At 72.0% G+C, this 42,634-nt stretch carries 41 protein-coding genes; 11 read left to right on the top strand and 30 right to left on the bottom strand.

Going from position 1 to position 42,634, the window contains the following annotated elements; genetic code table 11:
• The first annotated feature begins 101 nt into the window (after positions 1-101).
• A complete protein-coding gene (locus ACH442_RS45435; protein WP_396344420.1) occupies positions 102-569 on the top strand; it encodes a hypothetical protein in 468 nt (155 codons plus the stop codon).
• 69 nt (positions 570-638) lie between these two features.
• A complete protein-coding gene (locus ACH442_RS45440) occupies positions 639-1,433 on the top strand; it encodes an alpha/beta fold hydrolase (RefSeq protein WP_396344421.1) in 795 nt (264 codons plus the stop codon).
• A gap of 42 nt (positions 1,434-1,475) precedes the next feature.
• On the opposite strand, the gene ACH442_RS45445 is transcribed toward ACH442_RS45440, so the two are convergent.
• Positions 1,476-2,336 carry an aminoglycoside phosphotransferase family protein gene (locus ACH442_RS45445; RefSeq protein WP_396344459.1) on the bottom strand — a complete coding sequence of 287 codons (861 nt, stop codon included), beginning with the start codon at positions 2,334-2,336 and terminating at the stop codon, positions 1,476-1,478.
• 119 nt (positions 2,337-2,455) lie between these two features.
• On the opposite strand from ACH442_RS45445, the gene ACH442_RS45450 reads away from it, so the two are divergent.
• Positions 2,456-3,058 (top strand): permease-like cell division protein FtsX, encoded by a 603-nt coding sequence (locus ACH442_RS45450; RefSeq protein WP_396344422.1) that lies wholly within the window; start codon positions 2,456-2,458, stop codon positions 3,056-3,058.
• 168 nt (positions 3,059-3,226) lie between these two features.
• Here the strand turns inward: ACH442_RS45450 and ACH442_RS45455 are convergent, their stop codons facing one another.
• The 9 genes from ACH442_RS45455 to ald form a co-directional block, all read right to left on the bottom strand.
• Complete coding sequence (locus ACH442_RS45455) at positions 3,227-3,991, bottom strand: pseudouridine synthase (protein ID WP_396344423.1); 765 nt, start codon at positions 3,989-3,991, stop codon at positions 3,227-3,229.
• Positions 3,960-5,042: an SMC-Scp complex subunit ScpB gene (gene scpB / locus ACH442_RS45460; RefSeq protein WP_396344424.1), complete on the bottom strand. Its 1,083-nt coding sequence runs from the start codon at positions 5,040-5,042 to the stop codon at positions 3,960-3,962. Before scpB ends, ACH442_RS45455 begins: the two co-directional genes overlap by 32 nt.
• Entirely contained in the window at positions 5,039-6,109 is a 1,071-nt protein-coding gene (locus ACH442_RS45465; protein ID WP_396344425.1) for a segregation and condensation protein A, read from the bottom strand. Before ACH442_RS45465 ends, scpB begins: the two co-directional genes overlap by 4 nt.
• 101 nt (positions 6,110-6,210) lie before the next feature.
• On the bottom strand, positions 6,211-7,167 hold the full coding sequence (locus ACH442_RS45470) for an adhesin (RefSeq protein WP_396344426.1): 957 nt from the start codon (positions 7,165-7,167) through the stop codon (positions 6,211-6,213).
• Positions 7,168-7,192: 25 nt separating this feature from the next.
• Positions 7,193-8,356 (bottom strand): hypothetical protein, encoded by a 1,164-nt coding sequence (locus ACH442_RS45475; protein ID WP_396344427.1) that lies wholly within the window; start codon positions 8,354-8,356, stop codon positions 7,193-7,195.
• Between the two features lie 479 nt (positions 8,357-8,835).
• Positions 8,836-9,510 carry a hypothetical protein gene (locus ACH442_RS45480; RefSeq protein ID WP_396344428.1) on the bottom strand — a complete coding sequence of 225 codons (675 nt, stop codon included), beginning with the start codon at positions 9,508-9,510 and terminating at the stop codon, positions 8,836-8,838.
• Positions 9,511-9,512: 2 nt separating this feature from the next.
• Entirely contained in the window at positions 9,513-10,445 is a 933-nt protein-coding gene (locus ACH442_RS45485) for a ParA family protein (protein WP_396344460.1), read from the bottom strand.
• Positions 10,446-10,545: 100 nt separating this feature from the next.
• Entirely contained in the window at positions 10,546-11,460 is a 915-nt protein-coding gene (gene xerD / locus ACH442_RS45490) for a site-specific tyrosine recombinase XerD (protein WP_396344461.1), read from the bottom strand.
• On the bottom strand, positions 11,457-12,572 hold the full coding sequence (gene ald / locus ACH442_RS45495) for an alanine dehydrogenase (RefSeq protein WP_396344429.1): 1,116 nt from the start codon (positions 12,570-12,572) through the stop codon (positions 11,457-11,459). Before ald ends, xerD begins: the two co-directional genes overlap by 4 nt.
• Before the next feature lie 126 nt (positions 12,573-12,698).
• Here ald and ACH442_RS45500 point away from each other — a divergent pair, with 126 nt between their 5' ends.
• A complete protein-coding gene (locus ACH442_RS45500) occupies positions 12,699-13,904 on the top strand; it encodes a barstar family protein (protein WP_396344430.1) in 1,206 nt (401 codons plus the stop codon).
• A 17-nt stretch (positions 13,905-13,921) separates the two neighbouring features.
• Positions 13,922-14,707, top strand: a complete 786-nt coding sequence (locus ACH442_RS45505; protein ID WP_396344431.1) for an SAM-dependent methyltransferase — start codon at positions 13,922-13,924, stop codon at positions 14,705-14,707.
• A 19-nt stretch (positions 14,708-14,726) separates the two neighbouring features.
• On the opposite strand, the gene ACH442_RS45510 is transcribed toward ACH442_RS45505, so the two are convergent.
• Together ACH442_RS45510 and ACH442_RS45515 are read right to left on the bottom strand one after the other, a co-directional pair.
• The gene (locus ACH442_RS45510) at positions 14,727-15,362 is read right to left on the bottom strand and encodes a maleylpyruvate isomerase family mycothiol-dependent enzyme (RefSeq protein ID WP_396344432.1); all 636 of its coding nucleotides are present in this window, start codon (positions 15,360-15,362) and stop codon (positions 14,727-14,729) included.
• Between the two features lie 77 nt (positions 15,363-15,439).
• The gene (locus ACH442_RS45515) at positions 15,440-15,853 is read right to left on the bottom strand and encodes a VOC family protein (protein ID WP_396344433.1); all 414 of its coding nucleotides are present in this window, start codon (positions 15,851-15,853) and stop codon (positions 15,440-15,442) included.
• Positions 15,854-15,938: 85 nt separating this feature from the next.
• Here ACH442_RS45515 and ACH442_RS45520 point away from each other — a divergent pair, with 85 nt between their 5' ends.
• Entirely contained in the window at positions 15,939-16,916 is a 978-nt protein-coding gene (locus ACH442_RS45520) for an NAD(P)-dependent alcohol dehydrogenase (protein ID WP_396344434.1), read from the top strand.
• Between the two features lie 9 nt (positions 16,917-16,925).
• On the opposite strand, the gene ACH442_RS45525 is transcribed toward ACH442_RS45520, so the two are convergent.
• Positions 16,926-18,113, bottom strand: a complete 1,188-nt coding sequence (locus tag ACH442_RS45525; protein ID WP_396344435.1) for an MFS transporter — start codon at positions 18,111-18,113, stop codon at positions 16,926-16,928.
• A gap of 97 nt (positions 18,114-18,210) precedes the next feature.
• Positions 18,211-18,723, bottom strand: coding sequence for an ArsR/SmtB family transcription factor (locus ACH442_RS45530; protein WP_396344436.1), 513 nt, complete (start codon positions 18,721-18,723; stop codon positions 18,211-18,213).
• A gap of 80 nt (positions 18,724-18,803) precedes the next feature.
• Here ACH442_RS45530 and ACH442_RS45535 point away from each other — a divergent pair, with 80 nt between their 5' ends.
• Both ACH442_RS45535 and ACH442_RS45540 read left to right on the top strand, forming a co-directional pair.
• Complete coding sequence (locus tag ACH442_RS45535; protein WP_396344437.1) at positions 18,804-19,586, top strand: hypothetical protein; 783 nt, start codon at positions 18,804-18,806, stop codon at positions 19,584-19,586.
• A gap of 77 nt (positions 19,587-19,663) precedes the next feature.
• Positions 19,664-21,058 carry an alpha/beta hydrolase gene (locus tag ACH442_RS45540; protein WP_396344438.1) on the top strand — a complete coding sequence of 465 codons (1,395 nt, stop codon included), beginning with the start codon at positions 19,664-19,666 and terminating at the stop codon, positions 21,056-21,058.
• 73 nt (positions 21,059-21,131) lie between these two features.
• Here ACH442_RS45540 and ACH442_RS45545 read toward each other — a convergent pair whose 3' ends face one another.
• The 13 genes from ACH442_RS45545 to ACH442_RS45605 all read right to left on the bottom strand — a co-directional run bounded on the left by ACH442_RS45545 (position 21,132) and on the right by ACH442_RS45605 (position 37,456).
• Positions 21,132-21,680 (bottom strand): NUDIX domain-containing protein, encoded by a 549-nt coding sequence (locus ACH442_RS45545; protein ID WP_396344439.1) that lies wholly within the window; start codon positions 21,678-21,680, stop codon positions 21,132-21,134.
• A complete protein-coding gene (locus ACH442_RS45550) occupies positions 21,680-23,365 on the bottom strand; it encodes a CTP synthase (RefSeq protein WP_396344440.1) in 1,686 nt (561 codons plus the stop codon). The genes ACH442_RS45545 and ACH442_RS45550 overlap by 1 nt, the downstream gene beginning before the upstream one ends.
• Positions 23,366-23,488: 123 nt before the next feature.
• On the bottom strand, positions 23,489-25,771 hold the full coding sequence (locus tag ACH442_RS45555) for a hypothetical protein (protein WP_396344441.1): 2,283 nt from the start codon (positions 25,769-25,771) through the stop codon (positions 23,489-23,491).
• A gap of 73 nt (positions 25,772-25,844) precedes the next feature.
• Positions 25,845-26,951: a glycosyltransferase family 4 protein gene (locus ACH442_RS45560; protein ID WP_396344442.1), complete on the bottom strand. Its 1,107-nt coding sequence runs from the start codon at positions 26,949-26,951 to the stop codon at positions 25,845-25,847.
• Between the two features lie 331 nt (positions 26,952-27,282).
• Complete coding sequence (gene murJ, locus ACH442_RS45565) at positions 27,283-29,043, bottom strand: murein biosynthesis integral membrane protein MurJ (RefSeq protein ID WP_396344443.1); 1,761 nt, start codon at positions 29,041-29,043, stop codon at positions 27,283-27,285.
• 53 nt (positions 29,044-29,096) lie between these two features.
• Positions 29,097-29,924: a hypothetical protein gene (locus ACH442_RS45570; protein WP_396344444.1), complete on the bottom strand. Its 828-nt coding sequence runs from the start codon at positions 29,922-29,924 to the stop codon at positions 29,097-29,099.
• Positions 29,925-29,940: 16 nt separating this feature from the next.
• Positions 29,941-30,867 carry a copper transporter gene (locus ACH442_RS45575; RefSeq protein WP_396344446.1) on the bottom strand — a complete coding sequence of 309 codons (927 nt, stop codon included), beginning with the start codon at positions 30,865-30,867 and terminating at the stop codon, positions 29,941-29,943.
• A gap of 7 nt (positions 30,868-30,874) precedes the next feature.
• On the bottom strand, positions 30,875-32,053 hold the full coding sequence (gene steA / locus ACH442_RS45580) for a putative cytokinetic ring protein SteA (RefSeq protein ID WP_396344447.1): 1,179 nt from the start codon (positions 32,051-32,053) through the stop codon (positions 30,875-30,877).
• Between the two features lie 212 nt (positions 32,054-32,265).
• Complete coding sequence (gene recN, locus ACH442_RS45585; protein ID WP_396344448.1) at positions 32,266-34,023, bottom strand: DNA repair protein RecN; 1,758 nt, start codon at positions 34,021-34,023, stop codon at positions 32,266-32,268.
• Positions 34,024-34,170: 147 nt separating this feature from the next.
• Positions 34,171-35,058, bottom strand: a complete 888-nt coding sequence (locus ACH442_RS45590) for an NAD kinase (protein ID WP_396344449.1) — start codon at positions 35,056-35,058, stop codon at positions 34,171-34,173.
• Complete coding sequence (locus ACH442_RS45595; RefSeq protein WP_396344450.1) at positions 35,055-35,996, bottom strand: TlyA family RNA methyltransferase; 942 nt, start codon at positions 35,994-35,996, stop codon at positions 35,055-35,057. Before ACH442_RS45595 ends, ACH442_RS45590 begins: the two co-directional genes overlap by 4 nt.
• A gap of 25 nt (positions 35,997-36,021) precedes the next feature.
• Positions 36,022-36,165 (bottom strand): hypothetical protein, encoded by a 144-nt coding sequence (locus ACH442_RS45600; protein ID WP_396344451.1) that lies wholly within the window; start codon positions 36,163-36,165, stop codon positions 36,022-36,024.
• A 199-nt stretch (positions 36,166-36,364) separates the two neighbouring features.
• Complete coding sequence (locus ACH442_RS45605; protein ID WP_396344452.1) at positions 36,365-37,456, bottom strand: phasin family protein; 1,092 nt, start codon at positions 37,454-37,456, stop codon at positions 36,365-36,367.
• 95 nt (positions 37,457-37,551) lie between these two features.
• Between ACH442_RS45605 and ACH442_RS45610 the strand changes: the two genes are divergently transcribed.
• Complete coding sequence (locus ACH442_RS45610; protein ID WP_396344453.1) at positions 37,552-37,887, top strand: SCP2 sterol-binding domain-containing protein; 336 nt, start codon at positions 37,552-37,554, stop codon at positions 37,885-37,887.
• 65 nt (positions 37,888-37,952) lie between these two features.
• Here ACH442_RS45610 and ACH442_RS45615 read toward each other — a convergent pair whose 3' ends face one another.
• Positions 37,953-39,233: a methyl-accepting chemotaxis protein gene (locus ACH442_RS45615; RefSeq protein WP_396344454.1), complete on the bottom strand. Its 1,281-nt coding sequence runs from the start codon at positions 39,231-39,233 to the stop codon at positions 37,953-37,955.
• 148 nt (positions 39,234-39,381) lie between these two features.
• Here ACH442_RS45615 and ACH442_RS45620 point away from each other — a divergent pair, with 148 nt between their 5' ends.
• On the top strand, positions 39,382-39,612 hold the full coding sequence (locus ACH442_RS45620; RefSeq protein WP_396344455.1) for a hypothetical protein: 231 nt from the start codon (positions 39,382-39,384) through the stop codon (positions 39,610-39,612).
• A 108-nt stretch (positions 39,613-39,720) separates the two neighbouring features.
• Here ACH442_RS45620 and ACH442_RS45625 read toward each other — a convergent pair whose 3' ends face one another.
• Positions 39,721-40,719, bottom strand: a complete 999-nt coding sequence (locus ACH442_RS45625; RefSeq protein ID WP_396344456.1) for an HAD-IIA family hydrolase — start codon at positions 40,717-40,719, stop codon at positions 39,721-39,723.
• Complete coding sequence (locus ACH442_RS45630) at positions 40,716-41,666, bottom strand: Replicase polyprotein 1ab (RefSeq protein ID WP_396344457.1); 951 nt, start codon at positions 41,664-41,666, stop codon at positions 40,716-40,718. The genes ACH442_RS45625 and ACH442_RS45630 overlap by 4 nt, the downstream gene beginning before the upstream one ends.
• Positions 41,667-41,669: 3 nt before the next feature.
• Between ACH442_RS45630 and ACH442_RS45635 the strand changes: the two genes are divergently transcribed.
• On the top strand, positions 41,670-42,634 hold a 965-nt coding region (locus ACH442_RS45635), incomplete at its 3' end, for a hypothetical protein (RefSeq protein ID WP_396344458.1).

Genomic DNA, 42,634 nt, shown 5'->3' on the forward strand with positions numbered 1-42,634 from the left:
AGGGTTGATTCGGGCGTATCGGCCAGCCGTAGCCGAGATTGCGTGTTCTCAACCCTCCGATAACTCACCTAACGTTATTAAAACGTCCAGTTAGAGGGCGTTTGATCGCCGGTGCCGTGGTCCTCGCCGCTGCCGCCGGGATCACCACCTGGGCACTGTGGCCCGCATCCGAGCCCCGGGAGCGGCAGTACCGGGATGCCACCGCCTGCCTCCTGACGGGCGAGGAGGGCATCGCGAAGGAACCCGCGACCGCGATCTGGTCCACGATGCAGCAGGCCTCGGTGACCACTCTGGTGCGCGTCCAGAATCTTCCGGTGAGCGGACCGCAGACGGCCGACAACGCCGAGGGGTTCGTCAACTCCCTGACCGCCACCCGATGCGGATTGATCATCGCCGTGGGCGAACCGCAGACCGCGGCCGTGGACCGGGTCGCCGCGGCGAACCCGCAGACCGCCTTCATCAGCGTCGGCGGCGGGGCCGTGACCGGAAACGTTCAGGTGGTCGACGCCGCCGGAGCCCCGGACGCCATCTCTGCCGAACTCCAGGAGCTGGCGAACGAGGCGTCCTGAGACGAGGCCGGTGCCACCTCACCCGCATTGGATCTTCCCAAGACGGGGACGCTTTCCTACGGTGTGGCCATGACTCGCACGGCGGCCGTCAACGGCATCACGATCAGCTACGACGACTACGGCGCCGGGCCGGCCTTCGTGCTCGTGCACGGCCACCCGTTCAACCGTTCGATGTGGTGGCCGCAGATCTCCGCGCTGACCGCCGAGGGCTACCGCGTCATCGCCGCCGACCTGCGGGGATACGGGCAGAGCACGGTCGTCCCCGGGCTGACCACACTGGAGACGTTCGCACGGGACACGTTCGCGCTGATCGACCACCTGGAGCTCGACGAGGTGGTCCTCGGCGGCCTGTCGATGGGCGGGCAGATCGTGATGGAGTGCTACCGGCTCTTCGCCGAGCGGATCGCCGGGCTCGTCCTCGCCGACACGTTCCCGCAGGGCGAGACCCCGGACGGGCACGCGCACCGCAATCGGGTCGCCGACCAGCTGCTCGCCACAGGGATGACCGGCTACGCCAACGAGAACCTGTCGAAGATGATCGCCGAGTACAACGTGACGGCGATGCCGCGGGTGGCCGAGCACGTCTACGAGATGATGATCCACACCTCGCCGGCGGGCGCGGCGGCGGCGCTGCGCGGGCGGGCCGAGCGGCCCGACTACCAGAAACTATTGACCACCGTGGCGGTGCCGACGCTGATCGTGGTCGGGCGCGACGACGAGTTCACCCCGGTCGCCGACGCCGAGCTGATGCACCGGCTCATCCCCGGGTCGGCGCTGGCGGTGATCGACGGCGCCGGCCACCTGCCGAACCTGGAACAGCCGGAGGCCTTCAACGCCGCCCTGCACGACTTCCTCGACCAGTAACGACGATGGCGCGGCCTTGTCCGCTACTGATCACGGACGCGATCAACTGAGCCGGCGCAGGAGAGCCTCGGCGATCAGCCGGTCCGGATGCGCCGACCAGCTCCCGGTGCCGCCCTCCGCGGCCCAGACCAGGTTCTGCAGCACCCGGGCCAGGGTCCAGCGGGCCGCGCGCTGCCGATCCAGGCCGAGCACCTCGGTCATCAGGTCGAAGTGCGGCACCACGTCCGTCTCCGGCCACCGGTTGTGCAGCGCCGCCAGCAGCTCGAACCCCGGGTCGCCGACCAGCGGCTTCGGATCGATCGCGACCCAGCCGCCGCCGTCGGGCACGGCCAGCACGTTGTCGTAGTGCAGATCCCAGTGCAGCAACCGGTCGCCGGGCTCGGACACCACCTCGCGCAACGCCGCCACACAGGTGCGCGCGAGGTTGCGGTCGGCCGGGTCGGGCAGTCGCGGGATCGCGTGCGGTGCGCGTTCCAGCAGGTCGGACGCGAGGTCCGCGAGGCGGCGCAGGCCCGGCGGCGCGGCGACGGCATGCAATCGGGACAAAACCCCGCTCAGCGTACGGAGGGCAGCCCGCACGTCCGTGACCGTGCCCAGCCCGCGGGTGGCGTCGAGCCGCTCCAGCAGCATCGAGCCGGACCCGGGGTGGTGCTCCAGCAGGCGTACGGCCCCACGCCCGGCCCAGGCGCGCAGCGCGATCGGCTCGCCCGCGGTCTCGTCGTCGACCGGTTGCAGTTTGAGCACGGCCGGAGTCCCGTCCGCCCGCCGCACCGGCACGACCATCGCCACCGCGCCGTGCCCCGGCTCCCCGTCGGCCGTCAGCCCCCACTCGTCGAGGCGGTCCGCGGCCAGCCCGGGCAGCCCCGCGATCCACGCCGCGGTCGCCTCGCCGAAGAACCGCATGTGTGAGGCCCGCAGCCCCTCCGGAACGATCAGCACCCGGGCACTCTAAGACCGCCGGCCGGAAAATCGCCTGCGCGGGATACCCACGAGTAGCCACGGGCCGGTAATGTTCCGCGATCGTGAGTGACATTTCCCCGGAGGCGCCGCAGCCGGCCGAGAAGCAGCAGCCCGAGACATCGGAGGCGGCCGAGAAGCAGCAGCCGGAAGCGCCGACCGCGAAGGAGCGGATCGCCGCCGAACGCGCCGAGAAAGCCGCCAAGGCGACGCCCGCGAAGCAGCGCCGCGGCGTGCCGGTGCTGACCGCGCTGGTGGCGCTGGCCGTCGGGGCGGCCGCCACGTTCGGCGGGCTGTACTTCACCGGCTGGCGGCAGATCCCGGAGGAGAAGTACACGATGGTGGTCATCCTCAAGGACGGCACCACTCAGCAGCAGAAGGACGACATCCAGAAGGTCCTGGAGACGCTGCCCGGCCACAGCGCGGTCCGCCTGGTCGGCAAGGCGGAAGCGTTCGCCGAGGCGCAGAAGGCCTACGCGTCGAAACCCGACGCGCTGGCCGGCCTCAAGGAGGACAGCATGCCGGAGTCGTTCCGGCTCTCCGCCGTGCAGCGCGGCTTCGACTGCACGGCCCTCAAGCCGCTCGGCGGGAACACCGCGATCTCGAAGATGTCGGTGGTCAAGCCTTACTCCAGCGAGAGCAACCCGGGCGCCGACGTCCTGTGCTGAGCGCTCGGCCGACCGGTCGGCCGAGCGCCGACGACCTGCACTGAACGCTCGGCCGACCGGTCAGCCGAGCGCCGACGACCTGCACTGAACGCCCGGCCGGCCGATCACGGCCCGCCGGGCGCCGCTGTCACCCCGGCTCGCCGCCGACCGGCCGGCCGGGCGCCGCTGTCACTCCGGCTCGTCGCCGACGGCCTTGAACAGCGCGGCCACCTCAGCGTTCGACAGGTGCCGGAAACCACCCGGGCGCAGGTCACCGAGCCGGATCGGGCCCACCGCGGTCCGGATCAGGCGGGTGACCGGGTGACCGACCTCGTCCATCATGCGGCGCACGATGTGCTTGCGGCCCTCGTGCAGGGTGATCTCCACCTGCGCGGTCTTGCCGATCGCGTCGACCAGGCGGAACGAGTCGACCTTGGCCGGGCCGTCCTCCAGCACCACGCCGGCCTGCAGCGCGCGGCCGACGGTGCGCGGCAGCGGGCCGACCACCTCGGCCAGGTAGGTCTTGGAGACCCCGAAGGACGGGTGCATCAGCTTGTGCGCCAGCGTCCCGTCGTTGGTGAGCAGCAGCAGCCCCTCGGACTCGGCGTCGAGCCGGCCGACGTGGAACAGCCGCTGCTCGAAGTTGTCCTGAAGGAAGTCGGCCAGCTCGGAGCGGCCCTTCTCGTCGTCGAGGCTGGAGACCACGCCGCGCGGCTTGTTGAGCGCGACGTAGACGAGCTTGGTGTTGGTGATCACCCGCTGACCGTCGACGTAGATCTCCGCGGTGGCCGCGTCCACCTTGTCGCCGAGCTTGGCGACCCGTCCGTTGACCGTGACGCGCCGCCGGAAGATCAGATCTTCGCAGGCGCGCCGGGATCCAACACCGGCCGCGGCCAGGACTTTCTGGAGGCGTTCGGCGGTGTCAGCCTGAGGCATCGAGCACTTCTTCCACATCGTCGGGCAGGAATGGGGCGAGCGGCGGCAGCTGATCGACCGAGTTCAGGCCGAGCTTCTCCAGGAACAGAGCGGTGGTCCGGTACAGGTATGCCCCGGTTTCCGGCTCGGTGCCGACTTCCTCGATCAGGCCGCGAGTGACCAGCGTACGCATGACGCCGTCACAGTTCACACCGCGGATGGCCGAGATGCGCGACCTCGTCACCGGCTGCTTGTAGGCGACCACGGCGAGTGTTTCCAGGGCGGCCTGGGTGAGGCGCACGGACTGGCCGTCGAGCACGAACCGTTCGACATACGCCGCGTATTCCGGGCGGGTGTACAGCCGCCAGCCACCGGCCGCGCGCCGCAGGTCGAAGCCGTGCCCGGCCGCGGTGTAACGCGCCGAGATGTCGTCGAGCATCCTGGCCACGCGCTCGACGGGCTGCTCCAGCACCTCGGCCAGCTTCAGCTCGTTGGTCGGTTCGTCGACGACGAGCAGGATCGCTTCCAGCGCCGCGGACAACTCTGCGTCGTCCACGACCCTTTCCTCGGTACGGCCGTCAGCCGCCTCCTCGCGCGGGCCCGACGGCTGGACCGGGACGGCGACGGGCACGGGCGTGACGTCCACGACAGGGTCACCCGCGAGGTGGGCGGACGCGTCCTCGAAGCCGGCCAGGTAACCGGTGAGCTCGACGTCGGAGCGCGCCGGCTCGTCGGCCGGCGCCGGCCCGGCCACGAACTCGTCGACCGGCTCGGGCCCGGCCACGAACTCGTCGACGGGTGCCGGCGCGGCCACGGGCTCGTCGACCGGCGCGAACTCGGGCTCGGCGGCGTCCGGCGCGGGCTCGGCGGCCTGCTCGGCGGCCTCCTCGACGGAATCCGGCAGCGGCACCTCCGGCTCCGGGTCGAGCTCGACCTCGGTCGGCTCGGGTTCCGCCTCGCCGGGCAGCTCCTGCGGGGCGTCGACCGCCTCGTCCTGGAAGTCGCGGTCGGGCTCGTCGCGTTTGCGTTCCCACGGCGGCACCCACGCGCCCATCTGCGCGGCCAGGGACTCCTGACTCTCGTCGCTCACTGCTGTTTCTCCTCCGGGGCCGCCTCGTCGCCCTCGTCAAGATCGCCATCCGGGGCGGGCGAGTCAAGCTCGCTCGCAGGCGTTTCGTCCGAAACGGTGGTCGTCTCCCCGCCATCATCGGACCCGGCACCCTCCGGACGGACCGGTTTGTCGGTGATCTTCTCCGGGCTGCCCTCGTAGTCGTCGACGCTGAGCTCGGCCTCCTGGTCGCCGCCGATCCAGCGAACGGTCAGCTCGTCCAGCGACACCGGCTGCTCGAAGTCGATCAGATCCTGCCGGTACAGCTCGAGCAGCGCGAGGAACCGGGCGACCACCTCGAGCAGGCTGTCACAGTCGGCGGTCAGCAGGCTGAACGTGGCCACCCCGATCCGGCGCAGCCGGTCGCGCAGCAGCTCGGCGTGCTCGCGGACGCTGACCCGGACCTGGTGGATGTGCGCGATCGACACCTGCGGCGGCCCCGGTTTCGGGGTGAACTGCTTGAGCGCCAGCTTGAACAGCCGCTGCGGCCCGATGCCGAGGACCAGCTCGGGCAGCGCCTGCGCGTAACGCTCCTCGAGCGTGACCACCCGCGGCCAGCGACGCGCGCCGATGCCCTCCAGCTCGTGGATGTGGGCGGCGGCTTCCTTGAACGCCTTGTACTGCAGGAGCCGGGCGAAGAGCAGGTCGCGGGCCTCGAGCAGCGCCAGGTCCTCCTCGTCCTCCACCTCGGCCGAGGGCAGCAGCCGGGCCGCCTTGAGGTCCAGCAGGGTGGCCGCGACCAGCAGGAACTCGCTCGTCTCGTCGAGATCCCAGTCGTCGCCCATGGCCCGGATGTAGGCGATGAACTCGTCGGTCACCACGTGCAGGGCGACCTCGGTGACATCCAGCTTGTGCTTGCCGATCAGCTGCAGCAACAGGTCGAACGGGCCCTCGAAGTTGTGCAGCTTGACCGTGAACTTCCCGGAGTCGGCCTCCGCGGCCGCGACGGCCGCCGCATCCTCGGACGCGGTGAACTCCGGATCCGGCGGAAGCTCGTCCGCGGACACCGGCTGGGCAGGCTCGTCAAGCACGTGCCGACCGTAGACCATCCCTGTGACAACATGCTCCGGGCTCACGTCCTACCAACGTCACAAGTCACGCACGGTTGCGCATGGTGACGTGATGATGGCGGACCGCCATGCCTCCGGCGTCAGCTGATCGGCGGGTCGGTGCCCTCGGACGGTGCCGGATGCGGGTGTGGGCGAGGTCTGTGCTGCTCGGCGGGCGGTTCCGGCTGCTGCGGCGGGGCGTAGGACTCCGGTGCGGCGTAACCCTGCGGCGGCACGACCGGCGGCGGGGCGTACCCGGCCGGCGCGTGCGCGCGGAGGTCACGCAGCGGGACCTCACCGCCGAAGACCTGACCGGCGGGGACCAGCACGCCCTGCGCGGCCACGTCGGCACCCTCCCGGACCGCGGCGTGCACGGCCTCGCGCAGCGCCCGGACCCGTTCGGCGCGCAGCATGCGCTCGACCGAGCCCGAGCGCCCCGACATGCCGCCGGCCAGGTCCCGCAGGAAGTGCCCGAGCAGGGTCGCCCCGCGCCGGCCGCGCGACATGGTCCAGCCCAGGTAGAGGCTGCTGCCGTACGGGAAGACGGAAATGAAGATCTGGTAGTTCCGGTCGCTGATCATCAGACGGTTGTTGATCGCCTCCGGAGGCAGAAGATCACTTCGCACGCGTACGGCGTCGGCCTCCACCGGGATCCCCCGGCGACGCAGCGCGCCGTAGATCGCGGCGTACGCGGAATCGGTGCTTTGCCGGCGGTCCTCGATCAGCGTCCGCCACTCGGCGAGCGACTCGTCGACCCGCGCCGACAGCGACACCGTCCCGAACACGAGGAAGCTCAGCAGCGAGCCGATCGCGAACACCTCGCCGCCGGGAGTGCCGTCACTGGTCGGGCCCCGGTCCGAGACCGCGAGGACGAACAGCGCCAGGAACCCGAAGACGGCCCACACGACCAGCGCCGGGACGGCCGCCGACAGCCACAGCCGGGCCAGCGTCCGGACCGGCACCGATTCGTCCAGGCCGAGTTCCACCGGCTGGTGCCGCAAACCCTGCATCCGGTACGGGATGTCCCCGTGGCCCGGTCCGAGTGTGGGCATGCTCATGAGTCCTCACTTTCCTCGTGCGCGTTCACACCAGGGACACCTGGATGCCGGTGGGGGTGGCCTGCGCGTTGCCGTTGATCCGGAACGCCGCGTCCCCGCTCTGCGACTTCCGCGCCCCGCTCGAGTCGGTGTAGGCGGCGGTCCAGTGGACCTTCCCGGTCCCGTCGTCGACGAGCTGCACGGCGGTGCCGCTGAACCACATGATGCTGTCGGTACGGACATCGACCTGCGGATATGTCGTCACCGACCAGGTCACGGCGACGTCGGTGCCCGGGACGTTCAGCCCGAACGGGCAGCCGGCCGGCTGGGCCGTGGTGCCGGCCGCGCACTTGTCCAGGGCGGTGCGCACCTGGCCCCGGATGTTCTCCCGGGCACCGCCGGCCAGTTCCGGCACCCCGAACTGCAGCGGCGCGACGTAGCCGACGATGCCGTTCGGCTGGGCGACACCGCTGGCCCGGCTCTCCGCGAGCAGGGTGTTGCCGGCGGCGACGGCCTCGTAGGCGCCCGGGAACGCGGCGGTCACCCCGCCGGCCGTGCCGAGGCCGATCCCGTTCACGGTGACCGCGCGGCCGCGCTGGCCGTCGACGCCGAGCAGCACGAACGGCAGCCGCAGCCGCCATTCCCCGTTCTCCTTCAGCACCACCAGTTCCTGGGCGATCGTCTGACCGGCGGCCCGGTAGACGACCCGGACCGATCGCGCCTCCGTCCCGAACTGGCCGCCGGCCGTCATGTCGTCACCGACCTCGGCGCCGCTCGGCCGGTAGCGGTCCTCGCTCAGCGCCGCCTTGCTGAGCAGCGGGTACTGCGTGACGTCGATCTGGTCCGCGGACGCCACCCAGGAGAGGGCCTTCTCGGCGTCACCGTCGCCCAGTGCGTCGAAGTACCGCTCGGTGACCGCCCGTGGCCCGTCCGCCCGGCCGCCTACCGCAATCGCCAGTCCCGCCACCACCAGCACCATCCCGGCTACCGCCGCGACCGCCAGCGCCCCGTGCCGGCGCCCGGCCGCACCCCCGGAGGTGCTGCTCAGCCCCGGGAAAGCCGGTTCCGCCGCAGGAAGGGGCATGGCAGGCGCCGCGGAGGATGCCACGGACTCGGCCGGGACGACCACCACCGGCGCGGCGCACCAGCCGCACCACGGCTGGTCGCCCTGCACGTCACCCCCGCAGCGAAAGCAGAGGGTCTTCTCCATGGCCGCATCCCCCGGTCACCCCAAGTCACCGGAACGCTACCCGAATCGCCCTTACCGGTCAGCTACTTCCAAACCGGTCAGCCGTTCGTCAACCCCGCCACGCCCCTTACCCGCCGGCCCTCGCCGCGCTCACCCTTTCCGGCCGGTTCTCACCGTGATCATGAGGCACGAACAACCCGGCAGCGACCAGCGGGGAGCAGGATCGCGGCCGCGACCAACCGCCTGCCTCGCGGCCTCCGACGGGCGCGACTCCCCGGCCCGCCCCCTCCGCTTGACGGGCTGCTGCGACGGGACCGGTGCCGGGCCGGGAGCCGTGGACGGGTTCGGTGCTCTGAGCGGGACCACCCACGGACGTCGCCCTTGCGGGCCTCGCGTTCAGGGCCGGCCACGGCCCTGCGAGGCCCGGAAGGGTCCCCGCGGGAGCGACGGTCCGGACCACAGACCAGAGAGGACATGAAGATCTTGAAATTGATCTTCGACTATCCCCAGACGCGGAGGAAGAACATGCCGAGGACGTCGAGAATGTGCAGGATGAGCGGGTAGCCGGTCGGGAACAGGCTGAAGACCAGCAGCAACAGGACGCCGATGTTCTTGTCCTCGAACCAGAGGCGGGTCCACTGCATGCCCGGCCCGGGTTTGCGCAGCGCGTTGTACATGATGCCGAAGCCGTCCAGCGGGGGCATCGGGATCAGCGCGAGCAGGCCGAACGCGAGCAGGCCGACGCCGAACGACAGCAGGGCCTGCTCGCCGTAGGGCAGGCCGTCGACGCCGTGCAGCACCCGGGCGACCGTCAGGTAGCGGAAGAGGCCGGGCTCGCTCTCGGTGAGGGCGAACGCGGCGACGAGCAGTTCACCGGCGAGGATGCAGGCGACGGGGCCGGCGGCGAAGACCGCGGCGGCCCGGCCGCGACCGCGCCAGCGCGGAACGTCGTCGACGGTGAGCATCTTGCCCCAGCCCATGCCGCCGAGCGCGGCGCCGACCGCGCCGAACGGGTCGAGGTCGTGACGGAAGCTGGGGACGAGGGAGTCCCCGCGGTCGGCCAGGCCGACGGTGCGCGCGGTGAAGCGGACGGCGACCGCACGCAGCATGATGCCGCACAGGAAGGCGACGACCAGCGCGATGAACGCGACCGGTGTCCCGAGCGCGAAGAGCAAACCTATCCTCGTTCCGCCTTGGCGGCGATGACCTCACGAGCAAGCTGACGGTAGTTCCGGGCGCCCGAGGACGCCGGATCCAGCGTAGTGATCGGGGCGCCGGCCACGGTCGACTCCGGGAACTTCACCGTCTTCGTGATGACGGTCTGGTAGACCTTGTCGCCGAACGCCTCCACGACGCGCTGCAGCACCTGGCGGCAGTGCGTGGTGCGGGAGTCGTACATGGTGGCGAGGATGCCCTCGAGCTCGAGGTCGAAGTTGAGCCGCTCGCGCACCTTGTCGATGGTGTCGAGCAGCAGAGCGACACCGCGCAGCGAGAAGAACTCGCACTCCAGCGGGATGAGCACGCCGTGCGCGATGGTCAGCGCGTTGATCGCCAGCAGGCCCAGCGAGGGCTGGCAGTCGATCAGGATGAAGTCGTATTCCTTACGCACCGAGCGCAGCGCCCGGGCCAGTGCCATCTCCCGCGCGACCTCGTTGACCAGCTGGATCTCGGCGGCGGAGAGGTCGATGTTGGCCGGCAGCAGGTGCAGCCCGGCGACATCGGTCTTGATGATGACGTCCTCGGTGGTGACGTCGTCCTGCATCAGCAGGTTGTAGATGCTCAGGTCGAGATTGTGCGGGTTGACGCCGAGGCCGACCGAGCAGGCGCCCTGCGGGTCGAAGTCGACGAGCAGCACCTTCCGCCCGTATTCCGCCAGAGCGGCGCCCAGGTTGATGGTGGTGGTCGTCTTGCCGACGCCACCCTTCTGGTTCGCCAGGGCGATGATCCGCGCCGGGCCGTGCCGATCGGTGGGCATGGGCTCGGGGATCGGACGGCGCATCGTGTACGCCGTGGGGTCGGCGGGACCGAGGTCAGCGCCCAGATCCAGGGAATTCTGCTGATCGCGGAGCGCTGTGGTCCAGGCTTCCGCACGGTCGCCGTTACCTGCCATCGCCATCGCCCCCTCCCGACTCGAAGCCCGACTGTACGCCACACGTGCCGTCCCCCCGGGGTCAGCCGTTCGGCGTGTCGCACCTATGGATGCGTAGCTTCTAACGAGCGCGAGGATGAGAGGTCGCGTAGACCTCCCGCAGGCGCTCGACGGTCACCAGGGTATACACCTGCGTCGTGGTGACCGAGGCGTGTCCCAGCAGTTCCTGCACCACTCGCACATCGGCTCCGCCGTCGAGCAGATGCGTGGCGTAGGAGTGACGCAGCGTGTGCGGACTGACGGCGTACGGCCCGTCGACCGGCAGCCCGGCCGCGAGCGCGCATCGGTGCAGGACGGTCCAGGCGCTCTGGCGGGAGAGGCGGCCGCCGCGGGCGTTGAGGAAGATCGCCGGGGTGCCGCGACCGTTCTCGGAGAGTGACGGTCGCGCCCGTACGAGATAGGCCTGCAGGGCGTTCTTGGCGTAGCCGCCGATCGGGACGAGCCGGGTGCGCCCGCCCTTGCCGCGCAGAACGGCCGAGTTGTCGTTCTGCAGGTCGAGATCGTCGATGTCGGCCCCGACCGCCTCGGAGATCCGCGCTCCGGTGCCGTAGAGGAACTCCAGCAGCGCCCGGTCGCGCAAGCCGAGCGGGTCGTCCGCGGCCGGGACGGCCAGCAGCTGCTCGACCTGGCTCACGTCGAGGGCCTTGGGCAGCCGTTTCGGCGGGGCCGGCGGGTGCACGTCGGCGGAGACGTCGTGCCCGACCAGGCGCTCGCGGACGGCGAACCGGTGCAGGCCGCGCACCGCGCTGATCGCGCGCGCCGCCGACGAGGAGGCCAGGCCGCCCTCCCGCAGCGTGGCCAGGTGCCCGGTGACGTCGGCCGGGCGCACGTCGGCCAGCTCGGTGATCCCGGCCGTGGCGAGCTGCTCGGCGTAGCGGTCGAGATCACGCCGGTACGACGCGAGCGTGTTGCGGGACAGGCCACGCTCCACGCCCAGATGGTCCAGGTAAGCCGTTATCGCCCGATCGAGTGTCAGCTGAGCACCTCCGTCAGCGGTGTCACCGGCATGCCGTGCGCCTCGGCCACCGGCCCGTAGACCACGTGCCCGGCGTGCGTGTTCAGGCCCGCGGCCAGCGCCGGGTCGTTGCGCAGCGCGGCACGCCAGCCCCGGTTGGCCAGTTCCAGAGCGTACGGGAGAGTCACGTTGGTGAGCGCGTAGGTACTGGTGTGCGGCACCGCCCCGGGCATGTTCGCGACGCAGTAGAACATCGATCCGTGCACGCGGTAGGTCGGGTCGTCGTGGGTGGTCGGCCGGGACGCCTCGAAGCATCCGCCCTGGTCGATCGAGATGTCGACGAGGACGCTGCCGGGCTTCATCCGTTCGACGAGGTCGTTGGCGATCAGGGTGGGCGCTTTCGCGCCCGGCACCAGCACCGCTCCCACGACCAGGTCCGCGTCGAGCACGGCCTTCTCGATCTCGTACGCGTTGGAGGCGATCGTCCGCAGGTGGCCCCGGTAATCGGCGTCGGCGGCCCGCAGCCGGGCGATGTTGCGGTCGAGCAGTTTCACCTCGGCCTGCATGCCGAGCGCGATCGCGGCCGCGTTCATCCCGGAGACCCCGGCCCCGATGACGACGACCTTCGCCGCGTAGACACCGGGCACGCCGCCCATCAGCACCCCGCGCCCGCCGCCCTGGCGCATCAGGTGGTACGCCCCGACCTGCGGCGCGAGCCGCCCGGCGACCTCGGACATGGGGGCGAGCAGCGGCAGAGAACGGTCGGGCAGTTCCACGGTCTCGTAGGCGATCCCGGTGATCCGCCGGTCGAGCAGCGCGTCGGTGCACTCCTTGGACGCGGCCAGGTGCAGGTAGGTGAAGAGCACCTGGCCCTCGCGCATCCGGTGGTACTCGCTGGCGACCGGCTCCTTGACCTTGAGGATCAGGTCGCCCTCGGCCCACACCGCGTCGGCGTCGGGCAGGATCGTCGCGCCGGCGTCGCGGAAGTCCGCGTCGGTGATCGACGAGCCCATCCCGGCGGCGCTCTGCACGAACACCTGGTGGCCCGCCCGGGCGAACTCGAAGACCCCGGCCGGGGTGATCGCCACCCGGAACTCGTTGTTCTTGACCTCGCTGGGAATACCGACCCTCACCACATTCTCCCTGCGTCACCGCGACGTTGCGTTGCGCGATATGTCCTTATCCGCCGCAGACTACCCCGGTTGATCCGCACTGATCCCCATGTCCGCCGGACGCCGGCGAACCGGTACGGTCGCCGGATGACCGGCTTCCCCTGGCTTCTCGTCGACCAGAACATCGACGACGGCGACGCGGTGGTGGCGGCGTGCGCCGACATCGACGGCCTCTTCGCCGACCCGGGTGAGCTGCCGGTCGAGCGGTACACGCTGACCGGCTGCGCCCCGGCCGGGGCACTGCGCGCGGCCTGCGACGGCTTCGGCGCCACCTGGGTGGGCAACATCGGTCTGGAGACGATCCACCGGCCCGACTCCAAACACCCCCGCGAATGCTGGGAGTGCACCGAGGAACTGCTCGACCTGAACGTGGTCGACGTGCGCCCGACCGGCTTCGGGGTCTTCGACATCACGTGCGAGGGCCGGCTCCGAATAGACCCCGAACACCGCAAACGCAGGCGCGGGCCGGACCGCGCGCCCGAGGCCGACGGGTACGTGCTGACCGGGATCACCGGCGAGGGCGAGGAGAAGTTCGGCACCTGCCAGGACGTGACCGGGGTGTTCCGGCCCAGGCCGGCGCGGCTGCCGCAGCCGGCCACGCTGATCGGCTGCCGGCCCGAGCCGCGGCTGACCCGGGCGATCGACGCACTTCAGCGGGGCGCCGCGCGGCACCGGCGGATGATCATCGCCTCGATCTACAGCGTGGCCGACGACGGGACCGCCACCCACATGCTGGACAGCGGACTGGGCGCCGAGGTGTCGGATGTGCGTCCCTCCGTGCTCGGGGACGGGTTGCTCGACGTGACGTTCGAGAGCACGTACGGGGATGCGATCAAAGGCGGACGTCCCAGCGGCGCGCGGGAGATCTGGGAACGCTGGCGGACGGGACGGCCGACCGAGACGGGGCTGTGGGCGGCGTACCCGTCGTCGCTGCGGCACGAGTGGGCCGGCGCGGCGCTCGCCCACCACCGGCCGGGGCCGGACCGGCCCACGGGGCAGACCTACCACCTGGACGGACGGCACGTCACCGACGAGGACGGGTTCTACTGCGCGATCGGCGAGGCGATCAACGGCCCGGGTGGGTACTTCGGGTGGAACGCCGGCGCGCTGCACGACTGCCTGCTCGGCGACTGGGGCGCGGCGCCCGGGTTCCGGCTGGTCTGGCACGACTCGGCGGTCGCCCGCAAACACCTGGTGCCCGGTTACGACCGCCGTGACTTCTGCCCGGCGATCACCATGGACCACCTGCTCGCCTGGCTCGCCGAGGACGGAGTCGACGTCGAGCTCCGGTGATCGACTACAGTGCACCGATGGCTGTTGATCTCAACACCGACATCCCCCACTCGGCACGGATCTACGACTACCTCCTCGGCGGCAAGGACAACTTCGCGGCCGACCGGGCCGCGGCCGGCGAGATCGTCAAAGCCTCCCCGAGCCTGCCGATCTCCATGCGGGCCAACCGCAACTACCTCGCCCGCGCCGCCCGCTTCATGGCCGCCGACCTGGGCATCCGCCAGTTCCTGGACATCGGCGCGGGCCTGCCCACCTCGCCCAACCTGCACGAGGTGGTGCAGGGTGTCGACCCGGCCTCGACGGTCGTCTACGCCGACAACGACCCGATCGTGCTGGTCCACGCGCGGGCGCTGCTCACCTCCACCCCGGAAGGCTCCACCGCCTACCTCGACGCCGACCTCCGCGACGTCGAGAAGATCATTCAGGCTCCCGAGGTACGGGCGCTGGACTTCACCCGCCCGATCGCCGTCAGCCTCATCGCGATCCTGCAGTTCGTCACCGACGAGGACGAGGCGCACCGGATCATTGACACGCTGATGGCGCCGCTCGCCCCGGGCAGCGCGCTCGCGATCTCGACCGTGACCGCACACAACGAGCAGGCGGTGCAGGGAGCGAAGGCGTACACGGCCCGCGGCATCCCGGCCAAGCCGCGCACCGACGACGAGGTGGCCGCCCTGTTCCGCGGGCTGGACATCGTCGAACCGGGTGTGCGGCTGGTGCACCGGTGGCGACCGGACGAGGCCGCGGCCGGGGTCGACGACCTGCACGTGCAGATGTCGGGTGGGGTCGCGGTCAAACGCTGACCTCCCCCGGGACGGCCTGCTAGGCGATCCGGGCGCGCAGGGCGGCGACCCCGCTGCCGGTCAGCTCGTCCAGCACCACCGGGCGGCCGGTCAGCGCCAGCAGCAGCGCCTCCCCGCGCCCCCGGACGGTGAGCAGCCCCTGGCCGCCCTCCCAGTCCAGGTCCTCGGCGAGGAACCGCAGCCCGTCGAGGCGTCCGCGCGGGACGAAGGATCCGCGCGCCTTCGGGCTGAGCAGGAACTCCAGTGACGGGATCATCCGTTCCGGGACCAGGTCGCGGGTCAGCCCGAGCGGGCGGCAGATGTCCTGCCCGTGCACCTGCAGGTCGGTGAGCTGCCCGAGCGGCCCGACGATGCGCGGGTTGAAGACGAACTCCGCGTTCATCCGCAGCTGCCGGGCGATCTCGTCGGCGGTCAGGTCGATGGCCAGGTCACGGACCAGTTCGGCGTTCGCCCGGTGCACCCGGAAGCCGTGTCGCACGACCGCCGGCACGATCCGGCGCGCACCGAAGATCCACGGGGCGCACAGGTGTGCCGCGACCTCGTGCACCGTCCAGCCGTCGCACAGGCTCATCGCGTACAGCTGACCCGGTTTCAAGGTCTCGATCAGCTCCGCCATGCGGATCCGCTCATCGGCGATCATCGACACCACGTCCACGGTGGACAAGTTACCGTGCGAAGCCATCCCGCTACACGAACGATCTGTTAATTCGACCTGCCAATATCGATCGCCGCCTACTCCCCCACGAAGATGCAGAGCATGTGACCGGCCGGGTCGGCGTAGACGCGCAGCGGCTCCTCCGGGTCGTCACTGCGGTCGAAGCGCAGGGTCGCACCGAGGCTCAGGGCCCGCTCGTGCTGCCGGTTCAGCTCCTCGACGGAGTCGACGGCGGTGTCCAGGTGCATCTGCTGCGGCACCGCTCCGTCCGGCCAGGTGGTCGGTTTCAGCTCCGGCTCCTGCTGGAAGGCCAGCCGCACGCCGCCGGCGCCGACGAGCACGAGCCAGTCGCGCCCCTTCTCGTCCTCCCCGGCGGCCGGTGGCTCGTCGCCGGGCCGATATTCCAGCCCGAGCAGGTGACGGTAGAACTCGGCCAAGCGGCGTGCGTCCGGCGCGTCCAGCACCACCGACTGCAGTCTCGGAAAACTCACGACCCCTCCTCATCCGGCGTTGCCGAAGCTACTACCCGGGTCCGACAAAAAATCGCGCTTGCCCGGCGCCCATACCGTCGGCGGCATGAGAGCTGTCGTTCAGGACGTCTACGGCGAGGCCGACGTGCTCCAGCTCAGCGACGTCGATCGTCCCGCCCCACAACCCGGTGAGGTCCTCATCCGGGTCGTCGCCGCCGGAGTGGACCCCGGCGTCTGGCACATGATGACCGGGCGGCCCTGGGCGATGCGCCCGGTCACCGGCCTGCGCACTCCGAAGATCCGGGTCCGCGGCCGCGACCTGGCCGGTGTCGTCGAGCAGGCCGGGGCCGGCGTCACCGCCTTCCGGCCCGGTGACGAGGTCTTCGGCACCACCTCCACCGGCTCGTTCGCGGAGTTCGCCACCGCGCCCGCCGGCCGGATCGCGGCCAAGCCCGCGAACCTCTCGTTCGAGCAGGCCGCGGTCGTCCCGGTCTCCGGCACCACGGCGTTGCAGGCGATCCGCGACGCCGCCGGGGTGCGGGCCGGCCAGCGGGTGCTGGTGGTCGGCGCGGGCGGCGGCGTCGGCTCGTTCGTGGTGCAGCTGGCTGTCGCGGCCGGCGCCGAGGTGACCGGGGTGTGCGGCGCCGCCAAGGCCGAGCGGGTGCGGTCGCTGGGCGCGGCCGACGTGCTGGACTACCGCACCGAGGAGGTCGACGCCCGCGGCCCGGTCTTCGACGTGATCGTCGACATCGCCGGCAACCGTCGTCTGTCGCTGCTGCGCCGGGCCCTCACGCCGCGGGGCACGCTGGTGCTGATCGGCGGCGAGGCCCGGGGCACCACGCTGCTCGGCGGGATGAGCCGGCCGTGGATCGCGGCGCCGCTGAGCTCGATGTTCAGTGGTCAGCGGCTGGTCGGCATGATCGCCAAGGAGAACGCCGACGACCTGCGGGCGCTGGGCGAGCTGATCGAGGCCGGGACGCTGCGGCCGGCCGTCGAGCGGGCGTTTCCGCTGGCCCGGGCGGCCGAGGCGGTCCGGCAGGTGGGCGCCGGCCACGCCGCCGGGAAGCTGGTGGTGACGATCTGAGCGGGGCATTCACGACGTGACACGTTCGGCGGTGCGGGCGGTGCGCTCGATCCAGGCCATCACCGGGCGGACGACCAGCGCGCACAGCGCGAACGCCCCGCCGATCACCCACCAGCCCCACCCACCGCTGCCGATCACCAGGAAGGTCAGCCCGGCCGGCCCGGCCATCCGGGTCACGCCCTGCATCGAGCGGTCCAGCCCGGTGTAGACCCCGCGCTGCGCGGCCGGCGGAACCTCCACCTGGATGTACCACTGACCGGCGGAGATTCCCAGCTCGGTGACGCTGAACAGCAGTACGGCCAGGAACAGCAGCGCCGTGGTCGACCAGCCGTGGGTCAGACCGGTGGCGGCCGCGACCGGGCAGGCGACCGCCGCGCACAGTGCCGCCGTCCGGGTCAGGCGGACCACGCCCGGCATGCTGCCGGCGCCCCGGGTGACCCGCACCTGGAACGCCACGGCCAGCACCGTGTTCAGCGTGACGAGTCCGCCGAGGACGGGCTTCGGCACGTCCGTACGGGTGATCACCCAGAGTGGCAGCACGTCGCCCCAGAGGATCGTGTGCAGCCACAGGAACCCGTAGACGGCCGAGCCCGCGGCGTACGGCACGTCCCGCAGCACCGTCCACGGGCTGGGCCGCGCTTCGTCGGGCGCGAGCACCGGCGCGACGGCCGGCATCCGCACCACGCAGATCGCGTTGACCGCCGACACCCCACTCGCGGTCAGCACCAGGAGCAGCAGCCCGGCTCGCGAGTCGAGGGCCAGCGCACCGGCGCCGAGGCCGGCTCCGACGGTCCAGCCGACGTTCAGGTACGCCCGGCTGAACGCCATCACCCGGACCCGGTTCTCCGGGGTGATCGCGGCCGCGGTGTAGACGACCCGGCCACCGATCGAGAGCGTGTCGGCGGCGGCCTGCACCGTCATCAGCAGCAGGAACGGCCAGAAGGTGTGGGCCAGCGGGTAGGCCGCGAACGCCGCGGCCCGCGCCGCCGACCCGAGCGCCCAGGCCCGCCGGCCGCCCAGCAGGTCGGCGAGATGGCCGAGCGGCATCGAGCCGAGCACCGCGACGAGTCCGGCGGCGGACAGGCCGATGCCGATCCGGGCCGGGGTCAGGCCGACGTACACGCTGTAGAAGACGACACTGCCGGCCAGGAACGCGCCGACGCCGACACCCCACAGAGCGCTCTGCACCGCCAGCATGCGGGGCAGTCCGGCCGGTGGGAGGACTTTTCCGATGGCTCCCCGCAAACCGATCATCAAGGACTATCGGATCATCAAACGGGCAATCGATCAATACCTATCGGCTGGCGGCGAGGATCACCAGGAGGGGGATCACCCGTTCGCCGGGGATCGTGTACTGACCGCGGGAGGCCGTCCGCAACCAGCCGGCCGCGACGAGCTGACGCAGGTGGTGGTAGACCTGCCCGGTCGTGCCGAGCTCGGCGTCCTCGGCCAGTTCGGCGGCACCCCTCGTACCCCCGATGATTTTCTGGAGAATGCGCAGGCGGACCGGATTGCCGACCGCGTCCAGCGCCGGCGCCGCCTCGGTCCAGTCGGCCCCGAGGAGGTCGTCGAGCATCAGGGCGTACTGCCAGTCGTAGTGCTCCCCGGTCGGCAGATCCACCGTTCCGGTGAACAGCACGGCGCCGGTCGTGTCAGTGACCTCGGCCCGCAGGCCCTCGACGGCCCAGAAGGTTTCCGCCTGGGTGGTGTCGGCCGGTGGCCGGGGGGCCGGCTCGGCGGCTTGTTCGACGAGGCCGGCGACCACGCGCTCGAGGGCGGCCAGGCGTTCACTCAGATCATCGCTCATGGCCAAGAAATTACGAAGGTACGTAATTTCAGTCCAGGCCATTGCGCCATGTGCACGTTCCGTCCCGGTACGGTCTCCCTGTGCTGGACGATCTTGCAACGGTGGACTGGGCGGCGCTGACTCACGCGCGCGGCCCCGCCGACGACGTCCCGGAGCTGCTGCGGGCACTCGCCGACGGCGACGAGGACGCGCACCGCCGGCTGCACGAGACGTTCGCCGCCGACGGCGATCAGGACGCCGCGGCGGTCAGCGCGGTCCCGTTCCTGATCCGGATCCTGGACGCCCCGGCCGCCGTCCCCACGCAGGTGATGTGGCTGCTCACCGCCATCGCCCGCGGCGGCCGCAGCGCCTCCCGCGAGGCCGTCGCCGCCGGGCTGCCCGTCTATTTGCGACTGCTCGCCGCGCATCCCGACGAGGGGGTACGGGCGTCCGCCGCCCACCTGACCGGCGGCCTCGGCCCCGGAGTCGCCGGTGGCGCGTCGGCCGCGCTGCGACAGGCCTCCGTCGGTGACCGCGCGGAGCTGGTCCGGGTCGCCGCCGTCCGTGGCCTCGCCGACCGTGGCGAGACCTCCGAGGACCGGCTCGCCGACCCGTCGCCCCTGGTCCGGCTGGTGGCCGCGACCGTGGTCGCCGAGGCCGACCCGCACGCACCGTTGTCCGGCCCGGTGGTGCAGATCCTGGAGCGCGACTCGGTCGCCTCGATCGCCCTGATCGAACGGCTGCCGGATGCCGCCGGCAACCCCCTGGGGTGGGTCCTGAACCGCCTGCAGAGCCGCCCTGAGCTGCAACAACGGCTGGTCGCGAGCTGGCTGCGCCACCCCGAGGCCGGCGCGTCGGCCGCGCTGATCCAGGGTCCGCATTAGGGGTCGATCCCGATGCCCCGGCCGTCGATCACGGACAACGATGAATCGGTCCGCGTCGCTGGATCCGAGGAGTCGCCATGCGCTTGGCCGCCGTGCTCACCGCGCTCGCCCTGACCGTCACCCCCGCCGGGCCGGTCCACAAACAGCCGGGGCTGGACTGGGGTGACTGCGCCGACGACGTCCCCCGCTTCCCGCCGGACCGCGAGGTGGTGGTCTGCGCGACCCTAACCCTGCCGGTGGACTGGGCCGATCCGCACGGCCCCACGTTCGGGATGACGGTGGCGAAGCGGTTCGCGACGGACAAGGCTCACAAGGTGGGCGCGCTCGTCTTCGGGCCCGGTGGGCCGGGCGACTCGGGTGTGGTGCGCGTCCGCAAGGGTGACCGGTTCACCCCCGAGCAGCTGGCCCGCTTCGACATCGTCAGCTTCGATCCGCGCACGGTCCAGCGGACAGCCGCGCCTGCCTGCACGCCGCCACCCGGCCGCCCGCCCGTCATCCTCCGCGACCAGGCGGACTTCGACACGGCCGTGATGGCGAACCGGGCCTACTGGGCGCAATGTGCCGCGACCAGCCCGGTCTTCGAGCACGCCGACTCGGTGAGCATCGCGCGGGATCTGGACGTGCTGCGGCGGGCGCTCGGCGAGCGGAGACTGACGTTCCACGGCAGCTCGTACGGGACGCTGCTGGGTGAGATGTATGCGGAGCGGTTCCCCGACCGGGTGCGGGCGATCGTGCTGGAGAGCGTATTCGATCACGACCTGCCGCTGACCGATTTCGTTCGCACCGAGGCGGCGGCGTTGCAGGACTCGTTCGACGAGTTCGTCGCCTGGTGCGGGCGGGTCACCACCACCGAGTGCGCGCTGCACGGCACCGACGTCAGGGCGACGTGGCGCTCGATCCTTCACCGTGCCGACGACAACGGCTATGCGCCGCTGACCTCGTTCGAGATCGCGTCGGCGCCGCTGGGCCTCCTGCAGGACCCCCGCTGGCACGACTTCGCCGACCTGATCAAGGCGCTGGACGGCGGTTTCGTGCCACCGCCGCCGCAGCTGGACGTGGCGGCCGGGATCTTCTGCGGGGACTTTCCGGCTCCGGTGCGGGACTTCACGGCGTACCGGAAGATCGTGAAGGTCGCGGCCGACGCGGCGCCGGACGTGCGGTACGGCGCGGGGATGCTGGCGATCTCCACGTGTCTGGGCTGGCCGCAGCCGGTCGCGAATCCGCCGCACCGGCCGGCGGTGCGCACGCACGTCCCGCTGCTGCTGATCAACGCGGTGCACGACCCGCGGACCGCCTACGTGTGGGCCCGGCACGTCGCCGCGGAGCTGGGGCGCAGCGGGCGGCTGGTCACCTACGAGGGGTGGGGCCACGGGTCCTACCTGCGCAACGACTGCACGAAAGCGGTGGTGGACCGCTACCTGATCGACCTGGTGGTGCCGCCGCCGGGCACATCCTGCCCGGCGGCGGTCTGAAGAGCGCCCGGGGACAACCGCTCGAACGAGGCCGCTCAAGAAAACAGCCTCGGACGAGCGCGTCCGACAACGATCAGAGAGCCCGCGCGGCGGCGAGCAAACCCGCCACCGCCGCCGCGTTGGTGATCTCCCCGCGGAGGATCATCGCGATCGCGTCGTCGAGGCTCACCCGGACGACCTCCAGGTCGGCCTCCTCGTCGTGCCGGTCGAAACGGTCCGCGTCCGGCACCGGCGCGAGGTCGCGCGCCAGGAAGATCACCACGTGCTCGGTGCTGAAGCCGGGCGAGGTGTGCACCTCGACCAGCTTCTCCATCCGGCCGGCGGTGAGGTCCACCTCCTCGGCGAGCTCGCGGGCCGCGGCCACCGCCGGGTCCTCGCCCTCGACGTCGCGCAGGCCGGCGGGCAGCTCCCAGATCCGGCGGCCGAGCGCGTGCCGATACTGCTTGATCAGCACGACCCGGCCGTCGTCGTCGAGCGCGACCACGACGACCGCTCCCTTGTTGCGGACCACGTCGCGCTTGGCGGTGCCGCCGTCGGACATGGTCACCTCGTCGGTGACCACGTCGAAGATCGGCCCGCGGTAACGCTCGGTCGTGCCGACGACCTCGTGCTCGAAGCCCATCAAGAGGCCTCGACCGCGACCGGGAGCTCGTCCGCCGCGGCGTACACGATCGCGGCCTTGACCAGACCGTCGAAGAGCGGGTGCGGCCGGGTCGGCCGGCTCTTCAGCTCCGGGTGCGCCTGGGTCGCCACGAAGTAGGGGTGCGTCTCGCGGTCCAGCTCGATGAACTCGACCAGGCGCCCGTCCGGTGACGTGCCGGAGAAGATCAGGCCGGACTGCGACAGCTTGTCCCGGTAGTCGTTGTTCACCTCGTAGCGGTGCCGGTGCCGCTCGGAGATCTCGGTCGCGCCGTAGACCTCGGCGACGATCGACCCCTCCTTGAGCTTCGCCGGGTAGGCACCGAGCCGCATCGTGCCGCCCATGTCGCCCTTGCCGGCGACGATGTCCTCCTGGTCGGCCATCGTCGAGATCACCGGGTAGTTCGCGGTCTCGTCGAACTCCAGCGAGTTGGCCCCCGCCAGCCCGGCCAGGTTGCGGGCCGCGTCGATGGTCATGCACTGCAGGCCGAGGCAGAGGCCGAGGATCGGGATGCCGTTCTCCCGCGCGAACCGCGACGTGTTGACCTTGCCCTCGATGCCGCGGACACCGAACCCGCCCGGGATCACGATGCCGTCGACGCCCTTGAGCGCGGTCGCCGCGCCGGACGGCGTCTCGCAGCTGTCGCTCGGCACCCACCGGATCTGGATCTTCACGGTGTTGCCGAACCCGGCCGCGCGGATCGCCTCGGTCACCGACAGGTAGGCGTCGGGCAGATCCACGTACTTGCCGACCAGCGCGATGGTGATCGTGCGCTTCGGGTGGTGCACGCGCTCCAGCAGGTCGTTCCAGGTCTTCCAGTTCACGTCCCGGAAGGACAGACCCAGCCGGCGTACGACGTAAGCGTCCAGACCCCCGTCGTGCAGCACCTTCGGGATGTCGTAGATGCTCGGCGCGTCCGGACAGCCGATGACCGCCTCGACGTCGACGTCGGTGTAGAGCGCCAGCTTCTCCTTCATCTTCTCGGGGATCTCCCGGTCACTGCGGCAGATCAGTGCATCCGGCTGGATACCGATGTTGCGCAGCGCGGCCACCGAGTGCTGGGTCGGCTTGGTCTTCAGCTCACCGGACGGGGCGAGGTAGGGCACCAGCGACACGTGCAGGTAGAACACGTGGTCCCGGCCGACCTCGTGGCGGACCTGGCGGATCGCCTCCAGGAACGGCAGCGACTCCATGTCGCCGACCGTGCCACCGACCTCGGTGATCACCACGTCGGGGACCAGGCCGTTCTCGTCGGGGTCGGCCATCGCGAAGATCCGGCTCTTGATCTCGTTCGTGATGTGCGGGATCACCTGAACGGTGTCGCCCAGGTACTCCCCGCGGCGCTCGCGGGCGATGACGGCCGAGTAGACCTGGCCCGTGGTCACGTTCGCCTTGCCGGACAGGTCGCGGTCGAGGAAACGCTCGTAGTGCCCGACGTCCAGGTCGGTCTCGGCGCCGTCCTCGGTGACGAAGACCTCACCGTGCTGGAACGGGTTCATCGTTCCCGGGTCGACGTTCAGGTAGGGGTCGAGCTTCTGCATCACGACGCGCAGACCGCGGGCGGTGAGCAGGTTGCCGAGACTGGAGGCGGTGAGGCCCTTGCCCAGCGAGGAGGCGACGCCCCCGGTGACGAAGATGTGCCGAGTGTCACGCACTGTTGAGGCCAAAGCCCGCTCCCGTGGTCGCCTGTCAGGTGAAGAGTGCAGACCGGGGCTTCATCGCCCCATCCACGGGAGTTCACCGTAACACTGATTGCCGGGGCCGCCACGTTCGGGCTGCTCGCGTGCGTGTCAGCCGGGCGACTCCGTCACTGTCCGTGGACCGGCCTTCGGCACCGAGTCGTCGCCGGGACCCCGCGCCGGCTCGTCGTCGCCGGTCCTGCGCAGCAGCGGGCCGCCCGGGCCCTCGGTCACCCCCGGCGGCGGCGTCCGGTCCGCGGCGTGCAGCAGCACCCGCAGCGAGGTCAGCAACGCGATCGGCACCGCGGTCGCGGCGGCCGCTCCGGCCACCCCCAGCGCGGTGCCGCCGAGGATCCCGGCGGTGATCGACGCCACCACCGTGCCGGCGACCGCCGCACGCAGGGCCGGATGCAGGCCGTACACCCGGCTCAGCCCGCCCCAGGGCGAGAACTGACCGAACGCCAGTATCAACGCACCCGCCAGGGCGAGCAGGCTCAGCGGGCTGTCCACCAGCGCCTGACCGTTCGACGCCACCGCCCGCTGCATCGCCGGGCCGGCCGTGCCGCTGCCCAGCGCGGTCAGGAACCGGCCCAGCGTGCCCTGCTCCAGGGCGGACCGGTGCAGGTCGAACGCGGCGAAACTGACGGTCACCGCGATCGCGCCGACCGCCGCCCAGGCGACCCGCGCGAACGTCAGCCAGCCGCCGGAACTCATCGCCGCGGCCACGCACACCCCGGCGGTCACCGCGATCGCACCGACCGGGTCCGCCCCCAGATAAGGGCTGCCGACCATGACCACGCCGAGACCGCCGAAGAGCACCATCACCACCGGCCGCCACGTCTTGCCGACCCACTGGGCCAGGCAGCCGGCGCCGAGCAGCAGCGCGGCGATGAAGACGCCCAGGCCGACACTGCCCAGCCCGGCGTAGCGCACCCCGTGCGTCGCCGAGTAGCCGGCCACGCCGTTGAGCTGCAGCCGCGCCCCGGTCAGCAGGTCCACGACGATCACGATGCCGCTCAGGGCCGCGGTCGCGCCCATCGGCCACAGGGTCATCCGGTAGCGCGGGGCGAGGCGGACCGCCAGAGTCCCGAAAAGCATCAGCACGAACGTGGCGGCGCCGAACATCCAGGCCGGGTGGTCGGCGCTCCACCACGGTGCCACGTCGGCGACCAGCGCCGCCGGGATCGCCAGGGCCGCGGCGATCAGAGCCGCCTCCAGCACCGCCACCAGCCTCGGCGGGGGCAGCGGCGGGGCGACCGGGCCGGCGTGCCGGCGGGCGCGCATCAGCACCGGCACGAGCGCGGCGAAGAGCAGCACCTGCACACCGGCGAGCACCGCGAAGAAGATCGACGCGACGCCGTGCTGCGCGATGGCGCGCTGGTCGGCGTCGTTGCGCCCCTGCATCGCCGCGGCCGGGTCGGCGGTCCGGCCGGTCGACACCGTGGCGGCGTACCCGGCGAAAAGTTTCTCCGGCGGGGACTTGCCGAGCACCGCCAGCACCGTCGGGGCCAGGTCGATCACCTGCAGATAGCCCTTGCGGCCGGTGCCGTCCGAGGTCAGCCAGCCACCGTCCCAGCCCTCGCCCTCGGCGATCGCCACGTGCAGGCGCGAGGTGGTGTCGGTGTCCGCGACGCCGGCGATCAGCATGGTCGACCGATCCGGGCGGGCCGCCAGCACCCGGGCCAGGATCCGGTCGGCGGCGGCGACCGCGGCCTGCCGTTCCGCGCCGATCCCGGTGATCGTGCCCAGGTCGACGATGCTCAGCACGCACTCGGAGAGCAGCTTCTTCGGGTCGGCCGGGAGCGCCTCGGCGTACTGGTCGACGCGCCCGAACGGGCGGGCGGCGGCGACCGCGGCGTTCGGCCCGACCGCGACCGTGCAGCGAACGGATTCGGCCAGCGCGCCCGGGGTGGTGCCGTACGGCAGCCGGTCCTGGTTCGTGCGCACCACCGTGTTCTGGTCGGTCACACTCGCGCCGATCGCGTCCGGCCGGGTCACCGACGGCGAGACCGCCGGGCACTTCCCGGTCACCGGCCGGGTGTCCCAGGCCGCGTAGTTGCCCGCGCCCAGCGTCAGCCAGCCGTCGGCCGGGCAGGTCACCTGATGCGCCGAGCGCACCGACAGCCAGCCGGTCGAACCCTTCGTCGCCTCCTGCCACAGCGCCGGCGTGCGCTGCGGGTCGAGATCGTCCCAGCGCAGACCGGCGGCGGCGGCGATCACCACGTAGTCGGCGGTGCCGCGCTGATCCTCCCCGCCCGGGCGGATCGTGAGCCCGGCCAGGCTCGCGATCGCGACCAGCACGACGAGCACCGACGGCACCCAGACCGCGGCCCGGCGCCCCCGCGGCGTCCCTGGCGGCCTGACCCGCCGGATCCGGTCCAGCCGACTGGTCATGCCGCCGCCTCCACTGCGCTCCGGCATCGGCACGGCCTTCTCACTGAGCCCGATGATTCGCTCGCAAGCCCGCTCATGCGGCGCTGACCTCGGCGTAGGCGGCACGGACGGCGTTCACCACGTCGGCCTCCCCCGGCCAGGTCGCGGCTTGCTCAGGGCCACGGGCGGCAAGGTCCGCTCGAAGATCAGAATCGGACAAGATTTCCCGTACGGCATGATCCAGCGCATCCAGGTCCCGAGGCGGAATCAGCACCGCCGCGTCCCCCACCAGTCCCGGCAGACCCCCGACCGCGGTGGCGACCAGCGGCACCCCGGCCCGCAGAGCCTCCTGCGCGAACAGCTGCCGCGCCTCCCAGTCGCTGGTCACGACGGCCAGGTCCGCCCCGAGCAGCAGGTCCGGCACGTCACTGCGATGCCCGAGCAGCTGGAACGGCGCGTGCGTGCGCGACGCCTGCTGAGCCAGCGCCATGTAGCTCGGGCCGGAGCCGGCGACCACGACCACCGGGGCCGGGTCCAGGTCACGCCAGCGGGCGGCGGCGTCGACCAGCATGTCGTAGTGCTTCTGCGGATGCAGCCGGCCGACCGACAGGATCAGCGGCGTGTCCGCCCGCACCCGGAACTCGGCGCGCACCGCCTGCCGGGTCCGTCTCGGCGGCCGCATCTCCGGCGCCGCGACCGGGCCGAGCCGCGCGTTGCGGGCACCGAGCGCGACCGCGCGCTCCACCAGGTCCTCCGAGGCGCCGAGGGTGAGCGCGGCGTTGCGCGCGACGATCCGTTCGACCAGGGCCCCGGCCTGACCACGAAGACCCTTCGCCAGTACGGCGTTGTGCCACGTCACCACGAGCGGGACACCCGTCCGGGCCAGCGACACCACGAACGCCGCCCGCAGGCCGTGCGCGTGGATGACGTCGGCGTCCCGCCCCACGATCGCCCGCCGCAACGCCCGGATCGCCCCGGTGTCCTGCGGCCCGGGATCGGCCGGGATCTCCACCGGCGCATAGTCCACCCCGGCCGTGGTGAAGCCGTAGTGCTCGTCGTTGGCGGCCGGGCCGCACACCACCACCTTGCAGCCGGCCGCGACCAGGCCGCGGGCCAGCGAGAGGACGTGCCCGCCGGTGCCGCCGGTCGCGGAACCGAGCACCAGCACGACCGAACCGCGCCACCCGTCGTCGCTGCTCACGACCGTCGTACCCCTCTCCGGACGGGTCTTCGCGTCCCCGTCGCCTCCCGCTTAACCCTCACACGTCTCCCCGTCCGCCGGACAACGGGGGCAACCCACCGCTCCCGGCCACCCACCGCTCCCGGCTCGCCCCAGACCCAGCTCGCCCCGCCGGCCGGCTCCTTGAGCTGTCTCAACCGCCCGGAGTCGCGCCCAGCGCCGGCTTGCGCACGGCGGCCAGCTCGGGGAGGTGTATCGACCGGCCGGAGTCGCCCCTCAGCGCCGGCCTGCGCACGGCGGCCGGCTCGGGGAGGTGTATCGACCGGCCCGGCGAGCCTGCGGGCGCACAGCATCATCTGCGCAGCCGCCGGGTCACCGTGGTGACCAGCGGACTCAGGTCGCGCCGGTCCAGCACGAACGCGACCCCGAGGAACACCGCCGCGACCACGACCCCGCCGGCCACGCCTTCGACCAGGCTGCCGAGGACGCCCGGCTCCGGCCACAAGGCCGACTTCAGCGCGGCGACCACGGCCCACCCGGCGAACCCCGCCACCCCGGCCGCCACGACCGCAGCCACGCTCGCCCGAGCCAGGCCGGTCAACGCTTCCGGGCCCGCGTGCCGGCGCACCGCGAGCACCAGCAGCACCCCGGTCACCGTCATCCCGAGCGCCGTCGCCAGCCCCAGGCCGGCCAGTTCCGCGGCACCGGAACCGGTCACCGCGACGACGATCACCGCGACCCCGGCACAGAACCAGCCGACTCCCGAGGCCACGGCGGCCGCGACCGTCGCGCCACGGGCGTAGAGCGCACGGGAGAGCAGCGCGAACAGCGCGTACCCGAACAGGCCGGGCGCGAACCCGAGGATCGCGGGCACCGCCTGCGCCTTCATCAGGTGCGCGGCCGGATCGGCCAGCGCCAGGAGCGCGGCCACCCCGAACCCGGCCATCAGCATGATCGACCGCGCCGACCCGGCCAGCGACTCGGCGTAGCCCCGCTCGTCGCCACGCACCACCGCCGCGGCCAGCCGCGGGTAGACCGCCGTCGCCAGCGGCACCGCGAGCACCGCCCAGGGCAGCAGGAACAGCGTCTGCGCGCCGGTGTACCGGGCCAGCTGCTGCGCGCCGAGCGTCACCACCAGCGCCGCCACCACCTGCTGCGCACCGACCGTGACCGCGCCCGCCCAGCCGAGCCGGACCGCCTGACGGCCCTCGTCCCCGGGGAAGCCGAACCCGGGCCGCAGGCGCAGGCGCAGGGGCCGCAGCGGGATCAGCAGGCAGAGCGTCAGCACCACCACGCCGAGCGTCGTCCCGGCCGAGAGGGTCAGCTCACCGGCCCGGGTCAGCCCGCCGAAGTCGGTCCGGGCGCCGTCGATCATCGCGTACGTCAGGTAGGCGGTCATCACGGTCACGCTGGACAGCAGCGGCGCGATCACCGGCCAGGCGAACCGGTGATGCGCCTGCAGGACGCCGGTGAGCACGATCCCGATCCCGTAGAGCGGCAGCTGCGGTGCGAAGATCCGCAGCATCCGCGCCGCGACCTCCTGATGCTCCGGCGTCACGCCGTCCAGCAGCCCGGTGATCGGTCCCGCGGCCACGGCGACGACCACGGCCAGCGGGACGGTGAACGCGAGCATCCACGTGATCAGTGCGGAGCTGATCCGGCTGACCCGAGCGCGGTCGCCGTCCGCCACCGCACCGGCCAGCAGCGGGACCACGAGGCTGGCCAGGGCACCACCGGCGACCAGTTCGAAGATGATGTTCGGCACGGTGTTGGCGGCGAAGTACAGGTCGGGCAGGTTGCCGTGGCCGCCCTCGCCGACGGTGTAGAAGAAGACCATCGTGCGCCCGAAGCCGGCGACCCGGGCGAGCAGCGTCAACGCCGTGATCAGCGCCGCCGCGCCCGCGACCTTGACGGCCGAGCCGATCGGCGACTCAACGGCGCGGTCCTCCGCCGTACCAGAAATGTCGGAAAGCGCACCGGAAGTGGACCCGGCGGCGGAATGCCCACCGGAAGCGGCGGCGGACCCGGCGGCGGAATGCCCACCGGAAGCGGCGGCGGACCCGGCGGCGGAATGCCCACCGGAAGCGGCGGCGGACCCGGCGGCCGCAGGCACGCCGGGCCGGGATGGATCCGCCGGCGCCGCGGCGCCGGAGTCGTTCGCCGGGCTCACGCCGGACGGCGGCCGATCTCGTCGAGTCGCCGCAGCCACGGCTTGTCCTGGATCACCTTGGTGAAGCTGATCTTCTCGCTGACCGCGGTCAGCCCGGCGACGGCAGCCAGCGCGGCCAGCCGGCCGCCCGTGCCGGTACGAGCCGTGTACGCCACCCCGAGCAACGCCCCCAGCGCATTGGCCCCGGAGTCGCCGAGCATGATCTCCTCGCCGAGGTCGGCCGGGAGCAGGGCCGCGCTCGCGCCGAGCGTGCCGGCGGTCATCGCCGCACCACGGCCGACCGCGAGCGGCGCGCCGAGCACGAGACCGGCCTTGAGCGCGCGCCCGGGGCGCAGGTCGAGCAGATTGAGCAGGTTCGCGGAGCCGGCGATGACGCCCGCGCCGAGAAGCACGTCGACGCCGCGGCCGAAGCGGCTGCCCCGGCGGCTGCCGATCAGCGCTGAGGCGACCAACCCGGCCGCACCCACCCCGCCGATCTTGACGAGCCCGCTGGTCACGCGGCCCTCGCGGAGGGCGCCGAGGTGACCGGCGAACCCCTTCGCGGTCTTCTGCTCGGGCCGGTTGCCGACGATGTCGTCGTAGAAGCCGACCGCGCCGCTGACCGCTCCGGCCGTCACCACGGCGGCCGCGAGCCGGCCGGTCGCCGCCCCGGTGGCCGCGCCGATCGTGGCGCCGGCGGCGAGGGCGGGGCCTCCGGCGAGCGTGACCTCCCGCCCGTGGAAGTTGGTCCGGCGCAGGCCGGCCGCTTTCGGATCGCGGCTCACCCAGCCGAGCACGGCCTTCGCGACCAGGGCGCCGGTCCCGAGCGAACGCAGAAATGCCATGACAGCAGAGTCTGCCCTACGGCGCCGCGGACGGCACCAGCGAGGTCGCGCCGGCGGCCAGCCCGTACTGCCCGATCTTGTTCTGCAGCAACCGTTCGTGGGTGGCCATCGCGGTCGCGACCTGGCCCTGCACGCTGCTCACGTTGTCCACCGTGGAGATCAGCTTGACCAGGGTCGGGTCGCTGCGGATCTCGGAGACCAGGTTGTTGTCGCCGACGCTGGTCCCGGCGACGACCAGCGGCCGGTTCTTGAACTGGTTGGCCACGGTGACCGCGTTCTGCGTCTTCTTGCCGGCGTCCTTGTCGGTCGGCGGCGGGCCCGCGACCAGCACGATCATCTCCGCGCCACCGGTCGCCTTGTCGGCCACCGAGATGTAGCCGGGTTTGGCCAGCGCGGCCAGCACGGCGGTCACGTCGTCCGGGTTGATCACGGCCGTACCCTGCAGCAGGGTGAGCGCGATCAGCGCGCTCGCGGTCTCCACCCCGTCGCTGTTCGACGGCAGGACGGCCGCCGAGATCGTGGGCTGCGAGGACTGATCGGCCAGGTCGAGCAGCTCGTTGGCGTTGTTCGGGTCGAGGAACTTGTCCTCGACGGTGACCCGGGCGGTGATCGTCGCGCCGGCGACGTTCAGCATCTTCGCCACGCCGTCGGCCGACTCCGCGCCGCCGGGCAGCGCCACCACCGCGATCTTGCGGGTGGTCAGCTTGCCGGCCAGCACGTAGGGCGCGGTCTCGTTGGCGAAGTCCTGGTTGCGGTTGAGTTCTTCCTTGTACTGGTTGACCTGGTCGCGCTTGGCGTTGTTGTCCTTGTTCAGCGCGGTGAGCTGGGCACGGAGGTTCTCCGAGACCGGGCCGTTGAGCGCCGCGGTGCCGACCACCAGGCCGATCGCGAGCGCGAGGAAGACCGCGGTGAGCGACACCACGTGGTACCGGAAGTTGATCACGACGCCCTCAGAAAAGATTGCCCAGCGTAAAGACGAGATTGTCCCACCACTCGGACACCACGGTGAGATACGCCTTCCCGACCGTGGAGACTGCCACGGCCGAGGCCATGGCGGCCACCGCCGAGAGGACCAGCAGCAGCAGAGCCGAGCCGGAGATGTTCTGCCGGTAGAGCCGGCTGACACCCTTCGCGTCGACCAGTTTCCCGCCGACCTTGAGCCGGGTCAGGAACGTCGAGGCCATGCCGCCGCGCCCCTTGTCCAGGAACTCCACCAGGTTCGCGTGGGTGCCGACGGCCACGATCAGGGATGCGCCCTTCTCGTCGGCGAGCAGCATCGCCAGATCCTCACTGGTGGCCGCGGCCGGGAAGGTCAGCGCGTCGACGCCGAGGTTGCTGACCCGTTCCAGGCCGGGGGCGCGCCCGTCCGGATAGGCGTGCACGACCACCTCGGCGCCGCAGCGCAGCACGTCGTCGGTGACCGAGTCCATGTCGCCGATGATCAGGTCGGGGGTGTAACCGTTCTCCACCAGCGCGTCGGCACCGCCGTCGACGCCGATCAGAACCGGCTTGTACTCCCGGATGTAGGGCCGGAGGACGTCGAGGTCCTCCTTGTAGTCGTAGCCCCGGACCACGATCAGCACGTGCCGCCCGCCGATCCGGGTCTGCACGTCCGGCACCCCGACACCGTCGAGGAGCAGGTCACGCTCCTGCTTCAGGTAGTCCATGGTGTTCGCGGCGAACGCCTCGAGCTGCACGGACAGACCGTCCCGCGCGTCGGCCATGGCCTTGGCGACGGTCTCCGCGTCCTGCCGGTCACCGGTGGCGACCGGGGTGCCGTCGAGCAGCACCTTGTCACCCTCGACGCTGACCATCTGGCCCTCCCGCAGCGCGGAGAAGACCTCCTCGCCGAGGTTGTCGACGAGCACCACACCACCCTGGATGAGCACCTCGGGGCCGAGATTCGGATACCGCCCCGAGATGGACGGCTTGGCGTTGAGCACCGCGGTCACGCCGGAGGCGACCAGCGAGTCGGCCGCCACCCGGTCCAGGTCGACGTGGTCGATCACGGCGATCTCGCCCGGTCGCAGACGGCCGGTCAGCCGTTTGGTGCGCCGGTCGAGCCGGGCCACGCCGGAGACCGGGCCCGCTTCGGTGGTGCGCACGCGGCGCAAGGTGGGAAGTCGCATCCCGGCCATCCTGACACGCCGCATCACGCGGCCCCCGTAAGACATGCGCTAACTCATTGACAAAACGGACTTTTCATCCGTGGGTCTCCGGTCACACTTCCCCCGATCGCGCCGGCGACGAGGGCCACGCCGGCTCGCCGACGGCGTCCGGTTCGGCCCTCCCTGCTCGACTTCCACGTTACTGCCCGTTTCAACCGCGCTCCCCGGTGGCTTCAGCTGCGCTTCTCGCGACCGGCCACGGCCAGCAGCTCCTCGGCGTGCGCGATACCGAGATCGGAATCGGGCAGACCGGCCAGCATCCGGGACAGCTCCCGCGCCCGCTCGGTCTCCTCCACGATGCGCACCCCGCTCGTGGTGATCGCCCCACCGGTGTCCTTCGCGACCACCAGGTGACGATCGGCGAATGCCGCGACCTGCGGCAGGTGCGTCACGACCAACACCTGGTGGGTACGGGCGAGCCGCGCCAGCCGCCGCCCGATCTCCACCGCCGCGGTGCCACCCACCCCGGAATCCACCTCGTCGAAGACGAGCGTGGGCGGGCCGCCGGCCCCGGCGAAGACCACCTCGATGGCGAGCATCACACGCGACAGCTCACCACCGGAAGCGCCCTTCTGCAGCGGCAGGGAGGGCGCGCCCGGGTGGGCCAGCAGGCGCAGCTCCACCTCGTCGGCCCCGTCCGGCCCGGCGCCCAGCTCCTCGCCGTCGACGGTCACGGCCGGCTCGTCCTTCGACGGGGCGTGGGTCAGCACCGCGACCTCGACCCGCGCGTGCGGCATCGCCAGCCCGGCGAGCTCGACGCTGACCGCCTCGGAGAACCGGACCGCCGCCTCGCGCCGCGCCGCGGTCAGCCGGCCGGCCAGCTCGCCGACCGTGGCGGCCAGCCGCTGACGTTCCTTGTCCAGCTCGTCGAGCAGCTCGTCGGAGGAGTCCAGCTCGGTCAGGCGGGTCCTCGCGTTCTCCGCCCAGGCGATGACGCCGTCGATGTCGTCCGCATACTTCCGGGTGAGCGCGCGCAGCGCGGCCCGCCGCTCGTAGATCGCCTCGAGCCGGGCCGGGTCCGCGTCCAGCTCGCCCAGGTAGGCCGAGAGCTCCGAGGCGACGTCGCTGACCAGGGTCGCCGCCTCCTCGATGCGCAACGCCAGGTCACCCAGCTTGCTGTCGACACCGGCCTGACCCTCCAGCGTGCGGCGGGCGGTGCCGAGCAGCGTCGTCGCGTCGGGCGTGTCGTCGGTGGCCTCCACCCCGGCGGCCAGTGCCTGCGCCGCCAGAGCCGCGGCGACCCGCAGGCCCTCGGCGTGCTCCAGCCGCTGCACCTCGTTGCGCAGGTCCTCGTCCTCGTTCGGCTGGGGGTCGACCCGGGTGATCTCGTCGAGGCCGAGCTTGAGCAGGTCGGCCTCCTGCGAGCGCTGACGCGCGTTGCGCCGGCGGTCGGCCAGGTCGTCGACCACCTTGCGCCAGCGGGTGAACGCCTCGCGGTAACCGTCCAGCAGCTTCTCGTGCCCGGGGCCGGCGAACCGGTCCAGCGCGGACCGCTGCTCGCTCGGGCGCAGCAGGCGCAACTGGTCGGACTGCCCGTGCACGGCCAGCACCTGCTCGCCCAGCTCACCGAGCGTCGAGACCGGCATGCTGCGGCCGCCGACGTGCGCCCGGGACCGGCCCTCGGCCGTCACCGTGCGGCTCAGCAGCAGCGAGCCGTCGTCGTCGGTCTCGCCGCCGGCGTCGGTGATCCGGGTACGGACGGCGTCGCCGAGCGTGCCCGTCAGTTTCAGCCGGCCCTCGACGACGGCACGACCCGGGTCGGCGCGGACCCGCCCGGCGTCGGCCCGGCCGCCGAACAGCAGTCCGAGACCGGTCACGACCATCGTCTTACCGGCTCCGGTCTCACCGGTGATCACGTTCATACCCGTAGACAGCCGCAAGGTCGTGTCGTCGATGACGCCGAGCCCGGTGATGCGCAGTTCCTCCAGCACACGGCAGAGGGTAGTTGGCCCCTCCGACAAATGCCTACCGCGGGGGTTTCTGATCAGCGTCAATCGCCCGAGTTTTGCGACGTTTCCCGGGGCGCCGGCCCGGGTTCACCGGAAAGCCGGCACACCCGGCCCGGGCGGCTCCCGACGTCAGCGCCGATTGCCGCGCCAGCCGACCACCGGTAGCTCGAACTTCGCCACCAGGGTGTCGGTGAACGGCCGCGGGGCCAGCCGGACCAGCCGAACCGGCAACTGACCCCGCTCGACGGTCACCGTCGAGCCCGGCGGCAGGTCCCAGGTGCGGCGACCGTCACAGCAGAGCACGGCGAACGACGTGTACGGATCGACGGTCAGCTTGAACGTGGACGTCGGCGCGGTCACCAGCGGCCGGCTGAACAACGCGTGCGCACTGATCGGCACCAGCAGCAGCGCCTCCACCTCGGGCCAGACGACCGGCCCGCCGGAGGAGAACGAGTACGCCGTCGACCCCGTCGGTGTGGCGCACACCACGCCGTCGCAGCCGTAGCGGGACAGCGGCCGGCCGTCCACGTCGACCATCAGCTCGAGCATCTGGGCCCGCTGGCCCTTCTCCACGGTCACCTCGTTGAGCGCCCACGACTCGGCGATCAGGCGGCCGTCGTACTCCGCGCGCACGTCCAGGGTCAGCCGCTCGTCCACGGTGTAGTCACCCGAGATGATCTCGCGGACCGCCTCGTCGATGTGATCGATCTCGGCCTCGGCGAGGAAGCCGACCTTGCCCAGGTTGATGCCGAGCAGCGGGGCCTTCACCGGCCGGGCCAGCTCCGCCGCACGCAGGAACGTGCCGTCGCCACCGAGCGCCAGCACGATCTCGATGCCCTCGGCGGCCTCCTCGCCGTCGACCGACCGCACCTCGTCGGGCAGGCCCAGATCGGCGACCTCGTCGGCGATCACCCGGACCTCGAAGCCCGCGGCGATCAGATCGAGCGCGACCGTACGGGCATGCTGCGTACTCTGCCGGCGCCCGGTGTGCGTCACCAGCAAAGCCGAGCGAGTCATGTGTCCTCCTGAGGGGCCGCCGGCTGATCCGCCCGCACCGCTGCGGGCTCCGGACGCTCGTAGTCCTGCTCACCGGGGGGCTCGGACGCCGCCGCGGCCTCGGCCAGCAGCTCGGCGGGCAGCCCCGCGCCGGCCGGGCCGGCCTCGACGACCGCCTCCACCCGCTCCCGGTCCGCGGGCGGCGCGCCCCGCCGGAACCAGACGAAGAACTCCACGTTGCCGCTCGGGCCGGGCAGCGGGCTCGCGGCCACACCGGCCACCCCCAGCCCCAGCTCGGCGGCGGTGGCCGCGACGTCCAGCACGGCCTCGGCCCGCAACCGCCAGTCGCGCACCACGCCGCCCGTGCCGGCCAGACGGTCCTTGCCGACCTCGAACTGCGGCTTGACCATCAGCGCCAGGTCACCCTCGGGCGCCGTGCAGGCGGTCAGCGCGGGCAGCACCAAACGCAGCGAGATGAACGACAGGTCGGCCACCACCAGGTCGACCGGCCCGCCGATCACGTCGGGGGTCAGCGTGCGCACGTTCGTGCGCTCGTGCACGTCGACCCGCTCGTCCGTGCGAATCGGCCAGGCCAACTGCCCGTAGCCCACGTCGACGGCGACCACCCGATCGGCGCCGGCGCGCAGCAGCACGTCGGTGAACCCGCCGGTGGACGCGCCCGCGTCCAGGCAGCGCCGCCCCTCGACGGTCAGCCCCGACGGGGCGAACGCGGCGAGGGCGCCGGCCAGCTTGTGGCCGCCGCGCGACACGTACTCCGTCCGGGGGTCCTCCCCGGTGACCAGCACCGGGTCGGCCGGGTCGACCATGGCGGCCACCTTGTGGGCCACGGTCCCCCGGACCTGGACCCGGCCGGCCGCCACCAGTTGGGCGGCCTGTTCCCGGGAACGAGCGAGTTTGCGGCGGACTAGCTCGGCGTCGAGACGCGCACGGCGGGCCATCGAATTCCTTTTTCGGTACGTCGTTTCAGCGATCGATGCCGGCCAGAGTCTCCTGGAGCACCTGGTGCGCGGCCTCGTACTCGGCGATCTGCTCGCCGGGTGCCAGCCGCGCGGCGTTGGCGAGCGAACTTAGCACCGCGTCCACGGCCGGGTGACCGGTCTCCTCCACCGTCCCGTCCTCGCCCGTGCGGTAATGCTCCGCCGGAGTGAACCCGCCCGCCGGTGATCCGCCCGCCGGCGGGCCGGGCCGGACTCCACCGACCGGCGGACCGGGGCGCGGCCCACCCGGCGGCGGACCGGGCCGGAAACCACCCTGCGGCGGCCCGGGACGGGGGCCGCCCGGCGAGGAATGCGGGAACGTCACGAGATCACGCCTCCGGCTTCTCGGTCCGCGCGGCGCTCTCCACCGGCGGCGACTTCCTCGCCTGACTCTGGCTGGGCACCTGGGCCGCCTTGCGCGGGGCCCGCTTGGCCGGCGCACTCCTACGTGCCGCAGCCTTGACCGGCGCGTCAGCCTTCGCGGACGCATCCGCCTTCACCGGAGCGTCAGCTTCAGCGGCCGCAGTCGCCTCAGCGGGCGCGATGGCTCCGGCGGGCGCGGCACTCGCCGACCCCGCGGCGCCGCTCTCCCCCGGAGCCACGAACGGCAGCTCGGTCGCAGCCGCCGCCTCCTTGACCCCGGCCACCGGAGAAGCAGCCGTGCCCGGCGGCGTGACGCTCACCGAAGCCGGCCCGGCAGCACTCTTGCGGGGCGCCCGCTTGGCCGGCGCCCTCTTCGCCGCAGTCTTCCGAGCCGGCGGCTCAGCCGCCTCGGCCGGCACCTCAGCGGCCTTCTTCACCGGAGGCGGCACCGCCCCGGCCTGCACCGGAGGCGGGACCGCCCCGGCCGATGTGGACTTGCGCGCGACCCGCTTCACTGCCTTCTTCGCCGGCGCCTCCGCGGCGGTGGCCGCCGAGGACCCGGTCGCAGTCGAGGACGTGGCGGAGTTGGCGACCGGCCCACCCCGCAAGGTCCCGGCCGACGGCATCGCGTTCGGCGTGACCTTCACCGCTTTCTTCGCGACCGCTTTCTTGGCCACGGCCTTCTTCACCGGTGCCACCGAGGGAGCGCGGTCGGCCGCGGGAGCCCGCACGCCGCCTTCGGCCGCGGTCGCGCGCGCCTGCGCCTCCCGCAGCTCCTTCTCCAGGTCGTGCACCCGGGTCGTCAGCTCGGAGACCTCGTCGGCGGTGGCCAGGCCGACCCGCCCGAGAGCGCGGTCCACCTCGTACCGAACGATGTTGGTCAGCGCCTCACGGTTCGCGATGCCCGCCGAGAGCAGGTCCTCGACCAGCCCCTGCACCTGGGCCGCGGTGGCACCGCCCCGGCTGAGCAACTCACCGGCGACCTTCTGCGCCCTCTTCCGGGGCACCTCGGTCAGCCCGAGCGCCAGGTCCAGATATGCGCGCCATGCATCCGGCATGATCCCTCCTCCTCTCGTCGCGTCGGGTGCCACGCTACCGGGAGCCCCCGACAAGTTCCTGAGGTACGGTGCTGGTGTCGCGAAGGGGGATGGCGTTGGCCACGGTGGACGAGTGCCGTAAAGCGTTGCACGACCTGGCTGCCAAGCTGGCGGCGAATGCGGAGGCCCGTGGCCGGCTCGACCTGGATCGCACGCTCGCGTGCCGGGTCACCGACCTGCAGACGGCCTTCCACGGCCGGATCGTCGGCGGCCTGCTCACCGACATCGCCGACGGCGACGATCCGAAGGCGAAGATCGCCCTGATCACCACCAGCGACAACCTGCTGGCGCTGATCGCCGGCCGGCTGGACATCACCCGCGCGATCGCCGGCCGCGAGATCTCCGTCAAGGCGAACCCGTTCGACCTGCTCAAGCTCCGTAAGCTCCTCTGATCACGCCGGTTGATACGACGCCGGCGCCCGGATCGTTCAACCGGAGATCAGGATCGGTCACCCGATCAGGAAGCCTTCGCCGCCAACTCTTCCAGGCCGACCAGCACCTGATCCGCCGACGCGGTCGCCGTCGACAGCTGATGAGTCACCTCGCCGAGTACCGCGGCTTGTTCCTCGACCGCCGAGGCGATGTTCAGCTGCAGCTCGTGGATGCCGTCCACCGCTCCGGTGGTCTGCGCGAACGTCTGCGCCACGTCGTCGGTCTCGGCGACGATCGCAGTGATCACCGCGTTCACCCGTTGGACGGAGTCCGCCGTCTCCCGTGCCAGGTCCTTGACCTCGCTCGCCACCACGGCGAACCCCTTGCCGAGTTCACCCGCCCGGGCCGCCTCGATGGTCGCGTTGAGCGCCAGCAGGTTCGTCTGCTCGGCGAGCGAGGCGATGATCGCGTTGACGTCGGCGATCTCGCCGACCGAACGCTCCAGCGCCCGCACCTTCTGGCCGGCCGAGGCCGCCGCGTCCTTGCCGTCGGCCGCCGTGGTCGCCGCGGACGCCGACCGGGACGCGATTTCCTGAACAGAAGCGGTCAGAGCAGCGAGTTCCCGGTCGACCGCGGCGACCGCCGAGATCGCCGCATGCGCCTGCTCGCTGATCGAAGCGACGTCCGCAGTCAGCCGCCGGGACTGTTCCGCGGTCTCCTCGGAGCGCGCCCGCAAGTCCTCGGCGGACCGTTCGCGCGCCTCCTGCTCGGCCCGTGCCACTTCCTCCCGCGCCTGCGCCGCCTCCAGCGCGAGCTGCTCACTCTCCCGCTCGGCCTGCTCCGCGAAGTGCCAGAAGATCACGATGCCGACCACCTCGACGACGGCCAGCCCGGCATGCACCGCGACCTGCTCGATCGCGGCACCCACGCCCATCACGTGCATGCCGAACACCCGCTCCGGCGCGACCAGGCCGAGCACCCCGTGGTGCACCACGACCACGACGACGGCGGAGATCAGCGGCGCCCACATCTGGTAGAGCGCCACGTAGATCAGGATCGCGTACAGATGGATGTGCGCCGTCATCGATCCACCGGACAGCTCGATCGCCACGAACGTGCAGGCGATCAGGCCGACGCTGGTGTGTGAGGCCTGCGTTTTCGCGTTCGGCAGTACCGGGACCAGCGCCGCCCAGCCGGCCACCGCCACGGTCAGCACCACCACCTCCCAGCGCGGCCGCGGCCCGAGCATGCCGATCACCAGGAACACCGGCACGTGGAACCAGAGCAGCCGGCTGATGATCCGGTGCCGGGCCTGCCAGGACGCTTCGGAGAGTCGTGCCCCTCGCGGCAACGTAAGAGAAGTCACACCCTGCTGTTCGGCCGCTGTCCGGTCTGATTAACCGTAATTACGGCAGAAGCGATTTCCTGGTCGCGAGCGGCCTCCGGTGGGACGATGAGCCTAGGAACGAGCGACCGCCCGGACGACGGCCGCCCCGGGAAACTGGGAGGCACCCATGATCCACGTCCGACCCGACGTCCCCTGCATCGACGGCACGTGCACCGCCACGAATGTGCACGACCGCGCCGAAAGGGTCGCCGTGCCCGATTTCGACTACATGAGCTCACCGATGGTCGCCATGGTCGACGGCATCTTTCACATCGACCCGGAAGCTCCACCTCTTCCGCGTCGCCGCCACCGCCCGCGCCCCGAGCAGTACCACCAAGACCCGGTCCGACCTTTCTGACCGAAACTGTCCACCCCCAACCCCATTCCGCCGTACGTCGTCGAGCGCCCGCCACGGAAACAGAACAGCCCCGGCCGCTGGGCCGGGGCTGTCGGATGATGCGCGGGGTCAGAGACCCCAGGTGGTGAGAAGTTCGGTGGCCGCGACGGAGTCGCCCGAGACATCGGACGTCGGAACTCCGTCCCAGGTCGCGCCGCACAGCAGACGCAAGGCATCGACGGGGTCGCCGTCGCCGGACAGCACCGCGCGGTCGCCCTCACGAGTGACCGTCCACCCCTCCACCTCGGTGGCCGGGACCGTGGCCTGCTCGGCCGGGCGGAACAAGCCCGAGAGGTCCGCCGCCACGAACGTCGGGCGACGCTCGGCCGGGGCCCCCAGCAAGTCCTTCGGGGTGCTGACCCCCGTGAGGACCAGCAGACTGTCCATCCCGGCGGTGACCGCACCCTGGATGTCGGTGTCCAGCCGGTCGCCGATCGCCAGCGGTCGCTCCGCCCCGGCGAGCGAGGCCGCCGTGGTGAACAGCGCGGGCTGTGGCTTGCCGACCACCACGTCCGGTTCCCGGTCCAGGGCGGTCCGGATCACCGCGACCAGCGAGCCGTTGCCCGGCAGCGGGCCACGCGGGCTCGGCAGGGTCCGGTCGGTGTTGGTGGCATACCAGGTGGCGCCCGCGCGAACCGCGAGCGCCGCCTCGGACAGGATCTTCCAGCCCACCTCGGGCCCGTAACCCTGCACCACCGCCACCGGCGAGTCCTCCGCCGACTCGACGGGCGTGAGGCCGGCGTCACGGATCTCCGCGCGCAGGGCCTCCGCACCGACCACCAGCACCGGCGACCCGGCCTCGACGTGCTCGGCGACGAGGGCCGCGGCCGCTCCGGCCGAGGTGAGCACCTCGGCCGGGGCAGCGCTGACGCCCATGCCGGTGAGCAGCGTGGCCACGTCGGCGGCGCGACGGGACGCGTTGTTCGTCGCGTACGCGATCGACGTCCCGTCCGCCCGCAGCCGCTCGACCGCGTCGGCCGCGCCCGGGATCGGCTTGTCGATCAGGAAGACGACGCCGTCCAGGTCGAAGAGAGCCAGGTCGTAGCCGCCGGCGAGGTGGTCGCTCATGCCTGCGGGCGGTCCTCGCCCCGGCCGGTGAACTCGTCGCCGTCCTTCTCGTTCTTCTCCGCGTCGTCCGACTTCGGCGCCTCGAAGACCGCGGCCGGGACCTCGTGCTTCTCGGCCTTCACCGGCTCCGGGTCGACGTCGGTCCCGGTCGCACGGACCGGCTCCTCGTCGTCCTCGTCGTCCTGGTCCTCGTCAGCAGCGTCCGCGTCCTCGTCCTCGAGGTCGTCCTCGTCGTAGTCCGCCGCGGGCTCGTCGCCGAGCTCCTCGTCGTCCTCGTCGAGGTCTTCGTCGTCCGCGTCCTCGTCGTCGGAGTCCCCCGCCTCGGCATGCGCCTCGGCGTCCAGCCCCTCGGCGTCCAGCTCCTCGTCGTCCTCGTCGTCGTCACCCTCGATGGTGACGCCGTCGAGCTCGAGGATCCGCTCCGCCGCGTCGGTGAGCTGGTCCTCGTCGACCGCGGCGGCCCGCACGAACCACTCCCGGGCCTCGTCGCGACGGCCGCCGGCGAGCAGGGCATCCGCGTACGCGTAGCGCAGTCGCGCCGCCCACTCGGCGGTGTCGTCCCCGGTCAGCTCCTTGACCTGGAGCATCGCCGCAGCCGCGTCGTGCTGACCGAGGTCCCCGCGGGCACCCGCGGCCACGATCAGCAGCTCGATCGCGCCGGACTTCTCCAGCTTCGCGACCTCGGCGCCACGGTAGAGGTCGATGGCCCGCTCGGGACGGCCCAGCGCCCGCTCGCAGTCGGCGATCTCGGCCAGGTGCGTCTGCTTGCCGGTCATCCGGTGGTACGTGCGGAGCTCGGCGATCGCCGTGGTCCAGTCACCGGCCGCGTACGCCGCCAGGCCGACCGCCTCGCGCACCACCGCGATCCGGGAAGCCAGCCGCCGCGCCGCGATCGCGTGCTGCAGCGCCAGCTCGGAGTCCTCGTCGATGATCGTGCCGGCCGCCACGAGGTGCCGCGCGACCGTGTCGGCGACGTCGCGGGACAGCGCGACCAGCTCGGCGCGAACCTCCTGGTCGAGGTCGGTCGCGACGATCTCGTCGGGGATGTCCGGAACCTGGAAGGCCGCCTGGCCGTCCTCGGTGTTCTCCGGCCGGTCGCCCTGATAGCCGCCGCGGTCGCGGTCGCCGCGGAAGCCGCCACGGTCCCCGCCGTCCCGGTCCCCGCGGAAGCCCCCGCGGTCACGGTCGCCACCACCCTGGTAGCCCGGACGGTCACCGCCACGGTCCCGGTCGCCACCACGGAACCCACCGCGGTCGCCACCACCCTGGTAGCCGCCACGGTCCCGGTCGCCACCACGGAAGCCGCCACCTTGGGGGCGGTCACCCTGCGGACGGTCACCGCGGTATCCGCCGCCGCCCTGGAAGCCCTCGCGGTTACCACCACCCTGGTAGCCGCCACGGTCGCCACCACGGAACCCGCCGCGGTCACCGCCGCCCTGGTAGCCCGGACGGTCACCACCGCTACGGTCCCGGTCACCACCACGGAACCCACCGCGGTCGCCACCACCCTGGTAGCCCGGACGGTCACCACCGCTACGGAACCCACCGCCCTGCGGACGGTCACCACCGCTACGGAAGCCACCGCCCTGCGGACGGTCACCACCGCTACGGAAGCCGCCACCCTGCGGACGGTCACCCTGCGGACGGTCACCCCGGTAACCACCGGAGCTGCCACCACGGTCGTCACGGTTGAACGGCCGGCGCTCGCCACCACCCTGGTAGCCGCCACGGTCCCGGTCGCCACCACGGAACCCACCGCGGTCGCCACCACCCTGGTAGCCGCCACGGTCGCCACCACGGAACCCGCCGCGGTCGCCACCGCCCTGGTAGCCCGGACGGTCACCACCGCTACGGTCCCGGTCACCACCACGGAACCCACCGCGGTCGCCACCACCCTGGTAGCCCGGACGGTCAC

This window comes from Actinoplanes sp. NPDC020271, from assembly GCF_044388125.1.
Taxonomy (GTDB): Bacteria; Actinomycetota; Actinomycetes; order Mycobacteriales; family Micromonosporaceae; genus Actinoplanes.

Excerpts from the sequence above, each read along its gene's own strand:
- ACH442_RS45470 (WP_396344426.1), bottom strand. The coding sequence starts at position 7,167 with ATGAGCATGCCCACACTCGGACCGGGCCACGGGGACATCCCGTACCGG.
- ACH442_RS45590 (WP_396344449.1), bottom strand. The coding sequence starts at position 35,058 with ATGACTCGCTCGGCTTTGCTGGTGACGCACACCGGGCGCCGGCAGAGT.
- steA (WP_396344447.1), bottom strand. The coding sequence starts at position 32,053 with ATGCGACTTCCCACCTTGCGCCGCGTGCGCACCACCGAAGCGGGCCCG.
- ACH442_RS45625 (WP_396344456.1), bottom strand. The coding sequence starts at position 40,719 with ATGAGCGACCACCTCGCCGGCGGCTACGACCTGGCTCTCTTCGACCTG.
- ACH442_RS45465 (WP_396344425.1), bottom strand. The coding sequence starts at position 6,109 with ATGGTCTACGGTCGGCACGTGCTTGACGAGCCTGCCCAGCCGGTGTCC.
- ACH442_RS45485 (WP_396344460.1), bottom strand. The coding sequence starts at position 10,445 with ATGGCAGGTAACGGCGACCGTGCGGAAGCCTGGACCACAGCGCTCCGC.
- ACH442_RS45500 (WP_396344430.1), top strand. The coding sequence starts at position 12,699 with ATGACCGGCTTCCCCTGGCTTCTCGTCGACCAGAACATCGACGACGGC.
- ACH442_RS45595 (WP_396344450.1), bottom strand. The coding sequence starts at position 35,996 with ATGGCCCGCCGTGCGCGTCTCGACGCCGAGCTAGTCCGCCGCAAACTC.
- ACH442_RS45505 (WP_396344431.1), top strand. The coding sequence starts at position 13,922 with ATGGCTGTTGATCTCAACACCGACATCCCCCACTCGGCACGGATCTAC.
- ACH442_RS45605 (WP_396344452.1), bottom strand. The coding sequence starts at position 37,456 with ATGCCGGATGCATGGCGCGCATATCTGGACCTGGCGCTCGGGCTGACC.
- ACH442_RS45440 (WP_396344421.1), top strand. The coding sequence starts at position 639 with ATGACTCGCACGGCGGCCGTCAACGGCATCACGATCAGCTACGACGAC.
- ACH442_RS45475 (WP_396344427.1), bottom strand. The coding sequence starts at position 8,356 with ATGGAGAAGACCCTCTGCTTTCGCTGCGGGGGTGACGTGCAGGGCGAC.
- ACH442_RS45445 (WP_396344459.1), bottom strand. The coding sequence starts at position 2,336 with ATGCGGTTCTTCGGCGAGGCGACCGCGGCGTGGATCGCGGGGCTGCCC.
- ACH442_RS45455 (WP_396344423.1), bottom strand. The coding sequence starts at position 3,991 with ATGTGGAAGAAGTGCTCGATGCCTCAGGCTGACACCGCCGAACGCCTC.
- ACH442_RS45540 (WP_396344438.1), top strand. The coding sequence starts at position 19,664 with ATGCGCTTGGCCGCCGTGCTCACCGCGCTCGCCCTGACCGTCACCCCC.
- ACH442_RS45545 (WP_396344439.1), bottom strand. The coding sequence starts at position 21,680 with ATGGGCTTCGAGCACGAGGTCGTCGGCACGACCGAGCGTTACCGCGGG.
- ACH442_RS45570 (WP_396344444.1), bottom strand. The coding sequence starts at position 29,924 with ATGGCATTTCTGCGTTCGCTCGGGACCGGCGCCCTGGTCGCGAAGGCC.
- ACH442_RS45525 (WP_396344435.1), bottom strand. The coding sequence starts at position 18,113 with ATGCTGGCGGTGCAGAGCGCTCTGTGGGGTGTCGGCGTCGGCGCGTTC.
- ACH442_RS45530 (WP_396344436.1), bottom strand. The coding sequence starts at position 18,723 with ATGAGCGATGATCTGAGTGAACGCCTGGCCGCCCTCGAGCGCGTGGTC.
- ACH442_RS45620 (WP_396344455.1), top strand. The coding sequence starts at position 39,382 with ATGATCCACGTCCGACCCGACGTCCCCTGCATCGACGGCACGTGCACC.
- ACH442_RS45555 (WP_396344441.1), bottom strand. The coding sequence starts at position 25,771 with ATGACCAGTCGGCTGGACCGGATCCGGCGGGTCAGGCCGCCAGGGACG.
- ACH442_RS45520 (WP_396344434.1), top strand. The coding sequence starts at position 15,939 with ATGAGAGCTGTCGTTCAGGACGTCTACGGCGAGGCCGACGTGCTCCAG.